The sequence below is a fragment of the Nocardioides iriomotensis genome (assembly GCF_004168035.1).
Classification (GTDB): Bacteria; Actinomycetota; Actinomycetes; order Propionibacteriales; family Nocardioidaceae; genus Nocardioides_B; species Nocardioides_B iriomotensis.
Window position 1 is genome coordinate 110035 of the sequence record NZ_SDPU01000018.1, and the last position, 56731, is coordinate 166765.

At 72.1% G+C, this 56731-nt stretch carries 54 protein-coding genes and 1 pseudogene (1 of these 55 cut by a window edge); 34 read left to right on the forward strand and 21 right to left on the reverse strand.

Annotated elements, in window-relative coordinates; genetic code table 11:
• Together ETU37_RS06370 and ETU37_RS06375 are read left to right on the forward strand one after the other, a co-directional pair.
• A protein-coding gene (locus ETU37_RS06370; protein ID WP_129986413.1) for an XdhC family protein crosses the window boundary here: on the forward strand, positions 1 to 450 show its 3' portion. The gene continues 684 nt to the left of window position 1, outside the view; 450 of the gene's 1134 nt are visible here — the last part of the coding sequence; its start codon lies beyond the left edge, outside the window; its stop codon occupies positions 448 to 450.
• Complete coding sequence (locus ETU37_RS06375) at positions 450 to 1682, forward strand: transcriptional regulator (protein ID WP_129986414.1); 1233 nt, start codon at positions 450 to 452, stop codon at positions 1680 to 1682. Before ETU37_RS06370 ends, ETU37_RS06375 begins: the two co-directional genes overlap by 1 nt.
• Here ETU37_RS06375 and ETU37_RS06380 read toward each other — a convergent pair.
• Positions 1583 to 2938, reverse strand: a complete 1356-nt coding sequence (locus ETU37_RS06380) for an MFS transporter (RefSeq protein WP_129986415.1) — start codon at positions 2936 to 2938, stop codon at positions 1583 to 1585. The two genes, ETU37_RS06375 and ETU37_RS06380, sit on opposite strands and share 100 nt — an antisense overlap.
• 178 nt (positions 2939 to 3116) lie before the next feature.
• Between ETU37_RS06380 and ETU37_RS06385 the strand changes: the two genes are divergently transcribed.
• The 11 genes from ETU37_RS06385 (at position 3117) to ETU37_RS06435 (ending at position 14791) form a co-directional block, all read left to right on the forward strand.
• Complete coding sequence (locus ETU37_RS06385) at positions 3117 to 3581, forward strand: (2Fe-2S)-binding protein (protein WP_129986416.1); 465 nt, start codon at positions 3117 to 3119, stop codon at positions 3579 to 3581.
• Positions 3578 to 6064, forward strand: coding sequence for a xanthine dehydrogenase family protein molybdopterin-binding subunit (locus ETU37_RS06390; protein ID WP_129986417.1), 2487 nt, complete (start codon positions 3578 to 3580; stop codon positions 6062 to 6064). The genes ETU37_RS06385 and ETU37_RS06390 overlap by 4 nt, the downstream gene beginning before the upstream one ends.
• Entirely contained in the window at positions 6061 to 6915 is an 855-nt protein-coding gene (locus ETU37_RS06395) for an FAD binding domain-containing protein (RefSeq protein ID WP_129986418.1), read from the forward strand. Before ETU37_RS06390 ends, ETU37_RS06395 begins: the two co-directional genes overlap by 4 nt.
• A 5-nt stretch (positions 6916 to 6920) precedes the next feature.
• Positions 6921 to 7685 carry an SRPBCC family protein gene (locus ETU37_RS06400; RefSeq protein WP_240755572.1) on the forward strand — a complete coding sequence of 255 codons (765 nt, stop codon included), beginning with the start codon at positions 6921 to 6923 and terminating at the stop codon, positions 7683 to 7685.
• An 88-nt stretch (positions 7686 to 7773) separates the two neighbouring features.
• On the forward strand, positions 7774 to 8970 hold the full coding sequence (mftD, locus tag ETU37_RS06405) for a pre-mycofactocin synthase MftD (RefSeq protein ID WP_129986419.1): 1197 nt from the start codon (positions 7774 to 7776) through the stop codon (positions 8968 to 8970).
• Positions 8971 to 8975: 5 nt separating this feature from the next.
• Positions 8976 to 9755 (forward strand): mycofactocin-coupled SDR family oxidoreductase, encoded by a 780-nt coding sequence (locus tag ETU37_RS06410; RefSeq protein WP_129986420.1) that lies wholly within the window; start codon positions 8976 to 8978, stop codon positions 9753 to 9755.
• 188 nt (positions 9756 to 9943) lie between these two features.
• The gene (locus ETU37_RS06415; RefSeq protein ID WP_240755574.1) at positions 9944 to 11146 is read left to right on the forward strand and encodes an iron-containing alcohol dehydrogenase; all 1203 of its coding nucleotides are present in this window, start codon (positions 9944 to 9946) and stop codon (positions 11144 to 11146) included.
• Positions 11143 to 12603, forward strand: coding sequence for a MadS family sensor histidine kinase (locus tag ETU37_RS06420; protein ID WP_129986421.1), 1461 nt, complete (start codon positions 11143 to 11145; stop codon positions 12601 to 12603). Before ETU37_RS06415 ends, ETU37_RS06420 begins: the two co-directional genes overlap by 4 nt.
• Position 12604: 1 nt before the next feature.
• The gene (locus ETU37_RS06425) at positions 12605 to 13297 is read left to right on the forward strand and encodes a MadR family response regulator transcription factor (protein WP_276319673.1); all 693 of its coding nucleotides are present in this window, start codon (positions 12605 to 12607) and stop codon (positions 13295 to 13297) included.
• A gap of 67 nt (positions 13298 to 13364) precedes the next feature.
• Positions 13365 to 14372 (forward strand): RNA polymerase subunit sigma-70, encoded by a 1008-nt coding sequence (locus ETU37_RS06430; protein ID WP_129986422.1) that lies wholly within the window; start codon positions 13365 to 13367, stop codon positions 14370 to 14372.
• Positions 14369 to 14791: a DUF6069 family protein gene (locus tag ETU37_RS06435; protein ID WP_129986423.1), complete on the forward strand. Its 423-nt coding sequence runs from the start codon at positions 14369 to 14371 to the stop codon at positions 14789 to 14791. The genes ETU37_RS06430 and ETU37_RS06435 overlap by 4 nt, the downstream gene beginning before the upstream one ends.
• A 15-nt stretch (positions 14792 to 14806) precedes the next feature.
• Here ETU37_RS06435 and ETU37_RS06440 read toward each other — a convergent pair whose 3' ends face one another.
• The 4 genes from ETU37_RS06440 to serA form a co-directional block, all read right to left on the reverse strand.
• The gene (locus ETU37_RS06440; protein ID WP_165372426.1) at positions 14807 to 15226 is read right to left on the reverse strand and encodes an FUSC family protein; all 420 of its coding nucleotides are present in this window, start codon (positions 15224 to 15226) and stop codon (positions 14807 to 14809) included.
• Between the two features lie 196 nt (positions 15227 to 15422).
• Positions 15423 to 15713 carry a hypothetical protein gene (locus ETU37_RS06445; RefSeq protein ID WP_129986425.1) on the reverse strand — a complete coding sequence of 97 codons (291 nt, stop codon included), beginning with the start codon at positions 15711 to 15713 and terminating at the stop codon, positions 15423 to 15425.
• Between the two features lie 62 nt (positions 15714 to 15775).
• Positions 15776 to 16201, reverse strand: a complete 426-nt coding sequence (locus ETU37_RS06450; protein ID WP_129986426.1) for a hypothetical protein — start codon at positions 16199 to 16201, stop codon at positions 15776 to 15778.
• 47 nt (positions 16202 to 16248) lie between these two features.
• Positions 16249 to 17442, reverse strand: a complete 1194-nt coding sequence (gene serA / locus ETU37_RS06455) for a phosphoglycerate dehydrogenase (RefSeq protein WP_129986427.1) — start codon at positions 17440 to 17442, stop codon at positions 16249 to 16251.
• Positions 17443 to 17710: 268 nt separating this feature from the next.
• Here serA and ETU37_RS23100 point away from each other — a divergent pair, with 268 nt between their 5' ends.
• Entirely contained in the window at positions 17711 to 18067 is a 357-nt protein-coding gene (locus tag ETU37_RS23100; protein WP_165372427.1) for an STAS domain-containing protein, read from the forward strand.
• Positions 18068 to 18107: 40 nt separating this feature from the next.
• Here the strand turns inward: ETU37_RS23100 and ETU37_RS06465 are convergent, their stop codons facing one another.
• From ETU37_RS06465 to ETU37_RS06475, 3 genes are all read right to left on the reverse strand, one after another.
• Positions 18108 to 20402, reverse strand: coding sequence for an ATP-binding protein (locus ETU37_RS06465; protein ID WP_129986429.1), 2295 nt, complete (start codon positions 20400 to 20402; stop codon positions 18108 to 18110).
• Between the two features lie 9 nt (positions 20403 to 20411).
• Positions 20412 to 21395: a DUF5995 family protein gene (locus ETU37_RS06470; protein WP_129986430.1), complete on the reverse strand. Its 984-nt coding sequence runs from the start codon at positions 21393 to 21395 to the stop codon at positions 20412 to 20414.
• 98 nt (positions 21396 to 21493) lie between these two features.
• Entirely contained in the window at positions 21494 to 23842 is a 2349-nt protein-coding gene (locus ETU37_RS06475; protein WP_129986431.1) for an ATP-binding protein, read from the reverse strand.
• Positions 23843 to 24165: 323 nt separating this feature from the next.
• Between ETU37_RS06475 and ETU37_RS06480 the strand changes: the two genes are divergently transcribed.
• The 6 genes from ETU37_RS06480 to ETU37_RS06505 all read left to right on the forward strand — a co-directional run bounded on the left by ETU37_RS06480 (position 24166) and on the right by ETU37_RS06505 (position 28832).
• Complete coding sequence (locus ETU37_RS06480; protein WP_129986432.1) at positions 24166 to 25119, forward strand: SGNH/GDSL hydrolase family protein; 954 nt, start codon at positions 24166 to 24168, stop codon at positions 25117 to 25119.
• 325 nt (positions 25120 to 25444) lie between these two features.
• Complete coding sequence (locus tag ETU37_RS06485; protein ID WP_129986433.1) at positions 25445 to 25648, forward strand: cold-shock protein; 204 nt, start codon at positions 25445 to 25447, stop codon at positions 25646 to 25648.
• 167 nt (positions 25649 to 25815) lie between these two features.
• Positions 25816 to 26040, forward strand: coding sequence for a hypothetical protein (locus ETU37_RS06490; protein ID WP_129986434.1), 225 nt, complete (start codon positions 25816 to 25818; stop codon positions 26038 to 26040).
• A gap of 269 nt (positions 26041 to 26309) precedes the next feature.
• Positions 26310 to 27158: a slipin family protein gene (locus tag ETU37_RS06495; protein WP_129986435.1), complete on the forward strand. Its 849-nt coding sequence runs from the start codon at positions 26310 to 26312 to the stop codon at positions 27156 to 27158.
• Positions 27159 to 27351: 193 nt separating this feature from the next.
• On the forward strand, positions 27352 to 27936 hold the full coding sequence (locus tag ETU37_RS06500) for a carboxymuconolactone decarboxylase family protein (protein ID WP_129986436.1): 585 nt from the start codon (positions 27352 to 27354) through the stop codon (positions 27934 to 27936).
• Complete coding sequence (locus ETU37_RS06505; protein WP_129986437.1) at positions 27933 to 28832, forward strand: RNA polymerase sigma-70 factor; 900 nt, start codon at positions 27933 to 27935, stop codon at positions 28830 to 28832. Before ETU37_RS06500 ends, ETU37_RS06505 begins: the two co-directional genes overlap by 4 nt.
• A 170-nt stretch (positions 28833 to 29002) precedes the next feature.
• Here ETU37_RS06505 and ETU37_RS06510 read toward each other — a convergent pair whose 3' ends face one another.
• Positions 29003 to 29842 carry a DUF4386 domain-containing protein gene (locus tag ETU37_RS06510; protein WP_129986438.1) on the reverse strand — a complete coding sequence of 280 codons (840 nt, stop codon included), beginning with the start codon at positions 29840 to 29842 and terminating at the stop codon, positions 29003 to 29005.
• 317 nt (positions 29843 to 30159) lie between these two features.
• Complete coding sequence (locus tag ETU37_RS06515) at positions 30160 to 30984, reverse strand: DUF4386 domain-containing protein (protein ID WP_129986439.1); 825 nt, start codon at positions 30982 to 30984, stop codon at positions 30160 to 30162.
• Positions 30985 to 31317: 333 nt separating this feature from the next.
• On the opposite strand from ETU37_RS06515, the gene ETU37_RS06520 reads away from it, so the two are divergent.
• Positions 31318 to 32391 carry a phosphotransferase enzyme family protein gene (locus tag ETU37_RS06520; protein ID WP_165372428.1) on the forward strand — a complete coding sequence of 358 codons (1074 nt, stop codon included), beginning with the start codon at positions 31318 to 31320 and terminating at the stop codon, positions 32389 to 32391.
• 128 nt (positions 32392 to 32519) lie between these two features.
• Here the strand turns inward: ETU37_RS06520 and ETU37_RS06525 are convergent, their stop codons facing one another.
• On the reverse strand, positions 32520 to 33044 hold the full coding sequence (locus tag ETU37_RS06525) for a DinB family protein (RefSeq protein WP_240755576.1): 525 nt from the start codon (positions 33042 to 33044) through the stop codon (positions 32520 to 32522).
• Positions 33045 to 33364: 320 nt separating this feature from the next.
• Between ETU37_RS06525 and ETU37_RS06530 the strand changes: the two genes are divergently transcribed.
• From ETU37_RS06530 to ETU37_RS06545, 5 genes and pseudogenes are all read left to right on the forward strand, one after another.
• Positions 33365 to 33586: a hypothetical protein gene (locus ETU37_RS06530; RefSeq protein ID WP_129986441.1), complete on the forward strand. Its 222-nt coding sequence runs from the start codon at positions 33365 to 33367 to the stop codon at positions 33584 to 33586.
• A gap of 648 nt (positions 33587 to 34234) precedes the next feature.
• Positions 34235 to 34396: pseudogene (locus ETU37_RS23585) on the forward strand (sigma factor); the annotation flags it as partial.
• A 199-nt stretch (positions 34397 to 34595) separates the two neighbouring features.
• Entirely contained in the window at positions 34596 to 34757 is a 162-nt protein-coding gene (locus ETU37_RS23590) for a sigma factor-like helix-turn-helix DNA-binding protein (RefSeq protein WP_240755586.1), read from the forward strand.
• Positions 34754 to 35869, forward strand: coding sequence for a hypothetical protein (locus ETU37_RS06540; protein ID WP_129986442.1), 1116 nt, complete (start codon positions 34754 to 34756; stop codon positions 35867 to 35869). The genes ETU37_RS23590 and ETU37_RS06540 overlap by 4 nt, the downstream gene beginning before the upstream one ends.
• A 534-nt stretch (positions 35870 to 36403) precedes the next feature.
• Positions 36404 to 37252: a class I SAM-dependent methyltransferase gene (locus ETU37_RS06545; RefSeq protein WP_129986443.1), complete on the forward strand. Its 849-nt coding sequence runs from the start codon at positions 36404 to 36406 to the stop codon at positions 37250 to 37252.
• Positions 37253 to 37798: 546 nt separating this feature from the next.
• On the opposite strand, the gene ETU37_RS06550 is transcribed toward ETU37_RS06545, so the two are convergent.
• Positions 37799 to 38689 carry a LysR substrate-binding domain-containing protein gene (locus ETU37_RS06550; protein ID WP_129986444.1) on the reverse strand — a complete coding sequence of 297 codons (891 nt, stop codon included), beginning with the start codon at positions 38687 to 38689 and terminating at the stop codon, positions 37799 to 37801.
• Between the two features lie 101 nt (positions 38690 to 38790).
• Here ETU37_RS06550 and ETU37_RS06555 point away from each other — a divergent pair, with 101 nt between their 5' ends.
• Positions 38791 to 39813: a YeiH family protein gene (locus ETU37_RS06555; protein WP_206053763.1), complete on the forward strand. Its 1023-nt coding sequence runs from the start codon at positions 38791 to 38793 to the stop codon at positions 39811 to 39813.
• Here ETU37_RS06555 and mftM read toward each other — a convergent pair.
• From mftM to mdo, 4 genes are all read right to left on the reverse strand, one after another.
• A complete protein-coding gene (gene mftM / locus ETU37_RS06560; protein ID WP_129986445.1) occupies positions 39800 to 40732 on the reverse strand; it encodes a mycofactocin oligosaccharide methyltransferase MftM in 933 nt (310 codons plus the stop codon). The genes ETU37_RS06555 and mftM overlap by 14 nt on opposite strands.
• Positions 40729 to 42267 carry a VWA domain-containing protein gene (locus ETU37_RS06565; protein ID WP_129986446.1) on the reverse strand — a complete coding sequence of 513 codons (1539 nt, stop codon included), beginning with the start codon at positions 42265 to 42267 and terminating at the stop codon, positions 40729 to 40731. The genes mftM and ETU37_RS06565 overlap by 4 nt, the downstream gene beginning before the upstream one ends.
• Positions 42268 to 42276: 9 nt before the next feature.
• Positions 42277 to 43473 (reverse strand): AAA family ATPase, encoded by a 1197-nt coding sequence (locus ETU37_RS06570; RefSeq protein WP_206053764.1) that lies wholly within the window; start codon positions 43471 to 43473, stop codon positions 42277 to 42279.
• Between the two features lie 76 nt (positions 43474 to 43549).
• Positions 43550 to 44842 carry an NDMA-dependent methanol dehydrogenase gene (gene mdo / locus ETU37_RS06575; RefSeq protein ID WP_129986447.1) on the reverse strand — a complete coding sequence of 431 codons (1293 nt, stop codon included), beginning with the start codon at positions 44840 to 44842 and terminating at the stop codon, positions 43550 to 43552.
• 279 nt (positions 44843 to 45121) lie between these two features.
• Here mdo and mftA point away from each other — a divergent pair, with 279 nt between their 5' ends.
• From mftA to mftF, 5 genes are read left to right on the forward strand one after another with little or no spacing between them, the layout of a single operon-like run.
• The gene (gene mftA, locus ETU37_RS06580; protein ID WP_129986448.1) at positions 45122 to 45238 is read left to right on the forward strand and encodes a mycofactocin precursor MftA; all 117 of its coding nucleotides are present in this window, start codon (positions 45122 to 45124) and stop codon (positions 45236 to 45238) included.
• A 7-nt stretch (positions 45239 to 45245) separates the two neighbouring features.
• On the forward strand, positions 45246 to 45566 hold the full coding sequence (mftB, locus tag ETU37_RS06585; protein WP_129986449.1) for a mycofactocin biosynthesis chaperone MftB: 321 nt from the start codon (positions 45246 to 45248) through the stop codon (positions 45564 to 45566).
• Complete coding sequence (gene mftC, locus ETU37_RS06590; protein ID WP_129986450.1) at positions 45563 to 46789, forward strand: mycofactocin radical SAM maturase; 1227 nt, start codon at positions 45563 to 45565, stop codon at positions 46787 to 46789. The genes mftB and mftC overlap by 4 nt, the downstream gene beginning before the upstream one ends.
• The gene (gene mftE, locus ETU37_RS06595; protein WP_240755578.1) at positions 46786 to 47550 is read left to right on the forward strand and encodes a mycofactocin biosynthesis peptidyl-dipeptidase MftE; all 765 of its coding nucleotides are present in this window, start codon (positions 46786 to 46788) and stop codon (positions 47548 to 47550) included. The genes mftC and mftE overlap by 4 nt, the downstream gene beginning before the upstream one ends.
• A complete protein-coding gene (mftF, locus tag ETU37_RS06600) occupies positions 47547 to 48962 on the forward strand; it encodes a mycofactocin biosynthesis glycosyltransferase MftF (protein ID WP_129986451.1) in 1416 nt (471 codons plus the stop codon). Before mftE ends, mftF begins: the two co-directional genes overlap by 4 nt.
• On the opposite strand, the gene ETU37_RS06605 is transcribed toward mftF, so the two are convergent.
• Positions 48952 to 49311 carry a hypothetical protein gene (locus tag ETU37_RS06605; RefSeq protein WP_129986452.1) on the reverse strand — a complete coding sequence of 120 codons (360 nt, stop codon included), beginning with the start codon at positions 49309 to 49311 and terminating at the stop codon, positions 48952 to 48954. The genes mftF and ETU37_RS06605 overlap by 11 nt on opposite strands.
• Positions 49312 to 49334: 23 nt before the next feature.
• Here ETU37_RS06605 and ETU37_RS06610 point away from each other — a divergent pair, with 23 nt between their 5' ends.
• Both ETU37_RS06610 and ETU37_RS06615 read left to right on the forward strand, forming a co-directional pair.
• Entirely contained in the window at positions 49335 to 50063 is a 729-nt protein-coding gene (locus ETU37_RS06610; protein WP_129986453.1) for a copper homeostasis protein CutC, read from the forward strand.
• The gene (locus tag ETU37_RS06615; protein WP_129986454.1) at positions 50060 to 51265 is read left to right on the forward strand and encodes a DUF4031 domain-containing protein; all 1206 of its coding nucleotides are present in this window, start codon (positions 50060 to 50062) and stop codon (positions 51263 to 51265) included. The genes ETU37_RS06610 and ETU37_RS06615 overlap by 4 nt, the downstream gene beginning before the upstream one ends.
• Before the next feature lie 13 nt (positions 51266 to 51278).
• Here the strand turns inward: ETU37_RS06615 and ETU37_RS06620 are convergent, their stop codons facing one another.
• From ETU37_RS06620 to ETU37_RS06635, 4 genes are read right to left on the reverse strand one after another with little or no spacing between them, the layout of a single operon-like run.
• On the reverse strand, positions 51279 to 51908 hold the full coding sequence (locus ETU37_RS06620; RefSeq protein ID WP_129986455.1) for an HD domain-containing protein: 630 nt from the start codon (positions 51906 to 51908) through the stop codon (positions 51279 to 51281).
• A 10-nt stretch (positions 51909 to 51918) separates the two neighbouring features.
• The gene (locus ETU37_RS06625; protein WP_129986456.1) at positions 51919 to 52824 is read right to left on the reverse strand and encodes a nucleoside hydrolase; all 906 of its coding nucleotides are present in this window, start codon (positions 52822 to 52824) and stop codon (positions 51919 to 51921) included.
• Positions 52825 to 52834: 10 nt separating this feature from the next.
• Positions 52835 to 54466 (reverse strand): hypothetical protein, encoded by a 1632-nt coding sequence (locus tag ETU37_RS06630; RefSeq protein ID WP_129986457.1) that lies wholly within the window; start codon positions 54464 to 54466, stop codon positions 52835 to 52837.
• Between the two features lie 57 nt (positions 54467 to 54523).
• Positions 54524 to 56686, reverse strand: a complete 2163-nt coding sequence (locus ETU37_RS06635) for a HelD family protein (protein ID WP_338068606.1) — start codon at positions 56684 to 56686, stop codon at positions 54524 to 54526.
• Positions 56687 to 56731: the final 45 nt, after the last annotated feature.

Consider the following 56731-nt stretch of genomic DNA (forward strand, 5'->3'; position numbering starts at 1 on the left):
GGCTACCACGTCACCGTCTGCGACGCCCGGCCCGTCTTCGCGACCAACAGCCGCTTCCCGGCCGCCGACGAGGTCGTCGTGCAGTGGCCGCACAAGTACCTCGCCGCGGAGGCCGGGGCCGGCCGCGTCGACCGCCGTACCGTCGTCTGCGTGCTGACCCACGACCCGAAGTTCGACGTCCCCCTGCTCGAGGTGGCGCTCCGGCTGCCCGAGGTCGGGTACGTCGGCGCGATGGGGTCGCGGCGCACCCACGACGACCGGCTCAAGCGGCTGCAGGAGGCCGGCGTCACCGACGACGAGATCGCGCGCCTGTCGTCGCCCATCGGGCTCGACCTCGGCGCCCGCACGCCCGAGGAGACCGCGGTCAGCATCGCCGCCGAGATCATCGCCCTGCAGTGGGGCGGCGGCGGGCAACGGCTGGCCGCCCTCGACGACCGGATCCACCACTGATGACCACCGTCCGGGACGAGCTCCAGGCGCAGCGCGTCGACGCGGTGCGGGCCTGGACCGCGTTCGTCGAGGGCGGGGACGGCGACGAGGTGCGGCCCGAGATCCTCAGCTCCTGGCAGCGCTCGGGCAGCGCGATCACCCCCGACGTGGCCGAGGCGCCGATGGCCGACGAGGACGACACCCGCACGTTCTACGCGGAGTCGCCGCTGTCCGTGGCGGTCAGCCGGATCGAGGAGGAGCTGCGCCGCACCGCCGACGACGGCGACCTCGTGCTCGCCGTGACCGACGCCGACACCCGCATCCTCTGGACGTACGGCGGTCGCGTGATGCGCCGCAAGGCCGAGTCGGTGAACTTCGTGGCCGGCGGCCGCTGGGGCGAGACCGCCGTCGGCACCAACGCGCTCGCGCTGGCCAACGTCAACGCGAAGCCGTCGATGGTGTTCAGCGCCGAGCACTTCGCGCCGATCGTGCACAACTGGGTGTGCTGGGCGGCGCCGGTGCACGACCCCGTCACCGGCGAGCAGCTCGGCGTCATCGACCTGTCGACCACCTGGGACCGCACCCACCCGATCGGCCTCGCGACCGCGCGGGTGATGGCCCGGCTGCTCGAGAACGCCCTGCCCACGGCCCCGCCGATCGGGCGGCGGCGCGGGGCGGGCGCGTCCCTCAACGCCGGGCTCGAGCTCACCCTGCTCGGCCGGGTCGAGGTGGTGCTCGACGGGCAGCGCCTGCTCGTCACCCGGCGGCAGTCCGAGATCCTGGCGCTGCTCGCGCTGCACCCCGACGGGCTTTCGCTGGAGCAGATGCACGCGCTGCTCTACGGCGACGCCGCGGTGACCACGTCGACGCTCAAGGCGGAGATCTCCCACCTGCGCAGCGCGCTGGGCGGCCAGCTCGCCTCGCGCCCCTACCGGCTGATGATGCCCGTCGACACCGACGTCGACCGGGTGCTCGACCTGCTCCGCGCCGGCGAGACCGACGCCGCCGTCGAGGCGTTCGGGGGCGACCTGCTCCCCGGCACCACCTCGCCGGCGCTCGCCGAGCTCGCCGACTTCGTCGCGGTCGCGGTGCGTGAGGCGCTGCTCGCGCGGCCGACGCCGGGCGCCGTGCTGCGCTACAGCTCGCTCGCGCCCTACGACACCGAGGTCGTCGAGGTCGCGCTGGCGTCGCTGCCCGAGCGCCACCCGGCGCGGCCACTGCTGCTCGCGCGGCTGGCCTCGTCCCGGGCCTGACCGTCGCTCGCGCGGAGCACCAGCAGCACCATCGCGCCGGCCACGACGTACCCCACGCCCTGGAACGCCAGCACCGGCAGGATGCCGACCTGCTCGCCGAGGAACCCCGCCAGCGTGGTGCCGACCAGCACCGCGACGGTGCGGCACAGCGCCACCAGGCTGAACGCCCGGCCGCGCGACGCGTCGGCTGTCGCCCGCTGGAACAGCGTCGTGTAGCCCGCCATCGTCAGCGCACCCGGCAGCCCGACCAGCACCATGCCCAGGACGGCCGGCCACCAGATCTCGCCGAGTGCGAGCGGGTACAGGAAGATCGCGAGGTCGACCGCACCGAACACCATCGCGCCGGCTCCGAGCAGCAGCACGGGGGACAGGCGGTGGCCGATGCTCGCGGCGACCAGCCCGCCGACGATGCCGCCGATCGCCTGCGATCCGCTGATGACGCCGTAGGCCTGGCCGCTGCCGCCCAGCACGTCGTTGACGAAGGGGGCGAACAGCGTGCCCATGATCCCCTCGCCGGTGCTCGTGATCAGGGCGAAGACGAGGACCACCACGAGCACGCGTGACCCGCGCACGACCTGGAGGCCCTCGACCAGCTCGGTCCGGAAGCGGGTGAGCCGACGCTCGACCGCAGCGACCGCGTCGGCGCCCTCCGGCTCGGCGGGCACGCGCCCGGACGTACGGATGCGGGAGATCAGCAGCGCGGAGACCAGGAACGTCGCCACGTCGAGCAGCGCCACCGCCGGGATGCCGCCGGCCGCCGCGGCGACACCGCCGAGGGCGCCGCCGACCAGGCGCGCGACCTGGCCGGCCTGGGCGTTGAGCGCGTTGGCGGTGACCAGCTCGTCGTCCGGCACGAGCCGCGGCAGGAACGCCTGCTCGGCCGGTGCGAAGAACACCTCGACGACCGACTGCAGGACCAGCAGCGGGTAGAGCAGCCAGACCGTCGAGGCGTCGCCGACCAGCACCAGCGGGAGCACCGCGAGGGCCATCGCCAGGTTGGCGCCGACCATCGTGCGGCGCCGGTCCCAGCGGTCGACGAGGACGCCGGCGACCGGCCCGACCAGCACCTGGGGCAGGAACGCCGCGAGCAGGCTGCCCGCCGAGGCGAGGGTCGAGCCGGTCAGGTCGTAGACGGCGTAGGCGATCCCGATGCCGAGCACCCAGTCGCCGCACAGGGACACGACGTTGGCGGCGAGGAGCAGCCGCAGGTCGCGGCGCTGCCGCAGGACGGAGACCAGCCGGGAGCGTGACGTCATTCCGGCATCATCACGACATCAGTGTGGTGTCGTCAAGACGTCGCAGCGATGTCACCCCGGCGGGATTGGCGCCAACCTTTCGCCAACCTCGCCGTCATAGCGTGGCGGGCGTCACATCTGCGGCGCCGCCGCAGCGCGCGACCGACCAGTCCGACGCACGTCCTCCAGGGGTGTCTTGATGACCAAGATCGAAGTGACCGTCGACGGCGCGAAGTACGCCGACGACGTCGAACCACGCATGCTGCTCGTCCACTACCTGCGCGAGCGGCTCGGCAAGACGGGCACCGTCGTCGGCTGCGACACGAGCAACTGCGGCGCCTGCACCGTCCACGTCGACGGCAGGAGCGTGAAGTCCTGCAACATGCTCGCCGTCCAGGCCGACGGCCACGAGGTCACCACCGTCGAGGGGCTGGCCCAGGACGGCGAGCTGCACCCGGTGCAGAAGGCCTTCCACGAGTGCCACGCCCTGCAGTGCGGCTACTGCACGCCCGGCATGATCATGCAGTCGATCGACCTGCTCAACGACAACCCGAACCCCTCCGAGGAGGAGATCCGCACCGGGCTCGAGGGCAACCTCTGCCGGTGCACCGGCTACCACAACATCGTGAAGGCCGTGCAGACCGCCGCGGGAGGTGCCCAGTGACCGCCACCCAGGAGCGCACGTCGTCGGGCGAGGTCGGACGCGACCGCCGCCGCAAGGAGGACCAGCGCCTCATCACCGGGCGGACCCGCTGGACCGACAACATCCAGCTGCCCGGCATGCTGCACCTCGCGATGGTGCGCAGCCCCTTCGCGCACGCGCGGATCACCAGCATCGACACCAGCGAGGCCAAGGCCGCCACCAACGTCGTCGCCGTGCTGACCGGCGAGGACGTCAAGGACGAGCAGGGCAGCCTGCCCAACGCCTGGCCGATCACCCCCGACCAGAAGGCACCCCCGCACCCCTCGATCGCCGTCGACCGGGTCGCGTTCGCCGGCGAGATCGTCGCCGTCGTCGTCGCGCGCTCCGCGGCCGAGGCCCGCGACGCCGCCGAGCTCGTCGACGTCGACTACGAGGAGCTGCCCGCGGCGCTCGACCTCAAGGACGCCGCCAACGACACCACGCTGGCCCACCCCGACCTGGGCACCAACAAGTCGGCGTTCTGGAAGTTCGACTCCGCCGAGGCCGGCACGGGCGGGAACGTCGACGAGGCGATCGAGAAGGCCCGCGGGGACGGCATCGTGATCGAGCGGGAGTACCGCCAGCAGCGGCTCATCCCCGCCTTCATGGAGCCCCGCTCGGTCGTCGTCGACCCGACCGGCGAGCAGATCACGGTGTGGTCGGCGACCCAGATCCCGCACATCCTGCGCTTCCTCATGGCCGCCGTGCTCGGCGTCTCCGAGGCGAAGATCCGGGTCATCGCGCCCGACGTCGGCGGCGGCTTCGGCGGAAAGCTGCAGACCACGCCGGAGGAGTGGGCCACGTTCATGGCCGCCCGCCGCCTGGGCAAGCCGTGCAAGTACACCGAGACGCGCTCCGAGTCGCTGATGGCCGGCCACCACGGCCGCGACCAGTGGCAGAAGCTCACGTTGTCGGCGACCAAGGACGGCACGGTCACCGGCCTCAAGGTCGAGCTGCTCGCCGACATGGGCGCCTACATCTCGCTCGTCGGCGGCGGCGTACCGGTGCTCGGCGCGTTCATGTTCAACGCGATCTACAAGTTCCCGGCGTACCAGTTCAACTGCCAGACCGTCCTGACCAACAAGACCTGGACCGACGCCTACCGCGGCGCCGGCCGGCCCGAGGCGACGTTCGCGATCGAGCGGCTCATGGACGAGCTGGCGGTCGAGCTCGGCGTCGACCCGCTGGAGGTCCGGGAGAAGAACTGGATCAAGCACGAGGAGTTCCCGTTCATTACCGTGTGCGGCCTGGAGTACGACTCCGGCAACTACGAGGCCGCCACCGCCAAGGCCAAGGAGATGTTCGGGTACGACGAGCTCCGGGCCGAGCAGCAGCGCCGCCGCGACAGCGGCGACCCGGTCCAGCTCGGCATCGGCGTCTCGACGTTCACCGAGATGTGCGGGCTCGCGCCGTCGCGCGTGCTGGGCTCGCTCGACTACGGCGCCGGCGGCTGGGAGCACGCGTCGGTGCGGATGCTGCCGACCGGCAAGGTCGAGGTCATCACCGGGGCGTCCGCGCACGGCCAGGGGCACGAGACCGCCTGGTCGCAGATCGTGGCCGACCGGCTCGGCGTCGCGTTCGAGGACGTCGAGGTGCTGCACGGTGACACGCAGATCGCGCACAAGGGCCTCGACACCTACGGCTCGCGGTCGCTGGTCGTCGGCGGCGAGGCGCTGGTCAAGGCCGCCGACAAGGTGGTCGAGAAGGCCAAGCCGATCGCGGCGCACCTGCTCGAGGCCTCCGCGGACGACCTGGAGTTCAGCGGCGGCAAGTTCAGCGTCAAGGGCACCGACAAGGGCATGGCGATCGGCGAGGTCGCGCTCGCGACGTTCGCCGCCCACAACCTGCCCGACGGCGTGGAGCCGTCGCTCGACAGCGACGCGACGTACGACCCGGTGAACTTCTCGTTCCCGCACGGCACCCACCTGTGCGCGGTCGAGATCGACACCGAGACCGGCGGCGTGAAGATGCGCAAGTACGTCTGCGTCGACGACATCGGCAACATCGTCAACCCGCTCATCGTCTCCGGGCAGGTGCACGGCGGTCTCGTCCAGGGCATCGCGCAGGCGCTGTTCGAGGAGGCCGTGCACGACGAGGCCGGCACGCTCGTCTCGGCGTCGTTCGTCGACTACCTGGTGCCGACCGCGGCCGACACGATCAGCTTCGACACCGCCCACACGACGTCGCCGTCGCTGACCAACACGCTCGGCACCAAGGGCGTCGGCGAGGCCGGCACGATCGCCTCGACCCCGGCCGTCGTCAACGCCGTCGTCGACGCGATCCGGCACTTCGGCGTCGACGACGTGCAGATGCCCTGCACGCCGGCCCGCATCTGGAAGGCGATCCACGCGCACGACCAGGGCGGAGGCACGCCGACACCCGGGGACGCCGCTCCCCACTTCGACGAGCAGGACGTCGCCGACCGCACGGCCGGCGCCGACGACACGGCCGGAGGTGCGCAGTGATTCCCGCCAAGTTCGACTACGTCGCCCCCACCTCCGTCGAGGAGGCGCTGTCTGCACTCGCCGATGCCGGCGACGACGCCAAGGTCATCGCGGGCGGGCAGAGCCTGCTGCCGGTGCTGCGGATGCGGCTCAACGCGCCGGAGGTGATCATCGACCTCGGCCGGATCGACGCGCTGCGCGGCATCCGCGACGACGGCGACGCCATCGTCATCGGGGCGATGACCACCCACGCCGACGTGCAGGCCGACCCCCTGGTCCGCGAGCACGCCACGCTGATCACCAAGGCGGTCACCGAGGTGGCCGACCCGCAGATCCGGCACCGCGGCACGTTCGGAGGGGCGCTCGCCCACGCCGACCCCGCGGGCGACCTCGGGGCCCCGGCGCTCGCCCTCGACGCGGAGTTCGTGATCGCCGGCTCGGGCGGCACCCGCACCGTGGCGGCCAGCGACTTCTTCGTCGACCTGTTCACCACGGCGATCGAGGACGACGAGCTGCTCACCGAGGTGCGGATCCCGAAGAAGACCGGCTGGGGCGCGCACTACGAGAAGTTCGTGCGCGTCGCGCACCAGTGGCCGATCGTCGCCATCGGCGCCGCGGTCAAGGTCGACGGCGGCACGATCAGCGAGGCCCGGGTCGGCCTGACCAACATGGGCTCGACGCCGCTGCGCGCCACGTCCGTCGAGCAGGCGCTGGTCGGTCAGCCGGCCACCGACGAGGCGGTCCGCGCGGCCGCGGCGTCGGCGGGCGAGGGCACCAACCCGCCGAGCGACCTCAACGGCGACGCCGACTACCGGCGGCACCTCGCCACGGTCCTGACCCGGCGGGCCGTGCTCGCCGCCGCCGGAGGCTGACGCCTATGGGCATGGAGCTCACGCACAGCTTCACGGTGCCGGCGGGCGTCGACGAGACCTGGGAGGCGTTCCAGGACATCGAGTCGGTGGCCGGGTGCTTCCCGGGTGCCACCGTCACCTCGGTCGAGGGCGACGACTTCCAGGGCTCGTGCAAGGTCAAGCTCGGGCCGATCGCCCTGGTCTACAACGGCTCCGGCACGTTCGTGGAGAAGGACGAGGCGGCCAAGCGGTTCGTCGTCGACGCCAAGGGCAAGGACAAGCGCGGCAACGGCACGGCGGGCGCGAAGGTCACCGCGTCGTTCGCCGAGGCCGGCGGCGCCGGGTCGACCGAGGTCACCGTCGTCACCGACCTGGCGATCACCGGCAAGCCGGCGCAGTTCGGCCGCGGCGTGATCCAGGACGTGTCCGACAAGCTCCTCGGCCAGTTCGTCGCTTGCCTGGAGCAGAAGGTCGGAGGCGGCGGACCGCCCGGCGACACCGGCACGGTCGGCACCCCCGCACCACCCACGGGCGAGCCCGCCGTCGAGGCGGTCGAGCCCGCGGGTGCCGAGACGCCGCCGCCCGCGTCGCCCGCCGCGCCCTCGGCCCCGGCGCCACCGCGTGCCTCGGCGCCCCGGGCGGAGTCGCCGCGCGCGGTCCCGGCACCCGACGACGACGATGCGCTCGACCTCGGCGCCACCGTCCTGCCGATCCTGGCGAAGACGTACTGGAAGCAGGCCCTCGGCGGGCTGCTGGTCCTCCTCGTCATCTGGCGGATCCTGCGCCGCTGACCTGCCAGGTCGGCCCGCCCGATCGGAGAGTGCTGCACCCGGTCAGCCCTCACTAGCGTCGATCACGTCGACGACAGAGAGGGCTGACATGGGCGCGAACGGCTGGTTCGAGACGGTGGCGGAGGCCCAGCGACGGGCGAAGAAGCGGCTGCCGCCGTCGGTGTACAGCGCGCTGCTCGCGGGCTCCGAGGCCGGCGCGTCGTACGACGACAACACCCGTGCCTTCGCCGAGCTCGGCTTCGCCCCGCACGTCGCCGGGCTGAGCGCCAAGCGCGAGACCGGCACCCGCGTGCTGGGGCAGGACATCTCGCTGCCCGTCGTGATCTCGCCGACCGGCGTCCAGGCGGTGCACCCCGACGGCGAGGTCGCCGTCGCCCGCGCCGCCGCCGCACGCGGCACCGCGATCGGCCTGTCGTCGTTCGCGTCCAAGCCCGTCGAGGAGGTCGTGGCCGCGAACCCGCAGACCTTCTTCCAGATGTACTGGATGAACGGAAAGGACTCGATGGCCGCCCGCATGCAGCGCGCCCGCGACGCCGGCGCGGTCGGTCTCATCGTCACGCTCGACTGGTCGTTCTCTCACGGCCGCGACTGGGGCAGCCCGTCGATCCCCGAGAGGCTCGACCTGCGGACGATGGCGAGGTTCGCGCCCGAGGTGCTGCGCCGGCCGCGCTGGCTGCGCGACTTCGCGCGGAGCGGGCAGATCCCCGACCTGACCACGCCCAACCTGGTCGAGGGGGACGGCAGCGGCGGGCCGGCACCGACCTTCTTCGGCGCCTACGGCCAGTGGATGACGTCCGAGCCGCCGTCCTGGGAGGACGTCGCGTGGATGGTGCAGGAGTGGGGCGGGCCGTTCCTGCTCAAGGGTGTCTGCCGGGTCGACGACGCCCTGCGCGCCGTCGACGCCGGCGCGACCGGGATCTCGGTGTCCAACCACGGCGGCAACAACCTCGACGGCACGCCCGCGCCGATCCGGGTGCTGCCCTCGATCGCCAGGGCCGTCGGCGACCAGGCCGACGTCCTGCTCGACGGCGGCGTGCGGCGCGGCAGCGACGTGGTCAAGGCGGTCGCGCTGGGCGCCAAGGCGGTGATGATCGGGCGCGCCTACCTGTGGGGGCTCGCCGCCAACGGCCAGGCCGGTGTCGAGAACGTCCTCGACGTCCTGCGCGGCGGCATCGACTCGGCGCTGCTCGGTCTCGGCCACTCCTCGATCCACGACCTGACCCCGGACGACGTGCTCGTGCCCACCGGCTTCACCCGCGAGCTCGGCGTGCCGCGGACGGCCTGACCGGGATGCCCGTCGCGCTGGTCACCGGCGCCGCGCGCGGGATCGGCGCGGCCACGGTGGCGGCGCTGGCCGACGACGGGTACCAGGTCGTCGCGCTCGACGCGTGCGCCGGCGACGACGGCACGGTCGGCTACCCGCTGGCGTCGCGCCAGGACCTGGACGCCGTCGTCGAGCCGTACGGCGACCGGGTGCTGCCGTGGGTCGCCGACGTGCGCGACGCGGCCGCGGTGCACGCCGCCGTCGACGCCGCCGTGGCGCGCTGGGGGCGGCTCGACGCTGCCGTCGCCGCTGCCGCCGTGATCGCGGGGGGACGGCCGCTGTGGGAGACGCCGGCGCGCGACCTCGACCTGCTCTGGGACGTCGACCTCCGGGGCGTCTGGCACACCGCCGCTGCCGCCGTACCGGCGATGCTGGCGGGTCCCGACCCGGGCCGCGGCCGATTCGTCGCGGTGGCGTCGGCGGCGGGATCGCGGGGCCTCTACGCGCTGTCGGCGTACACCGTCGTCAAGCACGCCGTGGTCGGCCTCGTCCGGGGCCTCGCGGCCGACCTGGTCGGCACCGGGGTCACGGCGGTCGCGGTCTCGCCGGGAGCGACGGACACGGCGATGCTGGCCGCGACGGCCGGGCTCTACGGGATCGACGACCCGGCGGCGCTGGCCGGCCACCAGCTGCTCCGGGAGCCGCTCACCCCGGCCGAGGTGGCGGCCACGATCCGGCACTGCTGCGGCCCGGAAGGGCGGGTGCTGAACGGCTCGGTCGTCGCCGCCGACGGAGGCTTCGCGTGACCGTGGCGTCGACTCGTACCTACCCGTTCGGGTAGGTGACGCCCGTCACGCGGCGGGTGTCCCGGCCCCGCCCGGTCCCTAGCCTGGGGAGTCGGGGGCGGGTCGGCCTCCAGCGCCGGCCCGAGCGGCTGCGAGCGTGGAGAGGCAGGGGTACCGTGACGTCAACCACCCTTCCGATCGGGCCCCACGTGACCTCTCCGACCACCCCGGTGCCGCCGCCGCGTGCGCACGCACCGGAGCCGCCTCAGCTGGTGAAGTTCCACGCCCCGGAGATCGTCTTCGGCGTCGGCTCGCTCGGCGAGGCGGGGTTCGCGGCCGGCCGGCTGGGTGCGCGCCGGCCGTTCGTGGTCACCGACCCGGGCATCATCGAGGCCGGCTGGGTCGACGAGCTGCTCGGGCACCTGCGCGAGTCGGGGCTGCGCCCGGTGGTCTGGTCCTCGGTGACGCCGAACCCGAAGGACCGCGAGATCCGGGCGGCGTACTCCTGCTACCGCGAGGCCGCGGCCGACGTCATCATCGCGATCGGCGGCGGCTCGTGCATCGACGCGGCCAAGGGCGTGGCGATCCTCTCCGGCAACGACGGCGACATCCTCGACTACGCCGGTGTCGACCAGGTGACCAACCCGATCCCGCCGCTGCTGATGATCCCGAGCACCTCGGGCACCGGCGCCGACGTCTCGCAGTTCTGCATCGTCACCGACACCGAGCGCTCGGTGAAGATCACCATCATGGGCCGCGCGCTCGTGCCGGACATCTCGATCACCGACCCGCGGCTGCTGGTCACGATGCCCGAGTGGCTCAACGCCGCGACCGGCCTCGACGCGCTCACGCACGGCGTCGAGTCGTTCGTCTCGCTCGCCCACAACCCCCTCGCCGACCTCCACGCGCTGCGCGCCGTCGGTTTGGTCTGCGGCAACCTGCGCACCACGATCCACGACCCGCGCGAGGAGCAGGCACGCGCCAAGATGGCGCAGGCCAGCCTCAACGCCGGCCTCGCGTTCACCAACGCGATCCTCGGCGCCACCCACGCGATGAGCCACCAGGTGGGCGGCCTGCTCGACGCGCCGCACGGCGTCGTCAACGGCGTCCTGCTGCCGCACGTGATCCGCTACAACGCACGGGCCACGCCCGAGCGCTTCGTGGACCTCGCTGAGTCGGCGGGGCTCGACGTGTCCGGCATGCCGGGGGAGGAGGCGGCCGAGCTGCTCGCCGACCTCGTCCGCACGCTCGCCGACGACGTCGGCGTACCGAAGAACCTCCGTGCGCTCGGGGTCAGCGAGGCCGACATCCCGCGGCTGGCCCTCACCACGCTCGACGACGCGTGCCTGACCACCAACCCGCGCGCGGCCGACGGCCACGACGTCGAGACCCTCTTCCGGGCCGCGCTGTGACCAGCGACCCCGTCGGCGACGAGCGTCCCGGGCCCAAGCGCCCGGACCTCGTCACGCTGACGGGCGTCCGCTCCGGGAAGCGGTCCTACTACCGCGCGTACGTCCGCTCCGACGAGCGGCTGCAGCGCGCGGTCCGCGCCATGGACTCGATCTCGCGGGCGCTGGTCCGCACGGTCGAGGGGCCGCGCGGCCTGCTCGAGGAAGTCGCCCGCGCGGCCGCCCAGCACCTCGAGGCCGAGTGGACGATCCTCGCCCTCGGCGACGGCCACCTCACCGGTGCCCGGCCGCGGTTCCTGGTCGTCGACGCGACCGGCGAGGTGTTCGGGTCCGACGGCGAGCTGCCCGGACAGGTGCGCCGCGAGCTCGGCGCGATCCGGGCCGGGCACGCGGTCCGGGCGTTCGACGACAGCCGCTGGGTGCGGGTGCCGATGAGCCTCGAGGGTCGCCAGGTCGGCAGCCTCGCCGGGCTGCACGGTCTCGAGGTGCAGCCGGAGCCCAGCGACCTGTCGGTGCTGCGGATCCTGGCCAACCAGGCCGCGGTGTCGCTGCACACGTCGGAGCAGTACCAGGCCGGGCTCACCTTGCACCGCCGCGCGCAGCGGCTGTACGACGAGGCGACGGCCCAGGCCCAGCACCTCGCCGAGCGCACCCGCGAGCTGCGGCAGGCCGAGCAGCGGCTCGTGCTCGCCCACCAGCGCGAGCTGCTCGACGCCGAGCGGCACCGGATCGCCCGCGAGCTGCACGACAGCGTCACCCAGTACGTCCTCTCCGCCGGCATGGCCGTCGAGGTCGCGCGCGGCGACGTCGACGCCTACGCCACGGGCGCGCGCGACGGCAGCCCGGAGGGGGCACGGCGCGTGCTCGAGCAGCTCGAGACCGCCAAGAAGCTGTCGCAGGAGGCCGTCGACCAGCTGCGGCGCGCGATCTACGCGCTGCACCAGACGCCGCGCGAGACCGTGTCGACGCTGCCCGAGCTGCTGCAGGAGGTCACCGAGCACCACCGGCCGCAGCTCGACGTCGGGCTGCACGTCGAGGGCGACGTGGTCATGCTGGGCAACGATGCCGACCACGAGATCGCCCGGGCCGTCGGCGAGGCGATGTTCAACGTCGCCACCCACGCGCGCGCCACCCGGGCCGCCGTACGCCTGAGGTACCGGACCGACGAGATCCTCGTGTCCGTCGCCGACAACGGCCAGGGCACGCCGGCCGAGCTGAGCCGGATGCTCCGCGTCGAGCGGCGCGGCTCGCCCGACGGGCGGCACCGCGGCCTGGCCAACATCGAGACCCGCATCGTCGAGCTCGGCGGGACCGTCGCGTTCCGCCGCGCCCGGCTGGGCGGGGTGCGCGTCGAGATGCGCGTCCCGCTTCCGCTCCCGGCCAACCCGCGCCGCGGGATCATCAACGAGCTCGTCGGGACCGGCCGGCCCGCGAGCACCGACGTCGACCAGGAGGCCTGACGTGGCGACCCTGACCCCCACCGACTCCCGCTCCGACGGGACCGCCGACGCACCCGATGCCGTCGGCATCATGCTCGTCGACGACCACGCGATCGTCCGGCAGGGCCTGCGCAGCATCCTCGAGCGCGAGTCCGACCTGCGTGTGGTCGCGGAGGCGTCCAGCTCCGCCGAGGCGCTGGCCGTGGTCGAGCGTGCCCGGCCGCAGATCGTCCTGCTCGACCTCAAGCTGTCGACCTCGTCGGACACCGAGGGGCTCGAGCTCTGCGCCGCCCTCGTCGAGCGCTACCCCGAGCTCGGCGTGCTCGTGCTGACGACGTTCCTCGACGAGCGGCTCGTGCTGGCGGCGATCCGTGCCGGCGCCCGCGGGTACGTCGTGAAGGACGTCGACACCTCGGCGCTGATCCGCGCGATCCGCGACGTGTCGCGCGGTGAGAGCGCGTTCGACGCGCGCAGCGCCGCCGCGATGGTGCGCGGGCTCAACGCGCCGCCGGTCGAGGAGTCCAAGCACCTCACCTCGCGCGAGTGCGAGGTGCTCAAGCTCCTCGCGCGCGGGCTGAGCAACAAGGACATCGGCGAGCAGCTCTACATCTCCGAGACGACCGCGAAGTTCCACGTCGGCAACATCCTGCGCAAGCTCGGCGTCTCGCGCCGGGCCGAGGCGGTCTACGAGGCCTCGAAGATGGGCGTCATCTGACCGGGTGATGAGTTCTCGCGGCTCCCACCGTCATACGGGTGACACCCCGAGACGGAAGGATGACGCGATGACCGTGACGACGCGGCCGGAGGAGCCGAGCGTGGAGAGTCTGGGCGAGGTCGGCGAGCGGGAGTTCGCCGGTCTGGCGGAGCGGCACCGGCGCGAGCTGCACGTGCACTGCTACCGCATGCTCGGGTCGTTCGAGGACGCCGAGGACACCGTGCAGGAGACCTTCCTGCGCGCCTGGCGGCGGCGGGAGACCTTCGAGGGGCGGTCGACGTTCCGGGCCTGGCTCTACAAGATCGCCACCAACGCCTGCCTCGAACTGCTCGCCAAGCGCCGGCCCGAGCCCGCGACCGGCGGCGAGGTGCTGTGGCTGCAGCCCTACCCGGACCGGCTGCTCGACGAGCTGCCGACGGATGACGTCGACGAGCCGGAGTCCGTCGCCGTCGCACGCGAGACGATCGAGCTCGCCTACCTCGTGGCCGTCCAGCACCTCGCGCCCCGGCCGCGCGCCGTCCTCATCCTGCGCGACGTGCTCGACTGGCCGGCCAAGGACGTCGCCGACCTGCTCGGGGACTCCGTCAACTCCGTGAACAGCGCGCTCCAGCGGGCCCGTGCCGGAATGCGGGAGCACCTGCCCGCCGAGCGGCAGGACTGGACCGGCGGCGAGCTCGACGACGCGACACGGGACCTGGTGCGCCGCTTCACCGACGCCAGCCTGGCCAAGGACGTCACCACCGTCGCGACGATGCTGCGCGACGACGTCCGATTCTCGATGCCGCCGACTCCGGGCGTGTACGTCGGTCGCGACGCCGTCGTCGCCAACTGGGTCGCGGACGGCTTCGAGGACCTCCCCGAGCTGCGCGCCGTCCCCACCTCCGTGAACCGGCAGCCGGCCGTCGCCTACTACATCTGGAACGCGAGCGCGGAGGCGTTCGTGCCGCTCACGATCGACGTCCTGCGCATCTCGGGCGGGACCGTCACCGAGGTCTTCATCTTCCACGCCGACCGGTTCCCGCGCCTCGGCCTGCCCGAGCGCCTGCCGGCCGACGGCTCGGGGGTGACGTCATGAGCGTCGCGACCGTGCCGAGCCCACCCGCCACCTACGCGCGACGGCTTCGCCGGCTCCTCGGCGCAGGCCTCCTCGGCGTGCTCGCGGCGATGGCGGCCACCACCCTCGCCGCCGCCCTCGCCGAGGCGCTCGGCGTCACCTTCGAGGTGCCCGCCGGCAGCGGCGTGCCGATCCCGTTGCCCGGGTTCGCCTTCGTGACCGGCGTCTTCTCGGTCGTGGGCGTGCTCCTCGCCGCGGCGTTCCTGCGATGGAGCGCTCGCCCCGCTCGGCGGTTCGTCCGGACGACCGTGTCGCTGACCGCGGTCTCGCTGGTCCCGCCCCTGCTCGCCGAGGCTGACACCGCCACCACGCTCGCACTCATGGGGCTGCACCTCATCGCCGCCACGGTGATGATCCCCGTCCTCGCCCGACGCCTCTGACGCCGGGCCGACGCCCTACTTGGTCGTGTGCCGGTGCTCGACGACCACCAGAGTGATGGCGACGAGCGCGCCGATCGCGGTCTCGACGCCGCGGTCCACGATCAGGGCGCGCGTCGACGGCTGGGCGGCGACCGTCCCCATCAGCAGCGCCATCGGCGTGATGAACAGCAGGGCGAGCGCGTAGTTGCGAGGCACGAGAAGCTCCGTGACCACCTGCAGCGCCACGACCACCAGGACGATCGGCACTGGCTCGAGGCCCAGGCTCAGCAATGCCGCGGCGGGCAGGAGCCCGAGCGTGGTGCCGGCGATGCGGTGCCCGGCGCGCAGAACCTGGTGCTGGCGGCCCGGAGCACTCAGGGGAGCGGCTGCCGCCACCATCGCCCACCACGGATGACCGATGCCCACGGCGGCGGCAAGAGCACCGGCGACGCCCACGGCGACGACGTACCTCAGTGAGTCGACCGGGCGAGGCGACCGGAGGCTGGGACGGCCCGGCTGGGGTGCGCCGGGCGAGGGCGTCGACGTTGCCCACGACCAGCGAGAACGCGGCGCTGGCCGTCGTGACGGCGACGGCGGCCGGGAGGTCCGACCAGCCACCGGGGGGCCGCTGCGACCGTCCCGAAGGCGAAGATCAGGAACAGCGGGCCCGGCGGGCGCCGGCGTCGACGGCCGCGAGGACGGCCCCCAGCATCACGGAGGCGAGCAGGGCAAGGCCGGTCGTGGCCTGCATGACCGCCCGGGGAAGGTGCACGTGGTTCCGCCCGTACAACGACGTGAACGCGCCGAAGGCCGCGTAGATCGCCCACGGTGCGCGATCGATCAGGACGACCGTCAGGAGCGGGACGGCGACACTGAGCCCGGCCCGCAGGGCGACGCGGTGGCCTCCGGGGGGAGCCGGCCGCACGTGGACGAGGTCGCGCACCCCGAACGTGAGTGAGGTGCGTGCCGGCGCGGACGTCGCCGGTGGCCGGACCAGACCTCCGGTCAGCGCGCGTGGCGGTCCAGCGCACTCGTCCACATGCGGGAGATCAGGTGGCTCATGGGATAGCGCTGGATCAGGAACAGCATGACCTTGTCCCGGGTGCGGCGGACGTCGGTGTAGGTCCACTCGACCTGGAGGTGGCTGCCTGCGTCGCCGTTCGGTCCGATCCGGACCGAACCGGTGCCGGAACCGCCGTAGCTGCTCTCGACCACCGTCCAGCTGACCACCGCGGGGTCGGACCAGTCGTAGCGGGCCACGACCCAGAACGGCGAGCCGGGCGTGCTCTCGCGAGCCACCGCCCACGAGTCGCCGAGCTCGCGCACCTCGTACGTCGTGGGGTCGAGCGTGCGGTTCCAGACCTGGAGCCGACGATCGGTGAAGTCGGTCAGGGCCTGTCGGACCTGCTCGGGTGAAGCGTGGGTGGTCACCTCGAATCGCACGCGACCAGTGGAGCACCGCACCCACGGTCACGTCACTACCAGGTGCGCACCCAGAGGCAGTGCTCCGAGTCGCGGAGCCGCTCGATCGCCTCCGAGGAGAGGGGTTGGGTCGCGTCGGACACGACGTAGCCCAGGTGGTCCTTGGTGGAGAGGTGCTGGTCGACGACGTTGTCGCCCGCGGCGGCGAAGACGGCGTTGAGGTGGGCAAGCACCCCCGGAACGTTGTGGTGGAGGAGGCCGAGCCGGTGGCCGGCGTCCAGCGGCGGCGTAAGGACCGCCGGGAGGTTCACCGACAACGCCGTGCTGCCCTCCAGGGCGAAGCCGGCGAGCTTCTGCGCCACGAACTGACCGATCTCCTCCTGGGCCTCCTGGGTGGAGCCTCCGATGTGGGGCGTCAGGATGACGTTGTCGAGGCCACGCAGGACGGACTCGAAGGAGTCGCCCTGGGCCTTCGGCTCGACGGGGAAGACGTCGACCGCCGCGCCGGCGATGTGCCCGGACACGACGTGGTCGCGCAGCGAGTCGTAGTCCACGACCATGCCGCGTGAGGCGTTGAGGAACAGGGCGCCCTGCTTCATCGCCGCGAACTCGTCCGCGCCGAACAGCCCGGCGTTGCCCGGTCGCCCGTCGACGTGCAGGCTGACCACGTCCGCGACGCCGAGGAGCTCCGCGAGCGACGTCATGCGGCGAGCGTTGCCGTGGGCCGGCCGGTCCGCCTTGTCGTAGAAGACCACGCGCATCCCCAGCGCCTCGGCGACGTTCGACAGCTGGGTGCCGATGTTGCCGTAGCCAACGATCCCCAGGGTGCGGCCACGCACCTCGTGACTTCCCCGGGCAGACTTGTCCCACACGCCGTCGTGCATCCGTTGGGTCTTCTCGGGAAGTCGTCGGGTGAGCGCGATGATCTCGCCGATCACGAGCTCGACCACGCTACGCGTGTTCGAGTAGGGAGCGTTGAAGACGCCCACGCCCTTCTCGGCCGCCGCGGCGAGGTCGACCTGGTTGGTGCCGATGCAGAAGCAGCCGACGGCCTCCAGGAGCGGAGCGGAGTCCAGCACGCGCTCGGTGACCTTGGTGTTGGACCGGATGCCCAGCAGGTTGACGTCGGAGAGGGACTCGACCAGCTCTGCTTCGGACATGGCGCCCGGGTGGGTCACCACCTGGTACCCGCGGTCTTCCAGCACCTCCACGGCGGCCGCATGGATGTTTTCGAGGACGAGAGCCTTCATGGCCACCACCGTAGGGGGACCGAGGAGGCCCTCCGGACGGGCGGTACCGGCGTGGAACGGCAGGACGAAGCGCGAGCTGCCCGCCGTGACCGACCACCACCCGACCGGGTCACGCGAGCCGCACGTGACCGGGTCGTGTGTGCCGGGTGACTCGCGCACGAGTTACGTAGGGATCTCCGTAGTCGTGCGGAGGCCGCATCGTCGCGGGTGCGCCACGATCGAGATCGACGGGGCAGCCCGATGCGCAGTTCCTGGGAGGGACACAGCGATGCACCAGCCGTTACAGCGATCCGACCTCCTGCAGATCCTGCTGGTCCCGAGTCCTCCGTGCCTGCGCCTGTACCTCCGGGGGGAGCTGGACCTGTGCAGCGCAGTGGAGATGCCCTGTGACAGCTGGTCGTCGCGGCCAGATCTGACCAAGGTCCTGGTCGATCTGCGTGAGCTCACGTTCTGTGACGCCGCCGGCCTCAACGCGCTGCTGACCTTCGGCAGGATCCACGAGGCGCAGGGCCGGTCGGTCGCCGTCGTCCGAGCCACCCCGTTCCTGCGGCGGATGATGCGTCTCTGCGGGATCACGGACAGGCTGTCGACGGCGGCTCCAGCCAGCAGGTCCGCGCTGGTCTGACCATCACGCGGTCGGTCGCACCGCGGGTGGCGGACCAGGATCAGCGCTCCCTGACCTGCCGATCCACCATCCACGCGGCCACCTGGGTGCGCGATCCGAAGCCGAGCTTGCGCAGGATGTTCTCCACGTGGGTCTCCACGGTGCGCTGGGAGATCCCGAGCTGCTCGGCGATCTCACGGTTGGGGAGCCCGGCACCCACGACGCGGGCGACCTCGAGCTCCCGTCGCGTCAGGGTGACCTGTTCCTCCGGCGCCTCCGCGGCCGGGGTCTCCAGCGCGTAGGCGAGCACCTCCTCGTCGGACAGCGCGGCACCTCGGCGGAACGCCGCACGGAAGCCAGGGTCGCTCCGGTCGATCCTGCCCAGCTTCTCGGCTCGCCGCCGGGTCGCCGACAGGCAGGACACCGCGTCAGGGTCCACTCCGAGGTGCCGCCACAGGGCCTGTGCGGCGCCGAGCAAGGTCCCGGCGCGCTCGGTCCGCCGCTCGGCGGGGGCCGCCCACGCCAGCGCCTCGAGGATGTAGGCGACGGCCAGGCGGTCACCGAGGTCCGCCTTCATCGCGAGCGCCCGGTGCTCGAGCTCGGCGGCCTCGCCCGGGTTGCCGAGCAGCAGGGACAGCGTGCCCAGCGCCGCCAACGCGTAGGAGCGCAGGTGGACCTCTCCGGCAGGTTCGGTCAGGTCGACACATCCCTGCAGCGTGGTACGCGCGCCGTCGAGGTCGCCGGCGAGGCCGCGGCACAGTGCCAGGACCAGGAGTGCCGAGGACTCCAACGGCCGGTCGTCCGCGGCTCTCGCGACGGTCACGGCCGCTTCGGCCGACGTGTGCGCCTCGGCGGGACTGCCGCGCCAGAGGGTCTCGATGGCGCGCGCGAGGAGCACGTGGGCGCGGACCGGGTCGTCGTCGGCGTCCCCGGCCAGCAGCGCCTCGGCCTCGTCCAGCATCGACCGGCCGGTCGCCGCGTCCCCCTCCACCGTCGCGATCCAGCCCGCCATCGCGAGGGCGCGAGCACGGATGCTCGCCTCCGCCGCGGCGACCGACAACGCGCGCGCCAGCCAGTGCCGGGCCTCGCCCAGCCGCCCGGTCGCCGTCCAGTACGGCTCCAGAGCGGTCACCACCTCCAGGGCCTGCACCGCGTGCCGGGGATCGCCGACCGCGTGCTGGAGTGCCTCGCGCAGGTTGCCGTGCTCGCGCCGCAGGGTGCGGTACCAGCCGGGCTGCTCCGCGCCGGCCTGGTCCGCGCCGGTTGCGGCTCGGACCAGGTCGGCGTACCACGCAAGATGCCGATCCCTGCCGATCTCCCGATGTTCGGTGGTCAGCTGTTCGGCGGCGTACTCCCGCAGTGGCTCCGACAGGCGAAAGCGCACGTACGACGCCCCGTCGTCCTCGCGGGTGAGCACGGACTTCTCGAGAAGTCCGTCCACGAGGTCGAGCACGTCCCCACCGTCGATGCCCTCGCCCGCGCACACCGCCTCGGCGGCCTCCAGGGGGAATCCTCCGGTGAAGACGGACAGCCGGGCCCACAGCGTCCGCTCGTCCGGGGTGCACAGGTCGCTGCTCGCCTCGAGCGAGGCGCGCAGGGATCGCTGGCGGGCCGGCGCGTCTCGCGCTCCCTTGGTGAGCAGTCGCTGACGGTCGCTGAGTCGGTCGAGAATGCCCTGGGGTGACAGCACCGGGACGCGGGCCGCCGCCAGCTCGACGGCGAGTGGCACCCGCTCGAGCGCCTCGCAGAGCCCTCCGATGGCAGCGGCGTTGTCCTCGGTGAGCCGGAACGACGGCAGCGCGGCCGCCGCCCGGGCGGCGAAGAGCGCCTGCGCCTCGTCGGCCGCCAGCGGCCCGACCTGCACGACGACCTCACCGGTCACGCCGAGTGCCCGCCGGGAGGTGGCCAGCACCCGGAGCCGAGGTGCCTCGGTGAGCAGGGCCGAGACCAGTTCCACCGCCGCCTCGAGCATCGTCTCGCAACCCTCGAGCACCAGGAGACCCACACGGTCGGCGACCGCCGCGGCGACGTCACCGGCGCCCGCGGAGCCGTACGCCAGGTGGACGCCCATCGCGCCCGCCACGGCGTGCCCCACGAGGTGGTGATCGACCAGATCGGCGAGGTCGACGGCCCACGAGTCCTCGCGGTGAGCCCGCTGGTAGTCGGCTGCGGCGGCGCGCGCCAGGGAGGTCTTGCCGATCCCACCCGGCCCCGAGAGCGTGACCAGCCGGGCCGACCCCAGCGTGCGTCGCAGGTCGGCGAGCTCCTGGCGGCGTCCCAGCAGAGCATCAGCCGGACGCGCCGCCACCGCGGCCGGCCACGAAGGGGACTTCGGTTGCTGCGTCGGTTGCCGCATGAGAGCCGGTTAGTAGCCGTACGGCTTCGCCGGACCGAAGTCGTACGACAGCGGCGGCGCGTCGTCCTGGTGCGCGGCGCACCACTGGTCCCGCGGAACCGACGACGAGAGAGGCGGCGCATACGACTCCGTGGCCAGCAACGTCTGCGCGGTCGAGACAGCCTCGGCCTCGATCGACGCGGCGACGACGGCACGCGCCCAGGGAGTCGGCGCCGACACGAGCGCCTCGGCGTTGCGCCAGGCGCCCTCGCGCCAGCCGGAGACGACCTGGAACATGGTGAGGTTGCCGAGTCCGAGCGGGTCGTTCGCGTCGTCGGCGGTGGCGTCGAAACGGGCCGCGAACTCGGCCAGCAGCGGCTCGGTGGCGGTGTAGAGCCACTTCTCGACCGCGTCGAAGTCCGGCTTGCGCGACGACCCGTCCGGCGCGACGAGCCCGACCCCGGCGAGCACGAACGGCAGGTCGCGGTTGATGTGGGCGTTCATGCCCAGAAGCAGGCTCCCGGCAGCGGAGACCTGCTTGTCGCGCGAGGCGTCGAAGGCGATGCGCCACGCCTCGGGCACCGAGGCGCGGTCACCCGAGCGGTAGGCGTAGTAGGCGTCGGTGTAGTACTTCGCGAAGACGGCGTCCTGGTGGTTGGCGAACGGCACGTCCTCGTAGTAGCCGGGGATGTCCCGGCTCCACCGGTAGGTCTGTGTCATGCGCAGGTAGGCACGGGCGAAGATCGCGTCGTGCGAGCATCCCTCTGCGGTGGGGTCGGCGATCCGCGACAGCTCCTTCAGCGTCGCCTTGAGACAGGGGTCGCGACCGGCGACGCAGGCGTTCTCGCTGGTCGGCACGAACTCCTCGGTCCAGCCTGCGAGGTACGACGACCACGCCACGTTGGGCTGGGTGGACGCCGACGCGACCGGCCCGACCGCGACGAGCGCGACCACCAGCACCCCCGTCAGGACTCCACCCGACCATCGGGCACGACGCACGAACTTGGCGGACAACGTGACTCCCTCCCCAGGCAGCGCGATGCCTAGTGATTGTGCCCACGAGGCACGCCGACGCCCCCACTGTCTAGCCCGATCGGTCTAGCCCGATCGGGCTACGCGTGGCGCTGCGCGGACACCCACGCGGCCACCTGCTCCCGCGAGGTGAGGCTGAGCTTGTCGAGGATCCTGGAGACGTGGCCCTCGGCGGTGCGCTGGGCCACGACCAGCCGCTCGGCGATCTCCCGGTTGGTCAGGCCCTCCGCCACGAGCACGGCGATCTCGCTCTCCCGCCGCGTCAGGCGGACCCCGTCACCGGGCGCGTTCGCGGTGCCGGTCAGCGGCGTACGGCGTCCGGCGGCGAGGGCGACCGCCTCGTCGAAGCGCAGCGCCGTCCCCTCCTCGAACGCCCTCACGAAGGCGGCCTCGCCCAGACTCTCGCGCGTCCGGGCCATGCAACGGTCGTGGTCCTCGTGCAGGTGGCCGAAGAGGCTCGCCCCGATCGAGTCCAGGGCGGCCCGGACCGCGCCGAGGAGCTGCGCAGCCTCCGTGGAGCGGCCCGCCTCGGACTCCGCCCACGCGACCACCTCGACCGACATCGCCATGCCCATCCGGTCGCCGAAGGGCTCCTTGAGCCGGAGCACGTCGCGCGCGTAGGTTCGCGCCCGGGCCCCGTGCCCGAGCCGCCACTGCACCAGTGCCTCGACCCACCGCGCCAGGGCCGCGCACCAGCGCTCGGAGACGGCCTCGCTGAGCGCGATGCACTCCTCGGCGTAGGCCATCGCGCGGTCCGGGTCGTTCAGCGCGGCGTACGCCGTCGCGAGCTGGACGAGCGCGAGCGGCACCCCGAAGGGGTCGGTGCCCGCTCTGTGCAGCGCCAGGGCCTCCTCCAGCAGTGGAGGGGCCGCGGCGAGCTCGCCCCAGAAGACCGAGGCCAGTGCCAACCCGTGCAGGGCGTGCGCACGCCACGTGGTGTCCCCGGCTGCCGTCGCCGCCGCGAGCGCCTCTTCGAGCAGCGGCCTGCCGACCTCGATCTGCCCCTGGAGGACCGCCAACCGGCCGGCGACCACGAGGCCCGCGGCGCGCGCGCCCCGCTCCTCGACCGACGCGTCCGTGCTCGAGGGCGGCAGCTGGCCGAGCAGCCGCTCCACCCACGCCCTGCCCTCACCGAAGAGCCCGGCCATGACCCAGTAGTGCTGCAGCACCGAGACCATCCGCAGGCCCTCGACCGCGTCGGTGGGGTTCCGCCCAGGGGGTTCGAGTGCCGCGCGCAGGTTGTCGTGGTCGGCGCGCAGCCGGGCGAACCAGTCGACCTGGGACGGGCCGAACACCTCCCTGGCGGCGATCGCGGCCTGCCCCGCGTACCACCGGCGGTGTCGCGCGGCGTACCGCTCCTTGTCCCCGGACGCGACCAGGCGCGCCTCTCCGTACTCCTGCAACGACTCCAGCATGTGGAAGCGGGCCACCCCGCCGATCTCGACCAGCTCGCGCACGAGCACCGACTTGGCCACGAGTCCGTCGACGACGTCGGGAAGTACCGCGTCCGGAAGGTCGTCGTCGCAGGCGACGGCCTCGAGGGCGGCGAGGTCGAACCCGCCGCTGAAGACCGACGCGCGGGCCCACGCCAGCCGCTCCTGCGGCTCGAGGAGGTCGTGGCTCCAGTCGAGGAGTGCCTGGAGGGTCTGCTGCCGGGGCAGCGCCGCCCGGTCCCCGCGGCTGAGCAGGGCGAACCGGTTGCTGAGCCGGTCGAGAATCTGCTCCACGGTCAGCGACCGCACCCGCACCGAGGCCAGCTCGATCGCGAGCGGCATCCCGTCGAGCCGGCGGACGAGCTCGGCCAGCGCGTCCTGGTTGTCCGCCGTGACGCGGAACGAGGACCAGCTCGCGCCGGCCCGGTCGACGAAGAGGCGGACCGCGTCGTAGCGCATCACCGCCTGCGGGGAGCCGGCGCGTTGTCCCGGGCCCGGCATGGGCAGCGGTGGGACGGTGAGCACGAGCTCGGCGGGCAGCGCCAGGGCCTGCCGGCTGGTCGCCAGGACCCGGACGCCCGGGCAGCCGGACAGCAGCTCGGCCACGAGCGCCGCGGCGGCGTCCTGGACGTGCTCGCAGTTGTCCAGGACCAGCAACAGCTGCCGGTCGCGGAGGTGCGCGACGAGGCGTTCGGTCGGGCTGCCGCCCTGGGCGGATCGGAGTCCCAGCGCCGCGACCACGACCTCGGGCACCAGCTCGGGAACGTGAACGCTCGCCAGCTCCGCGAGCCGGGCGCCGTCGGCCATCCTGCGCTCCAGATCCGCCGCCGCGCGCAACGCCAACCGCGTCTTGCCGATCCCCCCGGGGCCGAGCAGCGTCACCAGCCGGTGCGTGGCCATGCCGGTGCGTACCGCGGCGAGCTCGTGCCTCCGCCCCACGAAGCTCGAGATCTCCGCGGGCAGGTTGCTCCGCCGTTCCGCCGGGCTGTGACCCATCGCAGGGGCAACCCTAGCCGCGCTGCGACGGCCGCGTCGCCGCACACGTAACGCATCGGATCTGCTGGCGGCAGGGGAGACCCTGGCGCCCGGTGACCGGGCAATCCTGGCTCGTGGACTGGCACGCCGAACACGGCACCTCGACACCGCAGGACGATGGCAAACGTTGCTCATGCCCGCAGGCGTCGTCGCCGTCTCCGGGCACGAGCGAACGAGCCGGCGGCGGCGCGGGTGGCCATGGAGTGTGGTGCCCCGGGGGCGCACCGTCGGAGGTGCCGCGTGTCACCGGCGTGACCCAGACGCGATTCTCGCGTTGAACGGGCATGCGCCCCAGAAACCTCCTGACGGTCGCCCTGGCCGTGGCCATGCTTGCCGTGCCCTTCCTCGTCGTGTCGAACGCAACGGCCGCCCGCGCAGACGGCGTCTACGACGAGTACGTCGCTCTGGGTGACTCCTGGTCAGCCGACGTGGTGATTGCTGACGCGAACGGCGCGCCGGACACGACCCACGCACCGATCGGCTGCGGGCAGTCGCACACCAACTACCCCAAGCTGCTGGCCCAGGAGCTCGGGATCTCGAACTTCCGGGACGCCACGTGCGGTGGAGCCGAGACCGACGACTTCTACGCTCCACAAAGTGTCGACCCGGGTGGCACGAATCCGGCGCAATTCGACCGCCTGAGTCCCACCACCGACCTGGTCACGGTCGGTATCGGCGGCAACGACGCGGGGATCGCCGGCGCGGCGATGGACTGTCTCGGTCTGCTCCCTGACGACGAGACGGTGCCTCCTGGGACTGCGCCCGAGCCGGTGCCGACCGGAGGCTGCAAGGACAGGTACGCGCCGGACGGTGGTGAGGACCAGCTCGCCCGGCAGATCCTCGAGGCCGAGCCGAAGGTGGTGGCGGCGCTCCAGGAGGTCCACCGGCGCAGCCCGGACGCGCGTGTGCTGATCATCGACTACTTCGCGGCGGTGCCCGAGCACGCCTGCTACCCGACGGTGCCGATCAGCGAGGAGGACATGGTCTACCTGCACGCCACCATGCTGCGTCTCAACGCGATGGTCCAGCGGGCGGCAGCCGCCGGGGGTGCGGAGTTCGTCGACTCCTATCACCCCACGATCGGCCACGACATCTGCCAGCCGCCGAATGTGCGGTACGCCGAGGTCTTCGGTCCCTCTGTGAACGGACCGGCCGTGGGGGTGCCCGCGCATCCCAATTCAGCCGGCGCGGCAGCCCAGTTCCGGGCGGTGCTCGCCCAGTTCTACGCCGGAGCCTGAACAAGAGGACTGATCCAACCCCCGCAAGCGCATCCGTTTCACGGGACGCCTGGACCAGGAGACGCAGGCGGCGGAAAGCCGCGAGGAACGCAGCCCGTGGTCATGCGACTGGTTCGTTCGGTTTCGCCGATGCCCTGGATACGCAGCCGATGCCCTAGAGTGGGACCTGTTGAAGGGATGGCTCTGCAAGCCGTCCTTGCCGCGCAAGGATGTCGCGGCTTGTATCTCGTACCCCTGATCTTCGGTTCGCTGGACATCAGCACAGGTGGATGTCTTCAGCGGCTTGAGGGCACAGCGTCCTCACGCACGAACAAGGGAAAAGATCATGGCTCAGGGCACCGTCAAGTGGTTCAACGCCGAAAAGGGTTTCGGCTTCATCGCGCAGGACGGCGGCGGCGAGGACGTCTTCGTTCACTACTCCGCCATCCAGTCCAGCGGTTACAAGTCGCTCGACGAGAACCAGCAGGTCGAGTTCGACGTCACCGCCGGCCCCAAGGGTCCGCAGGCCGAGAACGTTCGCGTCTCCTGACTTACCGCCAAGAGCCCCGACCGCAACGCGGTCGGGGCTCTTCGTGTGTGGATCCAGGTGAAGCAGAGGCACCCACGAAGTGCGGCGACCGAACCAGCGGATCGTCCAACGCTGCCCCAGCCCGGCGTGCGAGGCGCCTGCACGACGTGGGCGGTTACCTTTCGGACATGGCAACTATCGTGCTGCGTGTCCGGCTCCTCGGGGGCGAACACACGGATTTGACGTATGAGGACCCCGATCAGGACGACGAGATTCGGGTCGTCGAACAGATCGTCGAGGAGCTGAGGGAGGAGTCCGGTGTCCTCCGCTGCCGCCACGGCGACCGGTTGATTGCGCTCTTCTCTCGCGGTGTGGCAAGTGTCGAGGTATCGCCGCGAGGAGCGATCGTCTAGGTTACGTGCGCTCAGCACTGCTCTGGGCCGATGATCCGAGGATTCGATGGACCGCCGCCACGACGGCGTGGAGGGCGGCTCCGGCTGAGGCGACGCTCGCGGGCGGTATGACGCAGGGTGCCGGCCAGCACCCCATCGGGGACCAGGACCGACGATGTGCGCCACCGCCCACCGGCGTCGGTGCCGGCTGTGACACGGGCTGATGGGGAGAACGGCTCGGGCGACGTACGCTCTAGAGCGAGGCACTCATCGGTCCTCCGGAGGTCGTCATGGACGTCCTGCTCATCGTGCTGCTGGCCCTGGTCGCCCTGGTCGTCGTGGGCGTCGCCACGAGTTTCCGCGTGGTCAAGCAGATCGAGCGCGGCGTCGTGTTCCGGCTCGGCCGGGCCCAGCGGGAGGTGAGGCGACCTGGCCCGACGATGCTGATCCCGTTTGTGGACCGGATGCGTCGCGTGAACATGCAGGTCGCCACCATGCCTGTCCCGGCGCAGGACGGCATCACCCGCGACAACGTGACCGTACGCGTGGATGCGGTCGTCTACTTCCGGGTCCACGACCCGATCAGCGCGGTTGTCCAGGTGCAGGACTACGAGTACGCGATCTCGCAGGTGGCACAGACCTCTTTGCGGTCGGTCATCGGCAAGAGCGACCTCGACGATCTGTTGTCCAACCGCGAGCGCCTCAACCAGGGCCTCGAAGTGATGCTCGACAGCCCCGCCGCCCCGTGGGGTATCGAGGTCGACCGTGTGGAGATCAAGGACGTCGCGCTGCCCGAGACGATGAAGCGGTCGATGTCGCGTCAGGCGGAGGCCGAGCGCGAGCGCCGGTCCCGGGTCATCACCGCCGACGGGGAGTTCCAGGCTTCCAAGAAGCTGTCCCAGGCTGCCGCAGCGATGACCGCGACACCGGGTGCCCTTCAGTTGCGGTTGATGCAGACGATGGTCGAGGTGGCGGCTGAGCGGAACTCGACCCTGGTGCTGCCCTTCCCGGTGGAACTGTTGCGCTACTTCGAGGCGGCGGCGCACGCCGCCGACCCGGCCGTGCCACGGGCGGGCATCCCGGATTCGGAGCCCGCCGCCGACGGAGCCCTCCCGAGCTCCGCGCCGGGCCCGGGCTAGGCGCGTGCCTCACGACTGAGCGACCACGTCCTCTTCATGGTGGGGCGTCGCCGTGACGCGGCGGATTGACGCGGTGCGGCGAGGCCTCGTTGCGTGCCGCGCGGCAGCGCCGCAATCCGGTTTGTTCGCGCTGATGTCACAGATGTGGGCCGGCCGGCGTCTTGATGTCGTACCGACCACCAAGGAGGACGACATGACCGGGACGATTCGCATCCCCGCCGCCGAGATCACAGGCATCAAGGGCGCGCTCATCAAGCGCTTCGCCAGGAAGACCCTCGGCCAGGTGCCCAGCTCGCTGGGCGTCTACTGGCACAACCAGAAGGTGCTCATGGACATGGCCGCCGTCGGGGGCAAGGTCAAGAAGTGGGACGCCTGCGACGAGCAGCTCAAGTCGTTCGCGCACATGGCGGTGGCCTCGCGGGTCGGCTGCAGCTGGTGCCTGGACTTCAACTACTTCGAGGCTCACAACAAGAACCTCGACATGACCAAGGCCCGCGAGATTCCTCGTTGGCGCGAGTCTGAGATCTTCACGTCGCTGGAGCGCGAGGTGCTCGCCTACGCCGAGGCGATGACCGAGACCGAGCCGACCGTGACCGACGAGATGGTCACCTCGCTGCGGGCGCAGCTCGGCGACTCCGCGCTGGTCGAGCTCAGCGCGGTGATCGCGTTCGCGAACTTCACGACCCGCCCGAATGTCGCTCTCGGCATCGAGTCCGACGGGTTCGCCGCGGCGTGCGGCCTCAGGCCGCTCGCCCCTCGCGTCGCCGTAGGGTCATGACCGTGACCGAGGACCCGACCGAGGACCCGTTCGTCACCCATCGCGGCCTGCTGTTCACCGTCGCCTACGAGATGCTGGGCTCGGCATCCGAGGCCGAGGACGTGGTTCAGGAGACCTGGATCCGTTGGGACGCGATCGGCTCGGCAGGCCGTTCCGAGGTCAGGGACCCGCGTGCGTTCCTGGTTCGGATGGTCACGCGCAAGGCGCTGGACCGGTTGCGGGCGAACGCGCGGCGGCGTGAGGAGTACGTCGGTGAGTGGCTGCCCGAGCCGCTGCTGACGGCACCGGACGTCGCGGAGGATGTCGAGCTGGCGGAGAGCGTTTCGTTCGCCCTGCTCACCGTGCTCGAGACGCTCACGCCGACCGAGCGTGCCGTGTTCGTGCTGCGCGAGGTGTTCGACATGCCCTACGGCGAGATCGCGGAGGTGGTCGACAAGTCCGCGGCCGCCGTACGTCAGATCGGCCACCGTGCCCGGCAGCACGTCGCGGCGAGGCGACCTCGTATGGCGGTGAGCCGCGGCGAGCAGGAAGAGGTCGTGGAGCGGTTCCTGGCCGCGGTGACGAACGGTGATCTGGACGGTTTGCTGGACGCTCTCGCCCCGGACGTGGTCTTCGTTGCGGACGGCGGTGGGATCGCTCAGGCGATCACCAGCCCCGTGTCGGGCGCGAAGAAGGTGGCGAATCTGTTGCGCACGTTCCCGAAGTTCGGAGCCGGCGCCACAGTCTTGCCGGTTCTGCTCAACGGAGCGCCCGGCGCAAAGATCGTCGGACTCGACGACGGCCACGACACCGCGATCACGTTCGTCGTCGAGGAAGGGCGGATCAGCCGGATCTACGCTGTCCGCAACCCCGTCAAACTCAGCAGGATCGACGTCGTGGCGGAACTAGGCCGGTAGGCGAGCACGCGGCGCCATCACGGGCAAGGAACGCACACCGCGCGGACCCTCGCGTCCGGCCCGCGGCGGAAGGACAGAGTCCTCGGACCCTGGGATTGCGACTGCAAATCCGGCTGCCGCAGCGGTACGCGCTGGTTGCGACACAGCCGTCCCCTGCTTGGAAGCCGCGGTCAGCTTCGACTGGTTCCCCGCGTGTCGCTGAGGCGCTGACCGAATCCCGCAACCGGTTCCGAGCTGGGCGCTTCGAGCGCGGCGGCACCGAGGGCTACTCCATGTGCCCGGATCACCAGCCAGAGGGCCAGGAGGAACTCGCCGAGGAAGGTGAAGGAGCTGATGTCCGCCCAAGAGCTCTGGGCGAGCACGGCGCCGAGGCTGTCGGCGGCGTAGCCCAATCCGGCAATGACAAGCAGCGCGCCCAGGACCCGCGGCACGTAGCCGGACCGGTAGGCCAGGTAGCCGATGAGGACGAAGTGAATTCCGAAGAGGAACTGACCCACGTACCAGATGTCGTTGAAGGCAGTGATTCCTTGCATGGCTTGGACTTGGACCAGATCGGCGCCGAGCACCGCGCGGGTGCCATCGTCGTTGAGCAGGCGGAGCACGCCGAGGAGCTGACCGATGGCCACCATGAAGACCGCCGAGTACACCAGCCGCATGATCGCCGTCAGCATCGAGAGGCTCACATTCACGGGGCTGAACACCCGGTACAGAGCCCAGGCGACCACGACATCCAGTGCAATCACCACGATCAAACCGACGATGCCCAGCCCGAACAATCCGGCGGCGTCGGTGAGGTCGCCGACCGTCTGTGCCGCATCGCCCTCGGTCACCAGTCCGTCGACGACCACGACGTTGCCGAAGATCGCGACGACGGACATGAGCAGAAGCGCGATCCCCGCGGTCAGGCTCGCGTTGCGGACCGACCACTGCGCAGGCACACGCTGAGCGACGGGTGGTCGGGTGTCGCGTGGCAGTCGCGGTACGGGAACGTGCTCGGTCCGGTTCGTCATCGCGATTCCTTCGAACTGGTGGTGCCGGGAGCATGACCACAGAGGTGAGCCGCGGTATGACGTTGGATCGTGACTGGTGCGTCGTCCAGCATCCGAAGACGGAGCGGTGAAGTCCATGGCACCGATGCGCCCTCACCCATTCCTTTCGGAAGGAGCCGCTGGCTTACGAAATTCGGGGACGCGCCTATGGACCCGGGCACGAATGCGGGCGCGTGTCGGTGACGTCCTGGTGGACGGGGGGCTGGCAGCGGGGCGGGTCTTGGTCCCGCGCGAGTGAGCGGCCGGGGCTGGTGTCGCGTAGGACGACCCGACGTGGGTCAACCTGTTGTCGCCAGGGTAGGAGGTGCGAACTCTTGGGGGGACGGCGTTCGGAACCCCTTCGTGATCAACCAAGTCGGCAACACCACGGCCTCGAAGAGTCCGCCGGGGACGAGGAGGATCTGTCCCGCTCCGGCATCCAGGTCGAGAACGCCGAGGAGATCAAGCGGTACTCCCAGGGTCAGGCAGGCATAACCCACGAGACCGAGCACGGCGATGGGTCGAGGGACGAGCCGCGAGACGAAGAGCAGATAGGTGAGGACGAGGCCGCCGATGCCGGTCGGGATGTAGACCCACAGGAGGTGGTTCGGGACAACCTCCAGCTGCGCCAGGAGGTAGACACCGCAGGCGGCCGAGACAGCGAACTCGATGATCCTGAGCGCCGGGTACCACACAGCCAGTCGTGGGTTGACGCTCTTCAGGATCGGGTACATCAGCAGGCCGATGCCGACGACGGCGATGCCGGAGCACATCATGAGCACAACCCCGAGTGACAATCGTGTCCGGTCGGTGTCGCCGTCGACGAATCCTTGTATCAACGTGATGCCGCCGATAGCAGTGGCCATTTGGACAAAGAAGAGAATGCCCACGGTGGTCGCGGTGCGACTTCTCGAGTTCATGGTGTGCCCCACTTCTGCCGGCGGCATGGCACCCTCCAGCACTTGCAGCATGCGCCTGTTGGCCAGCCGTCGACAGGTCCAGACGGAAGCCGCCTGAATGCCACACGGCATCGTGGGGCAGAACGGCGACACGCTGCAGTCCTGCAGAGCCCGCAGCTCCATCAACGAGCCACGACGGCTCGTCAAGATCTCGAGGGAGATCACCGCACACCATCATGGGACGTTTCGGTGGCGCCGACAGGCGGCGGAAGGACGCACGCTCCGAAGCATGCGACAGCGGCAGAGAGTGCGTATCCGCCGAGCGGGCGGCGGCACGATGCTGAGGGCTCGCGACCCACCGTGGGTGTGGCTTGACGACGCACTGCGCGCAGGGTGACGATGCGCGTACGGCGTCGACCGGTCGCCGAGCCTTGGAACTGCTGCCCCAGCCGGCGTTCTGTGTGGCGAAGGGGATCCGCCCTCTCGGTCGTCGATGTCACAGGCCACTTCAACACCGCGTCGCTGGGGGGACGAAGGTGTATAGAGGGAGGCTTGTCGATGACCAGGGACTCCAGTTTCAAGAAGGTCGTGCGGCGTCATGCCGAGCAGACCGGTCAGCGCTACACCGAAGCGCTGAGCGACCTCGAGGGCCTCAGTGCGCGGATGAACCATGCGCCCGCGGCCGAGGGGCTGCTCGCTCATCTGAGGGATCGCTACGGCATCGTCGCGGTCGCGGCCACGCGGCTGAGTGTGCACAAGACCTACGTCTTCCGTATCGACCGTGCCGACGGAGAGCCATGGGTCGCGCGTGCGTTCCCACCGGCGCGCCCACGGTCCGGCGTCGAGGGCGACGCCGCGATCCTGCGATTCCTCGAGCGGCAGGGCTATCCGGCCGAGCGCCTCGCGGTCGAGGACGCCGTGTCTGACTTCGGTGGCAGCACGGTCCTGGTGACGCGGTTCATTCCGAGCGACCAGCTTTCCGATGGCGCTGAGAAGTTCGCGATGATGGGCGACCTGCTGGGGCGGCTGCATGCGCTACCACTCGACGACGCCGTCACTCGTCCGGGTGGGTCCAGTGGCGAGGACCCGAGCCGTGAGGGTGCGCCCCGCCAGGATTTGCTGGCTGCACTTTCGTTCCTTGACGCCGTCGATACCAAGGTGCCGGTCGGCGAGCGCGAGCGCTTCGAGCGACTACGCGAGCAGGTGCGCTCCGCCGACGACGGCCACGGTCTTCCCGAGGCACTGCTGCACGGCAATCTCTTGCACGCCCCCGATCACGCCGTCTTGACCAGCCGAGGGCCCGTGGCGATCAACTGGAAGGCATCCGGGCGCGGTCCCCGCCTCGCCGATTTCGCCTACCTGATCTGGGGCACGGGTTCGTGGAATCCGCGTCGTCCGAACCAAGAGCGGGTCAATGCCGCCGTGACCGCGTACCGGCGGCACGTCGAGCCGACGAGGGAGGAACTCGACCGGCTCGAAGGCCTGATGTATCTCCGGACGCTCTACCTGGTTTGCTTCGGTTACCGACGCGCCATGACCGACGGGGTGCACTTCGACGAGTGGTGGTTCATACACCCACGCGAGTACTTCAGCGAGACCGCGGCAGCTACCCGGGCCGCGTTCGGCTGTTAGCCCGAAGAGTCCGACCTTGACAACGCCGATCGCTCATCGGCATGCGAGTGAAAGCCTGCGTTCCCCGATGCGGCGGAAAGACGCGGCCGATGCGCGAGGTCAGCGGCGTGAGCGGGCGGTTTGATCGGCTAGTCCCCGGTGACGCCGTCGGCGAGCTCCCGGAGGATGTCGAGGTGGCCGTTGTGCCGAGCGGTTTCTTCGATCAGGTGCGTGATGATGTACCGCAACGCGAAGGGCCTGCCGGTGTTCTCGTCTCGACCGACTGCTTCTGCGTCCCAGTCGCGGGCAGCGATGACGTCGTCGGTGTGGGCTGCTTGCTTGGCGTACTCGTCGAGAAGTTCGGTGAGGGGTTGCTCGAGTCCAGCGCGCATCTGAAGCTCGGAGTCGTCGTCCGTGCCTGGCCACTGATTGGGGCCGCCGAGGAAGACCACGTCGATCCAGAAGGCTTCTGACCAGCGCAGATGGCTGACCAGGCCGGCGATGCTCATGGACGGCGAGCTTGGCAGCGGAGTCTGTACCGCGTCCGATTGGGACAGGCCGACGCACTTGGCGTGCACAGTCAGGCGGACATAGCTCAAGAGCTGGGTCAAGGTGGCGCGTTCGTCGAACGAAGTCGGGAAGTCGGTGCGTTTGCTCAGATCGATGGAGGTCACGGAGGGTCCTCTCGTGCGGCATTGCTTGTGACCATCAGATCAGCAAGCGCTGCGCGTGCCTGCCTTCGCATCGTCACAGCAATCCGGGCCGCTGTCTGGCCGGCGCGGTGGACGCACGCCCATCGGCAGACCAGTGCGCCTGGCTCGCGGCGAAAAGACGCGCCTGTCCGATCGCGCCCCTGGTCGCTCGCCTTCCCTTCGGCGACAGTGCGCCGGGGGCGACACCTTGCAGGCGCTCCATGTCCCGGCCAGGACCTGACAACAACACGTCCCAGCGGGCGCGAGACGCCTATGGCGTTCGGGGGCGCATACTGGGGGTGATGACAACTCGATCCGGGGCTCAGCGGAGCCACCTCGCCAGCAGTCCCTTCAAGCCGAAGCCCGAGCCGGTGATCGAGCGCTTCGAACTCCACGACAGGGTCTCCCACCAGTCCTACGGGCTCGGGCGCGTGGTGGGCGAGGAGAGCACGGCGGTGACCGTGGACTTCGGCAACCGCACGCTCCGCATCACCAGCCCCTTCCACAAGCTCGAGAAGCTTTAGGGCTGCCCGGCCGGGCCACCTCGCGTTGTTGCGTTGAGTTCGGCCGTGTGATCGTGCCGCGGTCGCCGACATCAGGCGCTCGATGGCCGCGGCCAGCGCGTTTCGACCCGTTCGTGGCGCTCCATCGCCGGGGTACTCGCTCGTGCCAGAGGCTCCAGTCGTTCGCCACGATGGGCCATCGTGCTGGGCCACAGATGTCCTGTACGGAACCCTCGCTGCACCAGGGTGAATCGCGGTGGTAAGACGCAGGTAGGAGATCCGGGCGCCACACGGGGCGTGCGTTGTCGCGCGGGAGGCTAGTGCCGTAGCTCGGCGGCTGGGGCTCCCCGAGCATTGAGGTCCGCGTCGAGCTAGGAAACCGCTTTCCTTCCGCCCCACCCTCAATGAGGCCTTCCATTCACCTGGGCCTTGGCCGTAGATGCGGCCGCGCACGCTCACCACCATCTACTCTCGCGCGTTCGCGTTATGTAGGCACCTGAGTTGCTCACGGGTCTGCGCCACGACCGTTATAGCGGTCGGATCAGGTCACGCGGATGCGGCTCCGTTCTCGCTGGGCGGTGCGACACTGCGGAGGAGAGCGAGACGAGTTTGGCGGTCGACCCAACCCGGCTGGCCGGTACGTGCGTCAGGGGTGCGAGAGGGGGCCGCATGGACCGCGAACCAGCGTTCAGCGCCTACGTGACTGCCCGGCGCGCGCAGCTGTTCCGGACAGCATGCTTGTTGTGTGGTGACTCGCACCGCGCCGAGGACATCGTCCAGGACACGCTCGCCAAGCTCTACGCCAACTGGCCGAGGGTGACTCGCGCCGACAACGTCGAGGGGTACGTCCGCCGGATCCTGGTCAACAGCCACTACAGCGACCGTCGGCGACCGTCGGCGGCCGTGGCGCCGCGAGACAGCCTCGACGTCGGTCGACCTGCCACCGCTCGTACGCGGGCTGGCGCCCGAGGACGCCGACGCACTCTGGAGGGCGATCCGGGCCCTGCCGCCCGGGCAGCGAAAGGTCATTGTGTTGCGACACATCTGGGATCGCTCGGTGGAGGAGACCGCCGCCGATCTTGGCATCAGCCCGGGCACGGTCAAGACCCAGTCTCGGGACGCCCTGGCCGCGCTGCGACGCGCCCTCGAACCGGACTTCGGGGCCACGGCCGTGCAAGGAGGAGACCGATGATCGACGACGACGTCATGACCCGGCTCGTGGAGTTTCACGACCACATTCAGGCACCGGCCGCGTCGGCGCGGTTGGACGCGCTGCGCGGTGAGCAGCTCGTGCGCCGGCGGCGCACCGTGTGGGTCGTAGCCGCTGCGGCAGCGGTGGTCCTCGTCCTGGGCATCACCCAGGCCGCGCTGCCCGGAAGCCATCGAACCGTGCAGCCCGCGAACAAGGAATGGACGCCCGAGCGGATCCGCACAGAAGGCGCCTTGGACTTCGCAGGTCCGACGACGAACTCAGGACCCACCGTTCACGTGTACGCCGCATGCGGGAACGCTCCTTGCAACAACGAGGGCGACAATCCAGATCTCATCGGCGTCCCGTTCCCGCTGAGCAAGCAGTGGGAGAACGCGGAGCGGGCGCTGCAGGTGACCTCCAACGGCCGGTCGGCCGTGTTCGAGGCGGCGGGAGGCGGCGAGCCATTCGGGATCAGTACCTTCACCGAGGACTCCGTGCTCGTCACCGACTGGCCCGTGGTTGACGGACGCGTGCCGCCCACCCCCCGCTACCGCCTCCTGAACGCCGACGGAACCGATCTGCTGCTCCGGATAATCGACGAGCCGGTCCCCGCCCGTCCCGGCCCAGACGTGGTGGTCCATGACCTGCAATGGGCTCGCGGCGGCTGGGTAGGCCTCTACGTCATCGACCAGGACGCGGCCACGCTACGGCCCCTCGACCTTCCATCGGGGGTCGGCGTATCCGACAACCCCAGAGAACGGGCGACCCAGAGCCGCTACTGGGGACCGAACGTCGACGAGTTCCTCTGGGGCGTCGACGACGACTGCCGTATCTTCTGGCAGACAGACAGCGGCGCGTTCACCCAGCACCGCCTCGGTTGCCGGGATGACGGCAACTTCATCGGGACGGTCATGAACCCAGCCTGGTTCCCCGACGGCTGGCTCCGACCCGGACGCATGGCGGCCGCCGAGCAGCGCGTGGACGGCCTGGTCCTTCACGTGACCCTCGATTACGGGGCCACCTGGCAGCGCCTCCCGCTGCGTAGCGACAACGACCTCGACGGTCTCCCAACAAGCACCAGCCCCGAAGTGGTCGAGCGAGCCCTAAATTGACTCGGCTGACGCCGTAACGAACTCGATCGGCGCGCCGCATCGCCCCGACCGGATACGGCTTTCCGGGCGAAACCTCGCGTCCCGAAGCGGCGGAATGACTCGCCCGGCGAATCCACGAGCAGCGGCAGATGAGCGTTACCAACGCCGCAGACGCGACCCGCGAGCAACGATCTCGCCGGCAACCACGACGTATCCCAGCTGGCTCGACGGACCACAGTCCCCGCTTCCACGTCCAGGTGTGGGCGAACCGTTGAATGACCGGACGGTGGAACATCCACCTCGCCCAACACGGAGCCTCATGGAGTCGCGGCTCAGCTCCGCTTGGCGGCACCCAGTCCCAACCAGCTCGTGCACCTTGCGGCGCGACCCAGCCCCCGGGCGAGCGCGCGTCGACGGGTTCGACTTCCTCAACTTCATCGTCCATTACAAGGGACGACGCTGCAGGTTTTCGGGAAGCCGGACGAACGCAACGCGGCATGAGAGGCACTCGAATTCCCAGACGCCAGCTGCGCCCGACCGGTCTACATTCGAGGCATGGCCGAACCGAACGCCGAGATGCGCAAGGCGTGGGACGGCCCCGACGGCGACATCTGGGCGGCGTCCGCCGACCAGTACGAGACCCGCGGGGCGGGGCATCGCCGGTTGTTGCTGCAGGCGGCGGCGATCGCCTCCGGTGAACGTGTCCTCGACCTCGGGTGCGGCAACGGCGCTTCGACGCGCGAGGCTGCGCGGATGGCCGAGCCCGGCGAGGTCGTCGGCATCGACCTGTCAACGGCAATGCTGGCCAATGCGCGGGTGCGCAGTGCGGCCGCTGGATTGACCAACGTCACCTTCGTGCACGGTGACGCGCAGGTCCACGACTTCGAGCCCGAGAGCTTCGACGTCATCATCAGCAACGCCGGGGCGATGTTTTTCGACGACACCGTGGCTGCGTTCACCAACCTCCGGCGGGCGCTGCGCCCCGGCGGCCGCATCGCCCTGATGGCATGGCAGCGACTCGAGGACAACGAGTGGCTGACAGTTCTGCGCGAAGCGCTGGCGATGGGGCGAGACCTGCCGTCCCCGGTCGTGGGGATGCCCGGACCGTTCGGGCTGGCCGATCGCGAGCAGGTGAGCGCCCTGCTCTCGGACACCGGCTTCACCGACGTCCGGTTCGGCGACGTCCGCGAGCCGTCGGTGTTCGGGGCCACCACCGCTGAGGCGTTTGCGCTGATGTCCGATGACGGCCCGACCCGCGGACTTCTCGAGGACCTCAGCGATGCCGACAAGGCCACTGCGCTCGACCAGCTGCGCGCGGTCATCGCCGCGCACGAGACGCCGTCCGGTGTCATCTTCGGCTCAGCGTCCTGGCTCATCCGGGCCCGCCGCTCCCGAGTCGCATAGTTGATCCTCCCAACGCGGAGCCGTGTCCATTCCGCCCCGAAGCGACCAGATCCGCTCGGCGCTCCGAGCGGCACTCTCCTCGGCATCGAAGAGTGAAAGTCGGCGTCATCGACGCGGCGAAATGACGCGACGTGCAGGACTCGTCCACGGACGTGGCCCGCACGCTTCTCCCGTCAATCGGTCGGCCGGAGCCACTCGGGCGGCGCGAATTCGCGACCGAAGTCAGGGCAGGCCTCGTTCTCGCACCTACCTTGCGTCTCGAACGTGATTCCAGCGTTTCCTGATGCGGCGAGAAGGGCAGCGTTCTCGCGTGAGAGCTGCCTGCCCTGTCGAAGCGGCTGACCGCAGGTAGGACATCGTGGATCAAGGAGATCCAGAGCCTCGCTCATACGATCCACGCTAGACGTTGCCAACTGGCGCGACCATGATGTCTGACCCGCGACTCATTCAAGTTTCACCCCAGCGTCCGTTCGCGGCGGTGTGGGCCTCCTGTAGCAGCAAATGGCGGACGTTGCTCGCGGCTTCCGCACTTCGTCAGCCGTGGACCTAGCCCGCCGCGAGCCGGACGAGGTCGGCGGCAGGTCCGGCCAGCGCGAGGCCCGCCGGCCACACCGCGCGCAGCGAGCGAGACAAGTCCAGGTCGACGGGCACGGCCACGAGGGTGCCGGTCGCGATCTCGGAGGCGACGGCGAGGTCGCTGAGCACCGCCGGGGCGGCGCCGGTGGCGGCGGCGACCTTCACCGCGGCGGTGCTGGCTAGCTCGAGGTGTGACTCGCCGAGAGCCACGCCGGCGCGTCTCAGCGCGCGTTCGAGGGTCTGTCGGGTGCCGGACCCGGTCTCGCGGAGCACGAGGTCCGTCTCCGCCAGCTCGTCGGGGCGCAGCGGACGGCGCCGCCCGGCCCATTGGTGGCGCGGGGCGACCACGACGACGAGCGCGTCCGAGGCGACCGTCGTCGAGCGGACCGTGCGGGGGACCGTCGGCGCCTCGACGAACCCGACCGGTACGTCGCCGGCCAGCACCCGCCCGAGCACCTCCTCGGAGTTGCCGACGGCGAGGCTGACGCGCAGGTCGGGATGGGCCTGGCGGAACCGGGTGATCCAGGTGGGGGCGAGGTACTCCGCGACGGTGAGGCTCGCCGCCACGGTCAGGTGCGGGCTGCGCTGCGCGGCCAGCGAGCGGGCACCGACGACCACGCGGTCGACACCGGCCAGGGCGTCGCGGGCCCACTCGACGACGACGCTGCCCTCGGTGGTGAGCCGGGAGCCGGTGGGACCGCGGGTGAGCAGAGCCACGCCGAGCTGTCGTTCCAGGCGGGCGATCGACCGGCTGGCGTTGGGCTGCGCGATCCCGACCTCGCGGGCGGCGGCGCCGAGCGAGCCGCTCTCGGCGACCCGGACCAGCAGGTCCAACGCGCCCAGATCCGGCCGACTGCTCATGCGCCGATGATATGAGCGGGCACCTGCCCATATCAATCGCGCATGAGCCCGTGCGTGATTGGCGTCTACCGGAACGCCGTTCCGCGGCCGACCCTGGGACCATGACCGCACCCGTCACATCGGCCGCCCTGCCTGCCCGGGTCGAGACGCCCCGCGTCGCGCCGGGCCTGGGCGTGGCCGCCGCCGGGGGCGTGCTGGCGATCGTGCTGCACCTCGCCGTACCGCTGGTGAGCGCGTTGCTCGTCGCGATCGTGCTCGGCGTGGTGTTCGCCAACACCGTGGGCCCTCGCGTCTCGCTGGCGCCGGGCCTCGCCGTGGCGTCGCGACGCGTGCTGCGCGTGGGCGTCGCCCTCCTCGGGTTCCAGCTCGTGCTGCGCCAGGTGCTCGGGCTCGGCTGGGCGGTGCTCGGCGTGGTGGTGCTCGTCGTCGTCGGCGGCATCGCGGTGACGGTCGCGATCGGCTCGATCCTGGAGGTGCCGCCCGCGAGGCGGCTGCTGATCGCGTGCGGGTTCTCGATCTGCGGCGCCGCGGCCGTGGCCGCCGCGGACGGCGTCACCGACTCCGACGAGGACGACGTCGCCGTGGCGCTCGCCCTCGTCGTCGCCTTCGGCAGCGCCGCGATGCTCGCCCTCCCGGCCCTCGCCGAGGCGACCGGGATGAGCACCCGCGCGGCGGGTGCCTGGCTGGGTGGTGGCATCCACGAGGTCGGTCAGGTCGTGGTGGCGGGCGGCATCGTCGGCGCGGCGGCCCTGCAGGTCGCGGTGGTCGTCAAGCTCGCCCGGGTGCTGATGCTGGCCCCGGTGCTGACCGTGCTGTCGTGGCAGCGTCGCCGGTCCGGCGTCCTGACGGCGGGGAGGCGACCGCCCCTCGTGCCGTTCTTCGTGGTGGCGTTCGTCGCGCTGGTGGTGCTGGGCAGCGTGCTGCCGGTGCCGGACCTGCTGCGCTCCGGTGTCGCCCAGGTGCAGGGTTTCGCGCTGGCGACCGCGATGTTCGCCCTCGGCTGCGCGATCGACGTGGGGTCGATGCGCAGGCTGCGGTCGTCGGAGCTGCTGCTGGGGCTGCTCTCGACCCTGAGCGTCGCGCTGCTCGCCCTCCCGCTCGTGGCGGTCGTCAGCGGTCGATGACCAGCCAGCCGCCGTGGTGCTCGTGCACGTCGTACCGGCACCCGGTCCTCCGGCCCCACCGGTCGAGGTCGGCGAGCGACACCGTGCGGAGGTGGCCGTAGGTCTCGTCGGCCTCCGGCTCCAGCGGTACGGCGACCACGACCCGCCGCGCGGCCAGGCGCAGGGCCTCGTCGACGACCCGGTCGCCGTGGTCGGGGTCGAGGTGCTCGAGCAGGTGGATCACCAGCACGGTGTCGGCGGCGCCGTCGTCGGCGGGGTAGCGCGCGGCGTCGGCGACCTCGGTGCCGAGCCGCAGGTCGAGCCGCGGGGCGATGGCCTCCAGCAGGTGCACGGTGCCGGGGGAGACGTCGGATGCGGTGACGTCCCGGCCGGCGAGCGCGAGGCGCAGGGACAGGAAGCCGAAGCAGGCGCCGAGCTCGAGGACCGAGCCGGGCGCCAGCAGGCTCTCGGCGTGTGCGTAGACCGGGGCGTAGCCGGCGATGGTGCCGTGCCCGCCTTGGGACGGTGGAGGGGAGGCGGGCACGGCAGGAGGGTGGTCGACGGCGTGTGCAATGCGCGCGAGCGTGTTGCGGTAGAAGGTCAGCCAGCCGTCGACGGGGTCGGCGGCGCTGCTGCGCACGATCCCGGTGAACAGCCGCTCGAACAGGTCGATGCCACGCAGCCAGCCCGGCCCGAACAGCTCCTCGGAGAGCACCCCGGCCAGGTCGTCGTCGAGCCGCTCGGGCGGCACGTGGTGCACCAGCTCGATCCGGCTGTCGTGGCGGAGCAGGTCGAAGTGGTCGGTGCGCACGGCACCGAGCACCCGGCGTCCCCGGACCGCCGCGCCGCGCCGCACGACCACGAGGTCGTCGCGGTAGGCACCGGGCACCTGGGAGCCGAGCGGGTCGATCGGCGGCAGGGTCGTGGTCTGGGTGGTCATGTCGCCACCGCCATCGTGGTGGACACCTTCTCCAGGCCGCGCAGGCTGCGCACGACCTGCACGCGGTCGCAGTGCTCGGAGTACGCCGGCAGGTCGCACCCGCCGAGCGCCCAGGAGTAGCGCGGCTCGGGCGTGAGCCAGAGGGTCGACCGCGCGCGCCGGGTGATCTCCTCGAACACGTCGAGCCGCGGGTCGTTGCCGTTGCCGCGGCCGTCGCCGAGCACGATGACCGTCGTACGGCGGGTGAGGGCGGAGCCGAACTGCTCCAGGAACTGCTCGAAGGCGGTGCCGTAGTCACTGTCGGCGTCGACGTCGAGCACGCCACCCGCGGGCAGCCCCGACATGACGAGGGAGAGCGCGTCCTCGATGCGGTGCTCGGCGAAGAGGTCGGTGATCTCGACCAGGTCCTTCACGAACGCGAAGGTGCGGACCTGGCTGGCGACCGACTGCAGCGAGTGCACGAGGTGGAGGGTGAACTTCGAGGTCATCCGCACCGAGAGCGACACGTCGCACAGCACGAGCAGCCGCGGCCGGTCCTCCACCTTGCTGACGGTGACGGGCCGGAACGGCACGCCGTCGTAGCGCATGTTGCGGCGCATCGTGCGCCGGCCGTCGACCACGCCGCGGGCGGCGACGTTGCGCCGCGGGCGGGGCGCACCGTGCAGCGAGCGGAGCAGGCGGCGCAGCGACTCCTCCAGGTGGGCGCGGTCGGCCTCGTCGACGTGCTCCGCCTGCGCGGCCTCGACCTCGCGGGTCTCGACCTCCCGCTGCGCGGACATCAGCCGTTCGAGGTGCTCCTTGAGCCGCTGCGGCAGGTTCTCCAGGAAGGGCGCCAGCGCGGCGCGCAGCGCGGCCAGGCTCGCGGCCGCCTCGGGGTCGGCCTCACCGTCCATCTCGTCGGGGAGCCGCTCGTCGAGCCACGACAGCAGCGCCATCTCCTCGGCCACGGTGAGCTCGGTGTCCAGCTGCAGCCCGGGGGAGGTGACCAGGTCGCCGGGAGAGCCGGGGTTGTGCAGGCGGGCCGTGGAGATCTGCACGCGGGCGGCCTCGCCGGGCCCGGACTTGTTCTCGTTGGACAGCACGATCTCGTCGGTCATGCCGGCCATGTCGAGCCGGTTGGCCTCCTGGTGCAGGTTGTACTGCTGGGCCATGTCCTCGGGCCGGAAGTACTTCCGGATGTCCTGCGGCTTGCCGTGCGAGTGCCCCTGCTCGGGGTTGTCGCCGGGCTCGTCGGACAGCGTGAACTCGGTCAGGTCGCCCTCGTCGGACAGGTCGTCGTGGGCGTGGCTGTGCTCCTCGTCGACGTCCTCGACGACGGCGCGCAGGCCGAAGAAGCGGTCGAAGACCCGGTCGTACGTCGCCAGGTCCCGCCGGTCCTTGACCAGGCACACCGCCAGCGCCGCGCGCAGCACCTCGCGGTCGCCCAGCACGCCCGGCTGCGCGGCGGCGTGCATGGCGTCGACGGCCTCCGCGACGCTGACCCGGACGCCGTACAGACGGAGCAGGCGGACGAACCGGTGCAGGGCTGCCTCCACGGCCGCCCCCTACACCGGGCGCTTGCGCGCGCGGCCGGCGGCGAAGGAGCGCCCGCCCTGGCCGGACGTGACGGCGCGGACGCCGGGACCCTTGCCGGGCGAGCCGTAGTAGGCGTCATCGTGCCGGCCCGGGGTGTCCTTGGCCGCGCGCTTCTCGCGTCCGTCCACGTCGTCGTCCCCGTGGTCGTGGTGGTCGTGGGTGTGCCCGTGACCGTGGCCATGCGCGTGGTCGTGGGAGTGGCCGTGCCGGTGGTCGGGCACGGTGGCGTTGGGGTCGACCAGCCGGGGCAGCGCCTCGCCGGCGCGGGTCACGTCGCGCTCGTACTTCACGACGACGTTCAGGGTCGAGGCGAGCACCTCGCTCGACAGCTCGGAGACGCCGAGGACCGCGAGGGTGCGGGCCCAGTCGATCGTCTCGGAGATGCTCGGAGCCTTGCGCAGCTCGAGCTCGCGCAGCCCGCGGACCACGTCGACCAGCCGCGCGGCGAGCGCGTCGTCGAGGCCGGTGTCCTTGGAGCGCACGATCTCCAGCTCCCGCTCGGCGTCGGGGTAGTCGAGGAACAGGTGCAGGCAGCGCCGCTTGAGCGCCGCCGACAGGTCGCGGGTGTTGTTGGAGGTGAGCACGACGTACGGCAGGTGGCGTGCCTTCACCGTGCCCACCTCGGGGATGGAGATCTGGAACTCCGAGAGCAGCTCGAGCAGCACCGCCTCGAGCGCCTCGTCGGCGCGGTCGACCTCGTCGATCAGGAGCACGACCGGCTCCTCGGAGTCGATCGCCTCGAGCAGCGGCCGCGGGGCGAGGAAGCGCTCGGAGAAGAACACGCTGTCCTGCTTGGCGATCCGCTCGACCGCGTCCTCCAGGTCGACGGCGTCCTCGACGAGCTGGCCGATCTTCTCGCGCAGGATCTGCGTGTAGAGCAGCTGCTTGCCGTAGTCCCACTCGTACAGCGCCTTGGACTCGTCCTGGCCCTCGTAGCACTGGAGCCGGAGCAGCCGGCGGCCGGTGACCTCGGCCAGGCTCTGCGCGAGCTGGGTCTTGCCGACCCCGGCCGGGCCCTCCAGCAGCACCGGCTTGCCGAGCCGGGTCTGGAGGAAGACGGTCGTGGCCAGGCGTTCGTCGGTGAGGTACCCGTGGTCGCGGAAGCGTTGTTCCGTCTCCGCGACGTCGGTGAAGTCCTCGGCACCGACCGGTTGCTCCTGTGTCACGTCGTCTCCCTCCAGTCCCTGTGTTCTGTCGGTGGTCTCGACCGGCTCGACCACCCGGGCTCGACCACCCCGCGGCTCAGCCGAGCAGGTCGTCCAGGTCGCCGGTCATGCAGTGCTCGACGACCGGGCGGACCGTCTCGAACGTGCACTCCTTGGCGTTGCCCGGCGTGCAGGCGTCGCCCAGCACGTGGTTGGTGATCCGGTCCACGTCGGTGTCGTCGCCGACGATCTCCTTGGCCTGCGCGTAGAACTCGGTCGGGCCCTGGCCCAGGCGGTTCTTGGAGTAGCTGTCCTGCGTGACGTCCACGAACCGCTCGGTGATGCCGACGTCGCGCAGCAGCCGGATGGCCGCCTCGAGCGCGGCCTCGGCCGCCCGGACGTCGGTCATGCCGTGGGTGTCGATGCCCATGGCGCGGGCGATGTCGGCGAACCGCTTGTACTGCGTGGGCATGTTGAACGCCCACACGCGCGGCAGCGCGATCGCGTTGTTCAGGCCGTGGTGGGTGTCGTAGAAGGCGCTCACCGCGTGCGAGATGGAGTGGATGATCCCGAGCCCGCCGGAGTTGAACGCCTGGGCGGCGATGTACTGGGCGTACATCATGCCCTCGCGGCCGGCGAGGTCCTGGCCGTTCCACACCGCCTGGCGCAGGCTCTCCGCGGTCAGCTTGATGGCGTGCAGCGCGTTGCCGAGCGACGGCTGGAAGTTGATCCGCGAGACGTACGGCTCGCTCGCGTGCGCGAGCACGTCGAACCCGCACTGGGCGGTGTAGTCGACCGGGCAGTCGAAGTAGAGCACCGGGTCGTCGATCGCCAGGCTGGTCACCGAGGCGTCGTCGAACGCGACGTACTTGTGCGGGTTCTCCGGGTCGGTCGTGGTGTCGGTGATGACGTAGGCCCACGACGTCTCCGAGCCGGTACCGGCGGTCGTGGAGACCGCGATGTGCGGCGGGTTCCTCGGGTTCTCGGACATGTTGAAGCCCTCGAACTCGTTCACGTTGCGGCCGTCGTGCGCGACGGAGACGCGGGCGCCCTTGCAGGCGTCGTGCGAGGAGCCACCGCCGATGGAGACGAACGAGTCGCACTCGTTCTCCTGGTAGAGGGCTACGGCGTCCATGACGTTGTAGTCCTTGGGGTTGGACTCGACCTTGTCGTACACGACGACCTCGAGGCCGTGGTACTTCATCGACTCGACGATCTTGTGCACGATGTCGGTGCCGCGCAGGCCGGACGTCATCACGAGCGTCTTGCGGAACCCGAGCTTGAGCGCCTCGGGTCCGATCATCTCGTGGGCACCCGGGCCCATCAGGGCACGGGGGAACGGGTGGAACTCCTTGATGGGGAACGGCTTGAGCAGCTCGTCGACCTGCATCCCTGGCCTCCTTGGGAAGTGACTGGACGCCTCGGACGCTAGGAGCCGGACAGCGCTGCCGACAGGTGAGGATCCGGAAACGGACCGGCGGGCGGAGGGCGCTCCTGCTCGGTCCGTCAGGGGACCCCGTCCGACCGGTCAGGTCGTCGCCTCCGGACAGGCCGCGGACCTGTCCGAGCGACCAGGGAGCTCCGCCGTGACAGCCGGTGCGACCCGGCACGGTCGCGGACGAGGGTGGTTCCCGAACGCAGCACCGCAACCCTCGCAAGGAGGCCCCCGATGACGCACGACTCCCACCCCGAGCCGAGCACCCAGACCGACACCAGCCCCGAGGACGTGACGGTCGAGTCCCTCGTGGAAGAGGTCTCGATCGACGGCATGTGCGGCGTCTACTGAGCCGGCCGTGACCACGACCGGCACGACCGCCCGTCTCCTCGACCTCGGGGAGGCCTGGACGCTGAGCGGCTCGGTGGAGCTCAGACCCGAACCGTTCGGCGCCCTGGCCTACGACTTCCACACCCGCCGGCTGAGCTTCCTCAAGAGCCGCCGGCTCGTCGACGTCGTACGCGCCCTGGGCAGCCGCGACGACGTGGCCGGTGCCCTCGACGACTGCGGCGTCGCCGCCCCGGAGCGGCCGGCGTACCTCGCCGCCCTCGGTGCCCTCGCCGACGGCGGGCTGATCCAGCGACGCGCCGACCACAGCCAGGAGGACCGCACGCCATGACCCTCATCCAGGAACGCCCCGCCCGCCCGGAGGGTGGCCGGCTCGTCGACCAGTTCGAGTACGGCCTGGACGCGCCGATCTGCCTGACCTGGGAGCTGACCTACGCCTGCAACCTCGCGTGCGTGCACTGCCTGAGCTCGTCCGGCCGGCGCGACCCCGACGAGCTGAGCACCGAGGAGTGCAAGGCGCTCATCGACGAGTTCGAGCGGATGCAGGTGTTCTACGTGAACATCGGCGGCGGCGAGCCGACGGTGCGCCCCGACTTCTGGGAGCTCCTCGACTACGCCGTCGAGCACCACGTCGGCGTCAAGTTCTCGACCAACGGCTTCCGGATCACCCCCGAGCGGGCCGCGCGGCTGGCCGCCACCGACTACGTCGACGTGCAGGTCTCGCTCGACGGCGCGACCGCCGACGTCAACGACCCGATCCGCGGGGCCGGCACGTACGATGCCGCGCTGCGCGCGATGGCCAACCTCCAGGCCGCCGGCATGAAGGACTTCAAGCTCTCCGTCGTCTGCACCCGGCACAACATCGGCCAGCTCGACGAGTTCAAGGCGATCGCCGACCGGTACGGCGCGCAGCTGCGGCTGACCAGGCTCCGCCCCTCCGGCCGCGGCGCCGACGTCTGGGACGAGCTGCACCCGTTGCCCGAGCAGCAGCGCGAGCTGTACGACTGGCTCGTCGCCAACGGCGACCAGGTGCTCACCGGCGACTCGTTCTTCCACCTCTCGGCGTACGGCGAGGCGCTGCCCGGCCTCAACCTGTGCGGCGCCGGCCGCGTGGTGTGCCTCGTCGACCCGGTCGGCGATGTCTACGCGTGCCCGTTCGCGATCCACGACCGGTTCAAGGCCGGCAACGTGCGCGACGGCAGCGGCTTCCGCGGGGTGTGGCAGGAGGCGCCACTGTTCCAGGAGCTGCGGTCGCCGCAGACCGGGGGCGCGTGCACGCAGTGCTCGGCGTTCGACGCCTGCCGCGGCGGGTGCATGGCCGCGAAGTTCTTCACCGGCCTGCCGCTCGACGGCCCGGACCCCGAGTGCGTCAAGGGCAACGCGGCGACGGCTCTGGCCGGCGCGCGCACCGTGCCCGGCACCTCGCAGGACCACAGCCACAAGGGTCCGGTGCGCAACCAGCCCGTTCCGCTGACGCTGATGCCGACCCGCACCAAGCCCGCGAGCGCGTGCGACGAGAGCCCGCTCGCGCCGTCTCCCGGCTGGACGACGTGAGCCACCCGCGGCCGCCCGCCCCGGCTCAGCTCGCGCTGGGCCAGCGCCGCTGGCCCTCGCTCGCCGAGCAGCCGCCCCTGCTGCTGGTGCCGGTCGGGTCGCTCGAGCAGCACGGCCCGCACCTGCCGCTCGCGACCGACTCGATGGTCGCCGGCGCGGTCACCCGGACCGCCGCCGAGCAGCTGCACGCCCGCGGCCGCCGGGTGCTCGTCGCGCCCGTCCTGCTGTACGGCGCCAGCGGGGAGCACGAGGACTTCCCCGGCACCGTCTCGATCGGCCACGAGGCGCTGCGGCTGCTCGTCGTCGAGCTCGCCAGGTCGGCGTGCCGGTGGGCGGAAGGTGTCATCTTCGTCAACGGCCACGGCGGCAACGTGCCGACCCTGGCCGACGCCGTACGGCAGCTGCGGTGTGAGGGCCGGTCGGTCGCCTGGACCGGGTGCGTGCCCACGGGCTCCGACGCGCACGCCGGCCGCACCGAGACCAGCCTGCTGCTGCATCTCGCGCCCTGGGCGGTGCGCGGTGACCTCGCGGAGCCGGGTTGCACCGACCCGGTGCGCGACCTGTTGCCGCGGCTGCGCGAGGAGGGGGTGCGGCGGGTCTCGGCCAACGGCGTGCTCGGCGACCCGTCCGGTGCGAGCGCGGCCGAGGGGCGGCGGCTGTTCGAGCAGATGGTGGGCACGCTGGTCGGCGAGCTCACCGACGTCGACGTCGACCACGACGGCCGGCTGACCTGGGCGCGCCCGGCGGCCGTGCGGGCATGACCGACCGGCCGCTGCCGCCCGGCTTCCGGGTCCGGCTCGCGTCGCGCACCCGGCTCGCGCCCGGCGGGCTGCTCGTCGGCGGGCACGGCGGCGGCGTGGTGCGGCTGCGGGGGTGCGCCCCCGCGGTGGTCGCGCCCCGGGCGGGCTGGACCGCGGACGGTTCGGTGGGGTCCACGCTCGGCCGCGCGCTGCTCGACGCCGGGTTCGCCGACCCCGCTTTTTCCGGCCCCGCCGGCGCCGACGCCGCGGTGACGGGCACGACCGTCGTGGTGCCCGTCCGCGACGACGCCGGGAGGCTCGCCGCCCTGCTCGCCGCGCTGCCGGCGGGCGTGCCGGTCGTCGTCGTGGACGACGGCTCGCGGCAGCCCGACGCCGTGGCGGCCGTCGCCGCCGAGCACGGGGCCCGGCTCCTCGTCCACGAGCGCAACCGCGGCCCGGCGGCCGCGCGCAACACCGGGCTCCGGCACGTCGCCACCCCGCTCGTCGCGTTCTGCGACGCCGACGTCGTGCCCGACCCCGGCTGGCTGGCGATCCTGCGCCGGCACCTCGACGACCCGGCCGTCGGGCTCGTCGGCCCGCGGGTGCTCGGGCAGCGGCCCCGGCCGGCCGACACCTGGATCGACCGCTACGAGCAGGCCCGGTCCTCGCTCGACCTTGGGCGGGTCGGCGGCCCGGTGCGACCGCAGTGGCCGGTCGCCTACCTGCCCAGCGCCTGCCTCCTGGCCCGGGTCGCCGCACTCGGCGACGGGTTCGACGAGCGGATGCACGTGGCCGAGGACGTCGACCTCGTGTGGCGGCTCGACGGCGAGGGCTGGCGGGTCCGCTACGAACCGGCCGCCACCGTCCGGCACGACCACCGCACCCGGCCCGCGGCGTGGCTGGGCCGCAAGGCGTTCTACGGCTCGGGTGCCGCCGACCTCGCCGCGCGGCACGGCTCGCGGGTCGCCCCCGCCGTGCTGACGCCGTGGACCGTGGCGCTGACCGTCGCGCTGCTCGCGCAGCGGCGCTGGTCCCTGCCCCTCGCGGCCGCCGCGCTCGGCGCCGCCACCGCCGGCCTCCACCGGCGCCTGGGGGACGCGCCCGTCGCCACCGCGGCCGGCCTCGCGCTCCAGGGCGGGTACGCCGCCGTCCGGCAGGTCGCGCCCGCCCTCACACGGCACTACTGGCCGGTCGCGCTGCCGCTCGCCCTGGTGTCGCGCCGCGCCCGCCGTGCCTGGCTGGTCGCGGCTGTGGTCGACGGCCTCCTCGACCATGCCAAGGTGCGGCCGGACCTCGACCCGGTCCGCTACACCGTCGCGCGCCGGCTGGACGACCTCGCCTACGGCGCGGGCCTGTGGCGTGGCGCCTGGCGGGCGCGGTCGGCGCGGGCGCTGCTGCCCGACCTGCGGCTGCGCCGGCGCGTCAACGCTTGAGGCCGCCCAGCGGCGCGACCGCGATCCCGCTGTGCTCGCACACCCAGGTCGGGTCGGGCCCGCCGAGCTCGGGGTGGATGTACATCGCGTGCGGGTCGAGCTGGTCGCAGGCCCGGCACAGCGGCCACCGGCCGTGGCTCTCCAGCAGGGCGTCCTGCACGTCCTGCGCGATCAGGCCGGCGACGTACAGCCGGCCCTCCGCCCACTGCGACGTCCACCACCTCCGGGTCGTCACCGACTCCTCCAGGGCGGACACCGTGTCCGGGCTGGCGGCGCCGGTGACCTCCAGGTCGTGCAGCACGAGAGCGCGGGCCGTGAGGAGCGCGTCGGGCCGGTCGGAGGCACTCATCCTTCTATTGTGAACGCATGTCCATGAGCGCACCTCTGCTCGAGGTCGCGGTGCTGCACCCGCGCGACGTCCCGGGTGCCGACGAGGGTGGCGCCGACCGGCTGTTCTGCCTCGACCGCCGTACGCCGGAGGGCACCTCGCCCGAGCCCGGCCTCGTGTCGAGCATCTGCAAGGAGACCGAGCTGCCGGTCCGCGTGCTGCTGCGGCTCAACGACTCGCGCACCACCACCGGTGGCGAGCTCACCCGGCTGGTGGGCCTCGCCGAGTCGTACCTCAACGTCGGCGCCGAGGGCGTCGCGTTCGGCTTCCTCGACGAGGACACCCTCGTCGACGTCGAGGTCTGCGGCTACCTCGCCGACCAGCTCGCCGGGGTGCCCTGGACCTTCAGTCGGGTGATCGACGACAGCCTCGAGACCGACCGGGCCTGGCGGCAGGCCGTGACCCTGCCCGGCCTCGACGCCGTGCACTCCGCCGGGTCGCCGCGCGGCCTGTCCGTGGGCTTCGACGACCTCGTCGACCGTGCCGGAGCCGACCCCGGCTTGGCCGCCCTGGTCATGGCCGGCGGCGGGCTGCAGCCCGAGCACGTGCCCTGGTTCGTGCGCGCCGGCGTGCGGCAGTTCCACGTCGCCTCGTCGGTGCGGCCCGGCGGCTCCTGGGACAAGGCGTACGTCGACCCCGGCCACGTGCGCGCCTGGCGGATGCTGCTCGACGACGCGGCCACCGCGGCCGACCGGCGCACCGGCACGGCATGACCCTCCTCATCGACCCACCGAACGCGCCCGGCCACGAGCGGCTGTGGTCGCACCTGGTCAGCGACGCGTCGTTCGAGGAGCTGCACGTGTTCGCGCGCTCGCTCGGCATCCCCGAGCGCGGCTTCGACCGCGACCACTACGACATCCCCGCCGAGCGCTACGACTCGGTGGTCGCGGCGGGCGCGGTCCCGGTGTCGAGCCGCGAGCTGATCAGCCGGCTGCGCGCGGCCGGCCTGCGCCGCCGCAAGTCCGAGGTGCTCGGCACCGGGCGGCCGGGCCGCGCGCTGGTCCGCCCCGAACGGCTCCGCGCCGGTGACCGGGTCGCTGTCGTCGCCACCTCCGGCCGCGTCCCCGCCGCCCGGCTCGACGCCGGTCTCGCGATCCTGCGCGGCTGGGGGCTGGAGGTCGAGGTCGGCAAGCATGTCCTCGACGCCGAGACCGACCTGCCCTACCTCGCCGCCCCCGACGCGGCCCGCGCCGCCGACCTGATGGCGGCCTGGCTCGACGACGGCGTCGCCGGCGTGGTCTGCGCCCGCGGGGGGTACGGCGCGCAGCGGGTCGTCGACCTGCTCGACTGGGACGCGCTGGCCAAGGCGGGGCCGAAGGTGCTGGTCGGCTTCTCCGACGTCACCGCGCTGCACCAGGCCTTCGCGGCACGGCTCGGGATCGCCACCGTGCACGCCCCCGTGGTCACCCAGCTCGCCGACTGCGACGACGACGCGCAGGACCACACGCGCCGCACGCTGCTCGACCCCGGCGCTGCGGTCGACCTCGCCGGCGGGCTCGACGTGCTCGTGCCCGGCGAGGCGGAGGGGCCGCTCGTCGGCGGCAACCTCGCCGTCCTGGCCGCGGGTGTCGGTGCGCCGGCCGCGATGCCGGCCTACGGGTCGCTCGCGTTCCTCGAGGACGTCGGCGAGGACCCCTATCGCCTCGACCGGCTGCTCACCCAGCTCCGCCGCTCGGGCTGGTTCGCCGGGGTGCGCGGCGTCGTGCTCGGCCACTTCACCGACTGCGGCCCCGCCGCCGAGGTCCGGGCCGTCGTCACCGACCGGCTCGGAGACCTGGACGTGCCGGTGGTCGCCGGTGCGCCGTTCGGGCACGAGGCCGCCAACCGGGCGCTCCCGCTCGGCGTGCCGGGCGTGCTCGACGCGCCCGCCGCCGGTGCTGCGACGCTCACGCTCGCCGTACCGGCGCTGCGCTGAGGACAGCGCCAAGTCACGTCAGCCGGCTGAGCTCCGCGGCCAGGTTGGCGCGCGCGGCGTCCTCCCACAGGTCCCGGCCCGTCGCGGTGTGGAACAAGAGCTCGCCCGCGGCCAGGTCGCGCAGCACGGCGGCCCGGCCGGCGCGGAAGATCGCGTCGTCGAGGTGGCCGTACTCGTGCCGCACCCCGCGCACGTACTCCGCGTAGCGCTCCGGCGGCGCCGCCAGGATCGCCAGGTCGGCGTCGCAGAGGACGGCGCCCCGCGCGTCGTCCGGCGCCGGCCGGTGGGTCGCGGTCAGCCGGACCAGCCGGGCGACCTCGCCCACGAGCTCGGGCGCGCAGCCGGCCGCGGGCAGCTCCTCCTCGGCGAGCACGGCCGAGCGCTCCTCCAGGTCGCCCTCCCCGTCGTAGACGGCGTCGTGGAACCACGCCGCGAGCAGCACCGCGTGCAGGTGCGGCGGTGGCCACTGCATGGCCTCGATCTCCGGCCTCGGCAGCTCGCCGCGCAGCAGGTCGAGGTTGCCGACCACCTCCGCGAGGTGCTGCCGGTCGTGGTACCCCCGGGACGGGTCGCCGTACGCCGAGAGCAGGCGATCGCGCAGGTCGGTCGCACCACCGAGCGGCCAGGACTCCAGGAGCTCCACGCCCCCGACGCTAGCCGAACGCGGCGGAGAGCAGGCCGAAGTAGCGGTCAACGTCGACCTCCAGCGCGACGTGCGCGTTCGGCGGCCGGCCGTCGACGCGCTCGAGGTCGATCACGGTGCGGCCGTACGTGAGCGCGCCGGCCGTCTCGACCGCCACGTGCGCGTGCCGCAACGTGACGACCTCGGGGTCGAGGAGGTACGCCACCGTGAGCGGGTCGTGCAGCGGCGCCGGCCCGCCGTACTGGACCAGCCGCTCCTCGACGAGCGTGGCGGTCGCGGTGCCCGCGGGCGTGCCGAGCGCGCGCCAGCGGGCGGTGTCGTCGGCCGTCGCGCGGGCCTGGTCGGTGGCGTCGAGGGTGACCATGACGAGCCGCTCGAACCCGGCCTGCAGCACCCGCTGCGCCGCGGGAGCGTCCCACCAGACGTTGCGCTCGGCGCTCGGCGTGACGTTGGAGCGGGCGTGCCCGCCGCCCATCAGCACCACCTCGGCCACGGCGCCCACGACCGTGGGGGCGGCGGCGACGGCGAGCGCGACGTTGGTGAGCGGTCCGGTGGCCACGAGGGTGACCGGCCGCGTGGTCGCGCGCAGGGTCTCCACCAGCCACTCGACCGCGTCGCCCGCAGGCGCCCGCGAGCTGGGAGGGAGTGGGAGGTGGGGCGGCAGACGTCGGGCGCGGGCCGCCGCGTCGGGCGCCTGGCCCAGTGGCCGGTCCGCGCCGCGCAGCACCGGTACGTCGTGCCGCCCGACGTGGTCGAGGACGCGCAGGGCGTTGTCGGTGGTGTGCTCGACGGTGACGTTGCCCCAGACGCTCGTCACGCCCAGCAGGTCGAGGCCCGGGTGCAGCGCGGCCAGCATGATCGCCACCGCGTCGTCGGTGCCGGTGTCGCAGTCGAGCACCACCGCTCGTCGGGTCATGGGCTGCGCGTCAGGGCCCGACCTGCAGGTCCACGCCGCCCGTCACGCCGGCGGCCGGCTCGAGGACGATCAGGTTCGGGGACGGCACCGTGTAGGGGGACCAGATGGCCGTGGACGGGTGGTCCTGGTCGACGACGGTGTTGAGGTAGTCGCCGCAGCCGAGCGGGCCTCGCGGCTCCGGCGAGCACCGGGGGGAGAACGTCCAGCGCAGGGAGGCCTGCCACGCTCCGCTCATCGTCGAGCCCGACGAGGCGAACGTCCGGGCGGAGTTCCCGGAGACCTGGTCGGTCGTGGCGGCGACCCAGCGGCCCGGTTCGGTCACGGTGAAGCGGGCCACGGTGTTGATCGGGACGTGGGCCTGCATGACCGCCTCGCGCAGCCGCACGGTCATGTCGGGCGAGGTGCGGGCGTCGTCGACCCCGGGAGCGGTGTAGAGCGTGTAGGTCCCGTCGGACGGGAGCCGCCAGCCGCGCTGGTAGTTCCAGTCGGCGACGCGCTCCCCGTCGGGACCGACCAGCTCGCCGCCCCCGCCCTGGGTCGTCGTGGGCAGGTGCTGCTCGGTGTAGTAGAAGGTGCCGCCCTTGCCGGTGAAGGTGAGGGCGCGCTCCCGGCCGGGCACGCCGGCGTCGCCCACCGTGACGGGCGGGCCCTCCGGTGTGACGGTCGCCGCCACCGGCGTCGACGCGCTGGCGTCCAGCCGTGCGGCCTCGGGCACGAGCAGGAAGCGGCCCGCCGTCAGAGACTCGGTGTCGCTGTTGTCGCTGCTGTTGTGGAAGCGCCGGCCCGCCTCGAAGTAGGTCAGGCTCGACCCCAGGTAGCGCAGGACCGCGCCGTCGGGCCGCACGATGCGCGACCACGGGTAGCCGGCCTCCCATCCCCGCACCATGACCCGTCCCGTAGCCGGGAGGCGGAGCACGCCCCAGTCGGCGACACCGGCACGGCGGCGCAGGGTGACGACGTCACCGTCGACGGCGAGCGGCACCAGGCGGACCCGGTCGATCTCGACCCTGCTGGTCGACCATCCCCAGCAGGGTGAGACCTTCAGCGTGTAGGTGCCTCGGCGGGGGAGCCGCCACAACCCGTTGACCGAGCGGGCCACCACGCCCGTCGGGCCGGTCAGTCGCTCACCGGTGCACGTCGACGGCCCACCGCCCCGGGTGGTGAGGGCGACGCGGTGGCCAGGCTTCCCGTCGAAGAGGTACTTCATCACCCGGCCGCTGGGCTTGGGGTGGAAGGGTCCGTCGGCGTAATCGATCCGCTTGACCTTGGGCGCGAGCTGCGGCGCGTTGAGCGGGGCGCTGGGTGCCGACCCGTCGAGCACGCGGACCCGCACCCGGAGTCGGTTGTACGGCGCCTCGCGGCGGAAGTGGAAGCTGTGGCCGGTCACCCTCTTGCGCGTCAGCGGGACCCACTCGGTGCCCTGACGCGCCTGCAGCACGACCTCCGTCGGTGTGTCGTCGGCGCGCGTGCCCCGCACGGTGAAGGTCTTGCCGAGCACGGGGGCACTGGGCCACACCACGCGGATCTTCGTGCGCTGCGGGCGCTCGCGATCCGGCGTCTCGTCAGCGGAGACCGCTGCTGTCGCCGGTGCGGTGAGGAGCAGGGTGAGCGCGGTGAGCGCGACGCCGAGCCGTCGGACCATGGTGGAACCCCCGTGTCGTGAAGTTGGGTCTACGTACCTTAGACGCGCCGAGCGGCCTCAGTGTTGCGCCAGCTCGGCCGGAATCTCCTCGGCGTGGACCACGACGAGGCTGGTCACGGCGCGGGTGAGGCACACGTAGAGCCGCCGCAGGCCGGTGGTCCGGTCGGCCTCGCCGGCCACGACCGCGGCGGGCTCCAGCAGCACCACGTGGTCGAACTCGAGGCCCTTGGCGAGCGAGGCCGGCACCAGGTCCAGCGGTACGTCGAACTCCACGACGCCCTCGTCGAGGTCGGCCGGCTCCTCGCCCAGCGTCGCGTGCGGGATCCCGGCGGAGCCGAGCAGCGACTCGACGTGCCCGACCAGCGCGTCCGGCACGATCAGGCCGACCGAGCCCACCCGGCCGCGCGCGGCCGCGACGGCCTCCGCGAGCAGGTCGTCGCGGTGCCGCGGACTGTCCGCGGCGCGCAGGTCGAGCTCGCCGCGCGCGCGTCGCACGGACCGCGGCGGCTCGAGCCCGGGCGCGACGACGGGCAGCAGCCGGGCGGCGTACTCGATGACCTCGCCGGGCACCCGGAAGCCGAGCGTGAGCTGCTCGAGGTGCGCGGTCGGCTTGCCGAGGTGGCCGAGCGCGTCGTCCCAGGAGCGGCTGGCCCACGGGGTGGTGGCCTGCGCAAGGTCGCCGAGCACGGTGGCGGAGCCGGTCGAGCAGCGCCGGCCGACCGCGCGCAGCATCATCGCCGACAGGTCCTGCGCCTCGTCGGCGACGACGTGGCCCATCGAGTGGGTGCGCTCGACGAGGTCGGCCACCTCGTCGATGAGCACGGCGTCGGCGAGCGACCAGCGCGCCGAGCCGGGGCCCTTGGGCGGCTTCGGCCAGAGCAGCAGCCGCTGCTCGTCGTCGGTGAGGATCCCCTCGGCGGCCGCGGCGAGCACCTCGGAGTCGCCGAGCACGGCGAGCACCAGACGGGCCGGGTCGACGGCCGGCCACACCTGGTCGACGTACCGCTTCACCTCGCGGCCGCGCGCCACGGCGTCCTGCACCCGGTCGTCGGGGGAGTCGCCGGCGAGCTCCATCTTGACGAGGATCCCGTGCGCGAGCCGCTGCGGCAGCATCGCGCGGGCCGCGCCGTAGCGGACGCCGCGGGCGCGCAGGGCGGCGACGGTCTCCTCGATCTCGTACGTCGCCAGCCGCCACCGCCGCGCGCCGCGCGGGACCAGCAGCCCCTCGTCGGGCACCCGCACCCGCGACCACAGCGCGCGGCGCAGCACCTCGGCCATCCGGCCGTCGCCCTTGAGCGTGGCGACCTCGGGCGCGTCCTCGCCGCGGACGACGTACTTCGCGTTGAGCCGGCCCAGCGTCTTGCCGACCAGCTCCTCGATCGTCGTCTGCTGCGCGTCGATCTCGCCGAGCGCCGGCAGCACGTCGCCGATGTAGCGCAGGAACGACGCGTTCGGCCCGACCACCAGCACGCCCTGGCGGGAGAGCTGGTCGCGGTGGGTGTAGAGCAGGTACGCCGCCCGGTGCAGCCCGACCGCGGTCTTGCCGGTGCCGGGCGCGCCCTGGACGCAGACCGAGTCCTCGAGGGAGGCGCGCACGATGACGTCCTGCTCGGGCTGGATCGTGGCGACGATGTCGCGCATCGGACCGACGCGGGGCCGCTCGATCTCGGCCTCGAGGATCGCGCTGTGCTCGGCCGCGTCGTCGGCGGTGGGCACCGGGTCGAGGAGGCCCTCGTCCTCGTACGCCGTCATCGCCCCGTGCTGGAAGCCGAACCGGCGGCGCAGCCGCACGCCCATCGGCTCGGTGCGCGAGGCGCGGTAGAAGGGCAGGCTGATCGGGGCGCGCCAGTCGACGACCATCGGGTCGCCGACCTCGTCGCTGACGTGGCGGCGGCCCACGTAGAAGTGCTCCCCGGCGGAGTGCTCGGGCGCGCCCGGGTCGTGGTCGTCGTAGTCGAGGCGGCCGAAGAACAGCGGCACGGTCGGGTCGTCGGCCAGCGCCTTCATCCGCAGGAAGATCGCGGACTCGAGGAACTTCTGGCTGACCCAGTCGCCGGCGGCGGAGGAGTCGAGACCGGCGGTGCGCTCGCGCATCCGGGCCAGGGCGGCGCGCGAGTCGGCGAGGTGCCGCTGCTCGGCGGTCAGGTCGTCGGCGCCGGGGCGGGTCGAGGTGTCGGACGGGGGGTCGGGGACGGGGGTCGGGGGCGTGGGAGTAGGCACGCGAGGACCTCGCAAAGGGTGTCGGGAGCCCCGCGACGCTACCAG

Coding starts and splice junctions, on each gene's coding strand:
- ETU37_RS06410 (WP_129986420.1), top strand. CDS start 8,976: ATGCCCGTCGCGCTGGTCACCGGCGCCGCGCGCGGGATCGGCGCGGCC.
- ETU37_RS06380 (WP_129986415.1), bottom strand. CDS start 2,938: ATGACGTCACGCTCCCGGCTGGTCTCCGTCCTGCGGCAGCGCCGCGAC.
- mftA (WP_129986448.1), top strand. CDS start 45,122: ATGACGCACGACTCCCACCCCGAGCCGAGCACCCAGACCGACACCAGC.
- ETU37_RS06375 (WP_129986414.1), top strand. CDS start 450: ATGACCACCGTCCGGGACGAGCTCCAGGCGCAGCGCGTCGACGCGGTG.
- mftD (WP_129986419.1), top strand. CDS start 7,774: ATGGGCGCGAACGGCTGGTTCGAGACGGTGGCGGAGGCCCAGCGACGG.
- ETU37_RS06475 (WP_129986431.1), bottom strand. CDS start 23,842: ATGGGTCACAGCCCGGCGGAACGGCGGAGCAACCTGCCCGCGGAGATC.
- ETU37_RS06550 (WP_129986444.1), bottom strand. CDS start 38,689: ATGAGCAGTCGGCCGGATCTGGGCGCGTTGGACCTGCTGGTCCGGGTC.
- ETU37_RS06480 (WP_129986432.1), top strand. CDS start 24,166: ATGCGCCCCAGAAACCTCCTGACGGTCGCCCTGGCCGTGGCCATGCTT.
- ETU37_RS06545 (WP_129986443.1), top strand. CDS start 36,404: ATGGCCGAACCGAACGCCGAGATGCGCAAGGCGTGGGACGGCCCCGAC.
- mftF (WP_129986451.1), top strand. CDS start 47,547: ATGACCGACCGGCCGCTGCCGCCCGGCTTCCGGGTCCGGCTCGCGTCG.
- ETU37_RS06435 (WP_129986423.1), top strand. CDS start 14,369: ATGAGCGTCGCGACCGTGCCGAGCCCACCCGCCACCTACGCGCGACGG.
- mdo (WP_129986447.1), bottom strand. CDS start 44,842: ATGCAGGTCGACGAGCTGCTCAAGCCGTTCCCCATCAAGGAGTTCCAC.
- ETU37_RS06500 (WP_129986436.1), top strand. CDS start 27,352: ATGACCGGGACGATTCGCATCCCCGCCGCCGAGATCACAGGCATCAAG.
- serA (WP_129986427.1), bottom strand. CDS start 17,442: ATGAAGGCTCTCGTCCTCGAAAACATCCATGCGGCCGCCGTGGAGGTG.
- ETU37_RS06495 (WP_129986435.1), top strand. CDS start 26,310: ATGGACGTCCTGCTCATCGTGCTGCTGGCCCTGGTCGCCCTGGTCGTC.
- mftM (WP_129986445.1), bottom strand. CDS start 40,732: ATGACCACCCAGACCACGACCCTGCCGCCGATCGACCCGCTCGGCTCC.
- ETU37_RS06465 (WP_129986429.1), bottom strand. CDS start 20,402: ATGCGGCAACCGACGCAGCAACCGAAGTCCCCTTCGTGGCCGGCCGCG.
- ETU37_RS06400 (WP_240755572.1), top strand. CDS start 6,921: ATGGGCATGGAGCTCACGCACAGCTTCACGGTGCCGGCGGGCGTCGAC.
- ETU37_RS06385 (WP_129986416.1), top strand. CDS start 3,117: ATGACCAAGATCGAAGTGACCGTCGACGGCGCGAAGTACGCCGACGAC.
- ETU37_RS06490 (WP_129986434.1), top strand. CDS start 25,816: ATGGCAACTATCGTGCTGCGTGTCCGGCTCCTCGGGGGCGAACACACG.
- ETU37_RS06625 (WP_129986456.1), bottom strand. CDS start 52,824: ATGACCCGACGAGCGGTGGTGCTCGACTGCGACACCGGCACCGACGAC.
- ETU37_RS06430 (WP_129986422.1), top strand. CDS start 13,365: ATGACCGTGACGACGCGGCCGGAGGAGCCGAGCGTGGAGAGTCTGGGC.
- ETU37_RS06505 (WP_129986437.1), top strand. CDS start 27,933: ATGACCGTGACCGAGGACCCGACCGAGGACCCGTTCGTCACCCATCGC.
- mftC (WP_129986450.1), top strand. CDS start 45,563: ATGACCCTCATCCAGGAACGCCCCGCCCGCCCGGAGGGTGGCCGGCTC.
- ETU37_RS06540 (WP_129986442.1), top strand. CDS start 34,754: ATGATCGACGACGACGTCATGACCCGGCTCGTGGAGTTTCACGACCAC.
- ETU37_RS06610 (WP_129986453.1), top strand. CDS start 49,335: ATGAGCGCACCTCTGCTCGAGGTCGCGGTGCTGCACCCGCGCGACGTC.
- ETU37_RS06510 (WP_129986438.1), bottom strand. CDS start 29,842: ATGACGAACCGGACCGAGCACGTTCCCGTACCGCGACTGCCACGCGAC.
- ETU37_RS06615 (WP_129986454.1), top strand. CDS start 50,060: ATGACCCTCCTCATCGACCCACCGAACGCGCCCGGCCACGAGCGGCTG.
- ETU37_RS23100 (WP_165372427.1), top strand. CDS start 17,711: ATGCACCAGCCGTTACAGCGATCCGACCTCCTGCAGATCCTGCTGGTC.
- ETU37_RS06605 (WP_129986452.1), bottom strand. CDS start 49,311: ATGAGTGCCTCCGACCGGCCCGACGCGCTCCTCACGGCCCGCGCTCTC.
- ETU37_RS06530 (WP_129986441.1), top strand. CDS start 33,365: ATGACAACTCGATCCGGGGCTCAGCGGAGCCACCTCGCCAGCAGTCCC.
- ETU37_RS06485 (WP_129986433.1), top strand. CDS start 25,445: ATGGCTCAGGGCACCGTCAAGTGGTTCAACGCCGAAAAGGGTTTCGGC.
- ETU37_RS06630 (WP_129986457.1), bottom strand. CDS start 54,466: ATGGTCCGACGGCTCGGCGTCGCGCTCACCGCGCTCACCCTGCTCCTC.
- ETU37_RS06520 (WP_165372428.1), top strand. CDS start 31,318: ATGACCAGGGACTCCAGTTTCAAGAAGGTCGTGCGGCGTCATGCCGAG.
- ETU37_RS06555 (WP_206053763.1), top strand. CDS start 38,791: ATGACCGCACCCGTCACATCGGCCGCCCTGCCTGCCCGGGTCGAGACG.